The organism is Phaeobacter italicus (genome assembly GCF_001258055.1).
Classification (GTDB): Bacteria; Pseudomonadota; Alphaproteobacteria; order Rhodobacterales; family Rhodobacteraceae; genus Phaeobacter; species Phaeobacter italicus.
This window is the reverse complement of the sequence record NZ_CVRM01000031.1, coordinates 341,718-397,980: the sequence shown is the minus strand read 5'-3', so window position 1 is coordinate 397,980 and position 56,263 is coordinate 341,718. Positions and strand designations below refer to the sequence as shown.

The 56,263-nt window shown below is 62.0% G+C and carries 55 protein-coding genes and 1 riboswitch (2 of these 56 only partly in view); of the genes, 18 read left to right on the top strand and 37 right to left on the bottom strand.

Going from position 1 to position 56,263, the window contains the following annotated elements:
• The 3 genes from NIT7645_RS13150 to NIT7645_RS13140 form a co-directional block, all read left to right on the top strand.
• A protein-coding gene (locus tag NIT7645_RS13150; protein ID WP_008562735.1) for a ligase-associated DNA damage response DEXH box helicase crosses the window boundary here: on the top strand, positions 1-2,311 show its 3' portion. 107 nt of this gene lie to the left of the window's left edge; the window shows 2,311 of its 2,418 coding nt (coding positions 108-2,418); the start codon falls outside the window, past its left edge; its stop codon occupies positions 2,309-2,311.
• A 54-nt stretch (positions 2,312-2,365) separates the two neighbouring features.
• On the top strand, positions 2,366-3,034 hold the full coding sequence (gene pdeM, locus NIT7645_RS13145) for a ligase-associated DNA damage response endonuclease PdeM (protein ID WP_008562171.1): 669 nt from the start codon (positions 2,366-2,368) through the stop codon (positions 3,032-3,034).
• Between the two features lie 89 nt (positions 3,035-3,123).
• Entirely contained in the window at positions 3,124-3,531 is a 408-nt protein-coding gene (locus tag NIT7645_RS13140) for a PaaI family thioesterase (RefSeq protein WP_008558766.1), read from the top strand.
• Positions 3,532-3,620: 89 nt separating this feature from the next.
• On the opposite strand, the gene folD is transcribed toward NIT7645_RS13140, so the two are convergent.
• The 17 genes from folD to ruvC form a co-directional block, all read right to left on the bottom strand.
• The gene (folD, locus tag NIT7645_RS13135) at positions 3,621-4,511 is read right to left on the bottom strand and encodes a bifunctional methylenetetrahydrofolate dehydrogenase/methenyltetrahydrofolate cyclohydrolase FolD (RefSeq protein WP_008559906.1); all 891 of its coding nucleotides are present in this window, start codon (positions 4,509-4,511) and stop codon (positions 3,621-3,623) included.
• Positions 4,512-4,549: 38 nt separating this feature from the next.
• Positions 4,550-4,855 carry a chorismate mutase gene (locus NIT7645_RS13130; RefSeq protein WP_037302550.1) on the bottom strand — a complete coding sequence of 102 codons (306 nt, stop codon included), beginning with the start codon at positions 4,853-4,855 and terminating at the stop codon, positions 4,550-4,552.
• 60 nt (positions 4,856-4,915) lie between these two features.
• Positions 4,916-6,592 carry a formate--tetrahydrofolate ligase gene (locus tag NIT7645_RS13125; protein WP_008563068.1) on the bottom strand — a complete coding sequence of 559 codons (1,677 nt, stop codon included), beginning with the start codon at positions 6,590-6,592 and terminating at the stop codon, positions 4,916-4,918.
• Between the two features lie 202 nt (positions 6,593-6,794).
• Positions 6,795-7,373: an MOSC domain-containing protein gene (locus tag NIT7645_RS13120; RefSeq protein WP_037302944.1), complete on the bottom strand. Its 579-nt coding sequence runs from the start codon at positions 7,371-7,373 to the stop codon at positions 6,795-6,797.
• Between the two features lie 164 nt (positions 7,374-7,537).
• Entirely contained in the window at positions 7,538-9,457 is a 1,920-nt protein-coding gene (gene ftsH / locus NIT7645_RS13115) for an ATP-dependent zinc metalloprotease FtsH (RefSeq protein ID WP_008560072.1), read from the bottom strand.
• Between the two features lie 80 nt (positions 9,458-9,537).
• Positions 9,538-10,734 carry a tRNA lysidine(34) synthetase TilS gene (tilS, locus tag NIT7645_RS13110; RefSeq protein ID WP_490184807.1) on the bottom strand — a complete coding sequence of 399 codons (1,197 nt, stop codon included), beginning with the start codon at positions 10,732-10,734 and terminating at the stop codon, positions 9,538-9,540.
• 53 nt (positions 10,735-10,787) lie between these two features.
• On the bottom strand, positions 10,788-11,645 hold the full coding sequence (gene ybgF, locus NIT7645_RS13105; protein ID WP_008559124.1) for a tol-pal system protein YbgF: 858 nt from the start codon (positions 11,643-11,645) through the stop codon (positions 10,788-10,790).
• A gap of 10 nt (positions 11,646-11,655) precedes the next feature.
• On the bottom strand, positions 11,656-12,165 hold the full coding sequence (gene pal, locus NIT7645_RS13100; RefSeq protein WP_037302945.1) for a peptidoglycan-associated lipoprotein Pal: 510 nt from the start codon (positions 12,163-12,165) through the stop codon (positions 11,656-11,658).
• A 128-nt stretch (positions 12,166-12,293) separates the two neighbouring features.
• On the bottom strand, positions 12,294-13,607 hold the full coding sequence (gene tolB, locus NIT7645_RS13095) for a Tol-Pal system beta propeller repeat protein TolB (protein WP_370728641.1): 1,314 nt from the start codon (positions 13,605-13,607) through the stop codon (positions 12,294-12,296).
• 23 nt (positions 13,608-13,630) lie between these two features.
• A complete protein-coding gene (tolA, locus tag NIT7645_RS13090; RefSeq protein ID WP_008562608.1) occupies positions 13,631-14,797 on the bottom strand; it encodes a cell envelope integrity protein TolA in 1,167 nt (388 codons plus the stop codon).
• Between the two features lie 13 nt (positions 14,798-14,810).
• The gene (gene tolR / locus NIT7645_RS13085; protein ID WP_008560259.1) at positions 14,811-15,299 is read right to left on the bottom strand and encodes a protein TolR; all 489 of its coding nucleotides are present in this window, start codon (positions 15,297-15,299) and stop codon (positions 14,811-14,813) included.
• Positions 15,300-15,302: 3 nt separating this feature from the next.
• A complete protein-coding gene (gene tolQ / locus NIT7645_RS13080) occupies positions 15,303-15,998 on the bottom strand; it encodes a protein TolQ (protein ID WP_008559788.1) in 696 nt (231 codons plus the stop codon).
• Positions 15,999-16,112: 114 nt separating this feature from the next.
• Positions 16,113-16,499 carry a tol-pal system-associated acyl-CoA thioesterase gene (gene ybgC / locus NIT7645_RS13075; RefSeq protein WP_008559577.1) on the bottom strand — a complete coding sequence of 129 codons (387 nt, stop codon included), beginning with the start codon at positions 16,497-16,499 and terminating at the stop codon, positions 16,113-16,115.
• Positions 16,500-16,534: 35 nt separating this feature from the next.
• Complete coding sequence (locus NIT7645_RS13070) at positions 16,535-17,203, bottom strand: hypothetical protein (RefSeq protein ID WP_008561875.1); 669 nt, start codon at positions 17,201-17,203, stop codon at positions 16,535-16,537.
• A gap of 308 nt (positions 17,204-17,511) precedes the next feature.
• Positions 17,512-18,543, bottom strand: coding sequence for a Holliday junction branch migration DNA helicase RuvB (gene ruvB / locus NIT7645_RS13065; RefSeq protein WP_008560564.1), 1,032 nt, complete (start codon positions 18,541-18,543; stop codon positions 17,512-17,514).
• A gap of 102 nt (positions 18,544-18,645) precedes the next feature.
• Positions 18,646-19,335, bottom strand: a complete 690-nt coding sequence (ruvA, locus tag NIT7645_RS13060) for a Holliday junction branch migration protein RuvA (protein WP_008559354.1) — start codon at positions 19,333-19,335, stop codon at positions 18,646-18,648.
• Entirely contained in the window at positions 19,332-19,829 is a 498-nt protein-coding gene (ruvC, locus tag NIT7645_RS13055) for a crossover junction endodeoxyribonuclease RuvC (protein ID WP_008561008.1), read from the bottom strand. The genes ruvA and ruvC overlap by 4 nt, the downstream gene beginning before the upstream one ends.
• A gap of 384 nt (positions 19,830-20,213) precedes the next feature.
• Between ruvC and NIT7645_RS13050 the strand changes: the two genes are divergently transcribed.
• Positions 20,214-20,432 carry a DUF1127 domain-containing protein gene (locus NIT7645_RS13050; RefSeq protein WP_008560004.1) on the top strand — a complete coding sequence of 73 codons (219 nt, stop codon included), beginning with the start codon at positions 20,214-20,216 and terminating at the stop codon, positions 20,430-20,432.
• A gap of 244 nt (positions 20,433-20,676) precedes the next feature.
• On the opposite strand, the gene NIT7645_RS13045 is transcribed toward NIT7645_RS13050, so the two are convergent.
• The 3 genes from NIT7645_RS13045 to NIT7645_RS13035 all read right to left on the bottom strand — a co-directional run bounded on the left by NIT7645_RS13045 (position 20,677) and on the right by NIT7645_RS13035 (position 23,381).
• Complete coding sequence (locus tag NIT7645_RS13045) at positions 20,677-21,021, bottom strand: hypothetical protein (RefSeq protein WP_037302551.1); 345 nt, start codon at positions 21,019-21,021, stop codon at positions 20,677-20,679.
• A gap of 104 nt (positions 21,022-21,125) precedes the next feature.
• Positions 21,126-21,998, bottom strand: coding sequence for a 50S ribosomal protein L11 methyltransferase (locus tag NIT7645_RS13040; protein ID WP_008559202.1), 873 nt, complete (start codon positions 21,996-21,998; stop codon positions 21,126-21,128).
• 147 nt (positions 21,999-22,145) lie between these two features.
• Positions 22,146-23,381 (bottom strand): MFS transporter, encoded by a 1,236-nt coding sequence (locus NIT7645_RS13035; RefSeq protein ID WP_037302946.1) that lies wholly within the window; start codon positions 23,379-23,381, stop codon positions 22,146-22,148.
• A 128-nt stretch (positions 23,382-23,509) separates the two neighbouring features.
• Here NIT7645_RS13035 and NIT7645_RS13030 point away from each other — a divergent pair, with 128 nt between their 5' ends.
• Positions 23,510-24,574 carry a YeeE/YedE family protein gene (locus NIT7645_RS13030; RefSeq protein WP_008558866.1) on the top strand — a complete coding sequence of 355 codons (1,065 nt, stop codon included), beginning with the start codon at positions 23,510-23,512 and terminating at the stop codon, positions 24,572-24,574.
• A 130-nt stretch (positions 24,575-24,704) separates the two neighbouring features.
• Here the strand turns inward: NIT7645_RS13030 and NIT7645_RS13025 are convergent, their stop codons facing one another.
• The gene (locus tag NIT7645_RS13025) at positions 24,705-26,900 is read right to left on the bottom strand and encodes a primosomal protein N' (RefSeq protein ID WP_008562462.1); all 2,196 of its coding nucleotides are present in this window, start codon (positions 26,898-26,900) and stop codon (positions 24,705-24,707) included.
• 158 nt (positions 26,901-27,058) lie between these two features.
• On the opposite strand from NIT7645_RS13025, the gene fsa reads away from it, so the two are divergent.
• From fsa to NIT7645_RS13000, 5 genes are all read left to right on the top strand, one after another.
• Positions 27,059-27,712, top strand: a complete 654-nt coding sequence (gene fsa / locus NIT7645_RS13020) for a fructose-6-phosphate aldolase (RefSeq protein WP_008560163.1) — start codon at positions 27,059-27,061, stop codon at positions 27,710-27,712.
• 202 nt (positions 27,713-27,914) lie between these two features.
• Positions 27,915-28,628 carry a DUF484 family protein gene (locus tag NIT7645_RS13015; RefSeq protein WP_037302947.1) on the top strand — a complete coding sequence of 238 codons (714 nt, stop codon included), beginning with the start codon at positions 27,915-27,917 and terminating at the stop codon, positions 28,626-28,628.
• A gap of 29 nt (positions 28,629-28,657) precedes the next feature.
• On the top strand, positions 28,658-29,572 hold the full coding sequence (locus NIT7645_RS13010) for a tyrosine recombinase XerC (RefSeq protein WP_037302948.1): 915 nt from the start codon (positions 28,658-28,660) through the stop codon (positions 29,570-29,572).
• Between the two features lie 131 nt (positions 29,573-29,703).
• The gene (locus tag NIT7645_RS13005; RefSeq protein WP_008560100.1) at positions 29,704-30,033 is read left to right on the top strand and encodes a hypothetical protein; all 330 of its coding nucleotides are present in this window, start codon (positions 29,704-29,706) and stop codon (positions 30,031-30,033) included.
• A 122-nt stretch (positions 30,034-30,155) separates the two neighbouring features.
• Positions 30,156-30,851 carry a CDP-alcohol phosphatidyltransferase family protein gene (locus NIT7645_RS13000; RefSeq protein WP_037302949.1) on the top strand — a complete coding sequence of 232 codons (696 nt, stop codon included), beginning with the start codon at positions 30,156-30,158 and terminating at the stop codon, positions 30,849-30,851.
• 22 nt (positions 30,852-30,873) lie between these two features.
• Here NIT7645_RS13000 and NIT7645_RS12995 read toward each other — a convergent pair whose 3' ends face one another.
• Positions 30,874-31,332: a methylated-DNA--[protein]-cysteine S-methyltransferase gene (locus NIT7645_RS12995; protein WP_008560593.1), complete on the bottom strand. Its 459-nt coding sequence runs from the start codon at positions 31,330-31,332 to the stop codon at positions 30,874-30,876.
• A 189-nt stretch (positions 31,333-31,521) separates the two neighbouring features.
• Between NIT7645_RS12995 and NIT7645_RS12990 the strand changes: the two genes are divergently transcribed.
• Positions 31,522-31,851, top strand: coding sequence for a hypothetical protein (locus NIT7645_RS12990; protein WP_008563247.1), 330 nt, complete (start codon positions 31,522-31,524; stop codon positions 31,849-31,851).
• A gap of 116 nt (positions 31,852-31,967) precedes the next feature.
• On the opposite strand, the gene ileS is transcribed toward NIT7645_RS12990, so the two are convergent.
• Complete coding sequence (gene ileS / locus NIT7645_RS12985; protein ID WP_008562403.1) at positions 31,968-34,898, bottom strand: isoleucine--tRNA ligase; 2,931 nt, start codon at positions 34,896-34,898, stop codon at positions 31,968-31,970.
• Between the two features lie 302 nt (positions 34,899-35,200).
• Between ileS and NIT7645_RS12980 the strand changes: the two genes are divergently transcribed.
• A complete protein-coding gene (locus NIT7645_RS12980; RefSeq protein WP_008562767.1) occupies positions 35,201-35,653 on the top strand; it encodes a group III truncated hemoglobin in 453 nt (150 codons plus the stop codon).
• Between the two features lie 2 nt (positions 35,654-35,655).
• On the opposite strand, the gene NIT7645_RS12975 is transcribed toward NIT7645_RS12980, so the two are convergent.
• The 3 genes from NIT7645_RS12975 to NIT7645_RS12965 are packed head-to-tail and all read right to left on the bottom strand — an operon-like array spanning position 35,656 to position 38,605.
• A complete protein-coding gene (locus NIT7645_RS12975; RefSeq protein WP_008559145.1) occupies positions 35,656-36,696 on the bottom strand; it encodes a YcjF family protein in 1,041 nt (346 codons plus the stop codon).
• Positions 36,693-37,190 carry a GNAT family N-acetyltransferase gene (locus tag NIT7645_RS12970; protein ID WP_008561579.1) on the bottom strand — a complete coding sequence of 166 codons (498 nt, stop codon included), beginning with the start codon at positions 37,188-37,190 and terminating at the stop codon, positions 36,693-36,695. Before NIT7645_RS12970 ends, NIT7645_RS12975 begins: the two co-directional genes overlap by 4 nt.
• A complete protein-coding gene (locus NIT7645_RS12965) occupies positions 37,190-38,605 on the bottom strand; it encodes a YcjX family GTP-binding protein (RefSeq protein ID WP_050687234.1) in 1,416 nt (471 codons plus the stop codon). Before NIT7645_RS12965 ends, NIT7645_RS12970 begins: the two co-directional genes overlap by 1 nt.
• Positions 38,606-38,805: 200 nt before the next feature.
• On the opposite strand from NIT7645_RS12965, the gene truA reads away from it, so the two are divergent.
• Both truA and NIT7645_RS12955 read left to right on the top strand, forming a co-directional pair.
• Complete coding sequence (gene truA, locus NIT7645_RS12960) at positions 38,806-39,576, top strand: tRNA pseudouridine(38-40) synthase TruA (protein WP_008560788.1); 771 nt, start codon at positions 38,806-38,808, stop codon at positions 39,574-39,576.
• 177 nt (positions 39,577-39,753) lie between these two features.
• Entirely contained in the window at positions 39,754-40,386 is a 633-nt protein-coding gene (locus NIT7645_RS12955; RefSeq protein WP_050687233.1) for a PAS domain S-box protein, read from the top strand.
• A gap of 131 nt (positions 40,387-40,517) precedes the next feature.
• On the opposite strand, the gene queF is transcribed toward NIT7645_RS12955, so the two are convergent.
• The 9 genes from queF to NIT7645_RS12910 all read right to left on the bottom strand — a co-directional run bounded on the left by queF (position 40,518) and on the right by NIT7645_RS12910 (position 50,832).
• Positions 40,518-40,982, bottom strand: a complete 465-nt coding sequence (gene queF, locus NIT7645_RS12950; RefSeq protein ID WP_008559824.1) for a preQ(1) synthase — start codon at positions 40,980-40,982, stop codon at positions 40,518-40,520.
• A 44-nt stretch (positions 40,983-41,026) separates the two neighbouring features.
• Positions 41,027-41,734 (bottom strand): 7-carboxy-7-deazaguanine synthase QueE, encoded by a 708-nt coding sequence (gene queE / locus NIT7645_RS12945; RefSeq protein ID WP_050687231.1) that lies wholly within the window; start codon positions 41,732-41,734, stop codon positions 41,027-41,029.
• Positions 41,731-42,084 carry a 6-carboxytetrahydropterin synthase QueD gene (gene queD, locus NIT7645_RS12940; protein ID WP_008562091.1) on the bottom strand — a complete coding sequence of 118 codons (354 nt, stop codon included), beginning with the start codon at positions 42,082-42,084 and terminating at the stop codon, positions 41,731-41,733. The genes queE and queD overlap by 4 nt, the downstream gene beginning before the upstream one ends.
• The gene (gene queC / locus NIT7645_RS12935; protein WP_008559031.1) at positions 42,084-42,782 is read right to left on the bottom strand and encodes a 7-cyano-7-deazaguanine synthase QueC; all 699 of its coding nucleotides are present in this window, start codon (positions 42,780-42,782) and stop codon (positions 42,084-42,086) included. Before queC ends, queD begins: the two co-directional genes overlap by 1 nt.
• Before the next feature lie 231 nt (positions 42,783-43,013).
• Complete coding sequence (locus tag NIT7645_RS12930) at positions 43,014-44,252, bottom strand: acyl-CoA dehydrogenase family protein (RefSeq protein WP_008559371.1); 1,239 nt, start codon at positions 44,250-44,252, stop codon at positions 43,014-43,016.
• 143 nt (positions 44,253-44,395) lie between these two features.
• Positions 44,396-47,245: an aminomethyl-transferring glycine dehydrogenase gene (gene gcvP / locus NIT7645_RS12925; protein WP_008560337.1), complete on the bottom strand. Its 2,850-nt coding sequence runs from the start codon at positions 47,243-47,245 to the stop codon at positions 44,396-44,398.
• A 143-nt stretch (positions 47,246-47,388) separates the two neighbouring features.
• Positions 47,389-47,751: a glycine cleavage system protein GcvH gene (gene gcvH / locus NIT7645_RS12920; protein ID WP_008562872.1), complete on the bottom strand. Its 363-nt coding sequence runs from the start codon at positions 47,749-47,751 to the stop codon at positions 47,389-47,391.
• Between the two features lie 41 nt (positions 47,752-47,792).
• Positions 47,793-48,935, bottom strand: coding sequence for a glycine cleavage system aminomethyltransferase GcvT (gene gcvT / locus NIT7645_RS12915; protein WP_037302553.1), 1,143 nt, complete (start codon positions 48,933-48,935; stop codon positions 47,793-47,795).
• A gap of 91 nt (positions 48,936-49,026) precedes the next feature.
• Positions 49,027-49,106: riboswitch (glycine riboswitch) on the bottom strand.
• A 274-nt stretch (positions 49,107-49,380) separates the two neighbouring features.
• A complete protein-coding gene (locus NIT7645_RS12910) occupies positions 49,381-50,832 on the bottom strand; it encodes a glutamine synthetase family protein (RefSeq protein WP_037302554.1) in 1,452 nt (483 codons plus the stop codon).
• Positions 50,833-51,237: 405 nt separating this feature from the next.
• Here NIT7645_RS12910 and NIT7645_RS12905 point away from each other — a divergent pair, with 405 nt between their 5' ends.
• The 4 genes from NIT7645_RS12905 (at position 51,238) to NIT7645_RS12890 (ending at position 54,592) form a co-directional block, all read left to right on the top strand.
• Positions 51,238-52,008 (top strand): IclR family transcriptional regulator domain-containing protein, encoded by a 771-nt coding sequence (locus NIT7645_RS12905; protein ID WP_046210901.1) that lies wholly within the window; start codon positions 51,238-51,240, stop codon positions 52,006-52,008.
• 140 nt (positions 52,009-52,148) lie between these two features.
• Positions 52,149-52,979 carry a bifunctional allantoicase/(S)-ureidoglycine aminohydrolase gene (locus NIT7645_RS12900; RefSeq protein WP_008562201.1) on the top strand — a complete coding sequence of 277 codons (831 nt, stop codon included), beginning with the start codon at positions 52,149-52,151 and terminating at the stop codon, positions 52,977-52,979.
• A 117-nt stretch (positions 52,980-53,096) separates the two neighbouring features.
• On the top strand, positions 53,097-53,489 hold the full coding sequence (locus NIT7645_RS12895; RefSeq protein WP_050687228.1) for a hypothetical protein: 393 nt from the start codon (positions 53,097-53,099) through the stop codon (positions 53,487-53,489).
• Between the two features lie 119 nt (positions 53,490-53,608).
• Positions 53,609-54,592, top strand: coding sequence for a type I glyceraldehyde-3-phosphate dehydrogenase (locus tag NIT7645_RS12890; RefSeq protein ID WP_173644462.1), 984 nt, complete (start codon positions 53,609-53,611; stop codon positions 54,590-54,592).
• Positions 54,593-54,673: 81 nt separating this feature from the next.
• Here NIT7645_RS12890 and NIT7645_RS12885 read toward each other — a convergent pair whose 3' ends face one another.
• Together NIT7645_RS12885 and NIT7645_RS12880 are read right to left on the bottom strand one after the other, a co-directional pair.
• Positions 54,674-56,101 (bottom strand): uracil-xanthine permease family protein, encoded by a 1,428-nt coding sequence (locus NIT7645_RS12885; RefSeq protein WP_008562663.1) that lies wholly within the window; start codon positions 56,099-56,101, stop codon positions 54,674-54,676.
• Positions 56,102-56,234: 133 nt separating this feature from the next.
• Positions 56,235-56,263, bottom strand: the 3' end of a protein-coding gene (locus NIT7645_RS12880) for an ureidoglycolate lyase (protein ID WP_008561464.1). 457 nt of this gene lie beyond the right edge of the window; 29 of the gene's 486 nt are visible here — the last part of the coding sequence; the start codon falls outside the window, past its right edge; it ends in the stop codon at positions 56,235-56,237.

Genomic DNA, 56,263 nt, shown 5'->3' with positions numbered 1-56,263 from the left:
GCTGATTGCGCCCACCGGCGGCGGCAAGACGATGGCCGGGTTTCTGCCGACTTTGGCAGAGCTCGCGGCCGGCTCTCATGACGGGCTGCATACGCTCTATGTTTCGCCCCTCAAGGCGCTGGCAGCGGACATCAAACGCAACCTGCGCACACCTGTCGACGAGATGGGCCTGCCCATCCGCATTGATGACCGCACCGGCGACACGCCATCATCGCGCCGTCGCAGCCAGCGCGCCGATCCCCCCAATATCCTGCTCACCACCCCAGAGAGCCTTGCGTTGCTGACCTCATACGAGGATGCCCCGCGCATGTTTGCCGGATTGAAACGGGTGGTCATCGACGAAATCCATGCGCTTGCGGAAAACAAGCGTGGCGACCAGCTGATGCTGGCGCTGAGCCGGCTGCAGGCGCTCTGCCCCGATCTGCGCCGCGTTGGCCTCTCTGCCACGGTGGATGACCCCGCCGCCATCGCCCACTATCTGGCCCGTCATCCTGACCCTTGTGATATCGTGCTCGCCGATCCCGGCCCCGCGCCCGATATCCGGATGCTGCAGACCGATGCCGCCCCACCCTGGGCGGGGGGCGGCGCGGCCCATGCCATCCCCGCCGTGCTGGAGCAGATCAAGGCGCACCAGACCACCTTGATCTTTCACAACACCCGCGCCCAGGCAGAGATCTTTTTTCGCAACCTCTGGCTCGCCAATGACGATGGCCTGCCGATCGGCATTCACCACGGCTCTCTGGATCGGACCCAACGCGAACGGGTCGAGGCTGCGATGGTGCGAAACGAACTGCGCGCCGTTGTCTGCACCGGCTCGCTTGATCTGGGGATTGACTGGGGCAACGTGGATCTGGTGATCCAGATCGGCGCACCAAAGAACGTCAAACGACTGGTCCAGCGTATCGGCCGGGCCAACCACCGCTACAACGCCCCCTCCAAGGCGCTTCTAGTGCCAGCCAACCGATTTGAAGTGGTGGAATGTCAGGCCGCTCTGCAGGCCGTCGAGGCGGGCACGCTGGATGGCACGCCCCGCACACACGGCCCGCGCGATGTGCTGTGCCAGCATATCCTGATCCGCGCCTGCGCCGGCCCCTTCTGCGCCGAATCCCTCTTTGCCGAGATCACCTCCGTCGGGGCATACAGCGCGCTCAGTCGCGAAGAGTTCGACGACTGTCTCGCCTTCTGCGCAACCGGTGGCTACGCGTTGCGGGCCTATGACCAATGGCAGCGTCTGCTGCAACGCCCCGATGGCCAGTGGCAACTGCGCGACCCGCGCGCTGCGCGTCGCATCCGCATGAATATCGGCACCATCCAGGACGCTGACCTGCTCAAAGTGCGGCTGAAGCGCAGCCGGGGGGGAAAACCTCTTGGTGAAATCGAGGAAAGCTTTGCCGCCACGCTCAGCGCGGGCGACACCTTTCTGATCGGCGGCCAGATCGTGCGCTATGAGGGCCTGCGCGAAATGACGGTAGAGGTCAGCCGAAACGCCAGCAAAACCCCCAAGGTCGCGGTCTTCTCCGGCACGAAATTCGCCACATCAACCCAGCTGAGCGACCGCATCCTGACCATCCTCAAGCAGGACAGCTGGCCCGACCTTCCCCCCCACACGGCCCAATGGCTGGAGCTGCAGCGCTCTGTGTCACAGATGCCGCGGCGGGGTGAACTGTTGCTGGAGAGCTTTCCGTTCAAAGGCCGCGAATACCTCTGCGTCTACGGCTTTGCCGGGCGCAACGCGATGCAGACGCTGGGCCTGTTGCTCACCAAACGGATGGAGGAGCTGGGCCTCGACCCGCTGGGGTTCGTCGCCACCGATTATGCCACGCTCATCTGGGGGCTGGAGGAGATCACGGATGCCGAACCACTCTTTGATGCACAGGCGCTGCGGGACGGTCTGGATGGCTGGCTGGCCGGCAATGCCGTGATGAAACGCAGTTTTCGCGCCGTTGCGACCATTGCCGGGCTCATTGAACGCAACACCCCCGGACAGCGCAAATCCGGGCGGCAGGCGACCTTTTCCTCCGACATCCTCTATGACACGCTACGCAAATATGATCCCGACCATCTGCTGATGCAGATCACCCGGCAGGAAGCGCTGAGCGGTCTGGTGGACTTTGGCCGCATCGAGGAGATGCTGGCCCGCACCCGTGGCCGCACCCGGCTTCTTCGACTTGATCAGATCTCTCCGTTGGCGGCCCCTCTTCTGCTGGAGGTTGGCAAGGTGCCCGTCAAAGGGGCTGCGCAGGAAAAGCTCCTGGAACGCGAAACAGAAGAGATGATGCGACGCGCAGGGCTCACCGATCTGCCCGGCTGATACGCCGAACGGACGCCCCTTGCACCTGCCCTGAAAACCGGCGATCACCAGACCATGAGCGGCTATTCCTTCTCCCTTGCTGGCGCAGATCTCGTTGCCCTTGGCGCAGGCGCGCTGTGGTGGCCTGCACAGCAGCTGCTTTGCGTCTCTGACCTGCATCTGGGCAAATCCGAACGCCATCTCCGCCGTGGTGGTGCGGCCCTGCCCCCCTATGAAACCCGTGACACGCTGGATCGCCTCGGCGTTTTGATCGGCAATCTGGTCCCGCAGACCGTGATCTGCCTGGGGGACAGTTTCGATGATGACGCGGCGGTGCAGGCCCTGGCAGAGAGCGAACGCTCAGCGCTTGAAGCACTGATGGCGCAGCGCCACTGGATCTGGATCACCGGCAATCACGACCCCGCCCCTGTCGGCTTGGGGGGCGAGGCGCGAAACACGCTTTCACTGGGGCCACTGATCTTTCGCCATATCGCCGAGCCGGGGTTTTCGCCACAGCCGCACTCAGCAGGCGAAGTCACAGGCCATTACCACCCAAAGGTACGCCTGCGCGGCGCCTCCCGCCCGGCTTTTCTCCTGGATCATCAGCGGCTGATCCTGCCCGCCTTTGGCACCTATACGGGTGGTCTTTGCACAACACATGCCGCACTGCGCGGCCTGATGGCAAAACAGGCCCTCGCCATTCTCACCGGCCCCCGCGCCCTGCCCTGCCCGATGCCACGCTAATGGGCCAAGCCCGCCCGTGGCGCAACGTCACGGCCCCAGGTTGCGCATTTCACCGTAGCCTGCATCAGACCAGATGAGGGAGCGCACAGATGGACAACCGCATTCGCAACAGCTTTGCCAGCCAGACGATGATGCAGACACTGGGGGCAGAAATCACGGATGTGGGTCAGGGCAGCGTCACCATCACCGCCCCCATCCTGCCGGGCAGTCGCCAGCAGCATGGCGTCGCCCATGCCGCGCTCAGCTTTGCCATCGGTGATAGCGCTGCGGGCTATGCGGCCCTCACGCTGATGCCCGAAGACAGCGAGGTGATGACAGCCGAGATGAAGATCAACCTGCTCGCACCCGGCGCAGGGGACTATCTGCGTGCCACCGGCAAGGTGATCAAACCCGGTCGTCGTCTGGTGATTGTCACAGCCGAGGTCCACGCGATCACCGGCCCCGAAGAAAAGCTCGTCGCCCTATTGCAGGGCACGATGGTGCCGGTCACGCGCTGATCGGGGCACCTGTCACCTTTCCAAAAAAATACTCCCGCCGGAGGCGTTCCGGCGGGAGCAGATCTGTTCGGACCTCAGCGGTCTGCGCTTCAGGCGGTCAACCCTTCCGGCTCTGCCAGACCGTTGGCGCGGCAGCAGGCTGTCACGGTGTTCGCCAGCAGGCAGGCAATGGTCATAGGACCAACGCCGCCCGGCACCGGGGTGATCGCGCCTGCGCGTTCGGCGCAGGAGGCGAAATCGACGTCACCAACCAGCACGTTCTTGCCGTCACGTTCGATCCGGTTGATGCCCACGTCAATCACGGTGGCGCCTTCCTTGATCCAGTCACCGGGCACCATCTCGGGGCGGCCCACAGCGGCAACCACGATATCTGCGCGACGCACGACATCCGGCAGGTCTTTGGTGCGGCTGTGTGCGATGGTGACGGTGCAGCTATCGCCCAAGAGCAGCTGCGCCATCGGCTTGCCGACGATGTTGGAGCGGCCAATCACAACTGCATCCATACCCGACAGCGAACCGTGATAGTCGCGCAGCATCATCAGACAGCCCAGCGGGGTGCAGGGCACCATGGACTTCTGACCGGTGCCCAGAAGGCCGACGTTGGAAATGTGGAACCCATCCACGTCCTTTTCGGGCGCGATGGAGTTGATGATCAGGTCTTCGTTCAGATGACCCGGCAGCGGCAGCTGCACGAGGATACCGTGAACGGCAGGATCCTTGTTCAGCTGATCGACAACAGCCAGCAGATCCGCCTCGGACGTGTCCGCGTCCAGCTTGTGCTCAAAGGAGTTCATGCCCGCTTCAACGGTCTGCTTGCCCTTGGAGCGCACATAGACCTGGGATGCGGGGTCTTCGCCCACCAGCACAACCGCCAGACCGGGGGTGATGTCGTGCTCTTCCTTCAGACGGGCCACGTGGCCTGCCACTTTCTCACGCACGGTGGCGGCAAAGGCCTTCCCGTCGATGATATTCGCTGCCATTGCTTTTGTCCTCTTGCTGCGCGCCAGGGGGCTGCGCGTTACTCCTCGCGGATCACCCGCGCCTCGCGGGCAATCGACCAGTCCACCAGCTGCCGCCAGATCGTTTCGATCAGATCAGGGTCAAGCCCTGTGGCCTCGGCTGTGGTCCGGGCATTCATGACCACCTCTTCGACACGGGCCGGGATGCGGGCTGGCCAGCCGTTCTCCGTCTTCAGCTCGATCGCGCGGTCGATGTAGCTGGCCCGCTCGGCCAGACGCGCGATCAGTTCACGGTCCAGCTGGTCGATCTGCTGCCGCAACGTTGCCATGTCGGCACAGTCCTGCGGCGGGTGTCGTTCAGTCATCGCTTCAAACTCCTGCGGCCCGGGGAGGCTCCCCGGGCCGCAGATTGCCTATTTCAGGCCTTAGAACAAGCCTTCGATCTGGCCTGCTTCGTTCAGGCGGATCGATTCCGACGCAGGTTTGCGCGGCAGACCCGGCATGGTCATGATCTCACCGCAGACCACAACGATGAAGCCGGCACCTGCGGACAGGCGAACTTCGCGAACCGGAACCGAGTGACCGGTCGGCGCGCCGCGCAGGTTCGGGTCGGTGGAGAAGGAGTACTGGGTCTTCGCCATGCAGACCGGCAGGTTGCCGTAGCCCGCGTCTTCCCACTCTTTCAGCTGGTTGCGGATCTTCTGATCGGCCAGAACCTCGTCAGCACGGTAGATGCGCTTGGCGATGGTTTCGATCTTCTCGAAGAGCGGCATTTCGTCCGGGTAGATCGGGGAGAAGTTGGCAGAGCCACCTTCGACGATCTCGACGACTTTTTCCGCCAGCGGAGCGGAGCCTTCCGAACCCAGTTCCCAGTGACGGGACAGAACCGCTTCGCAACCGTGGGTCGCAACATAGTCCTTGACCGCCTGGATCTCTGCGTCGGTGTCGGTGACAAAGTGGTTGATGGCAACCACAACCGGCACGCCGAAGGATTTGACGTTCTCGATGTGACGGCCGAGGTTTGCACAGCCTTTGTTGACCGCTTCGACGTTTTCCGCGCCGAGGTCGGCCTTGGCAACACCACCGTTCATCTTCATCGCGCGCACGGTCGCAACCAGAACAACCGCGTCGGGCGCGATGCCTGCCTTGCGGCACTTGATGTTCATGAACTTCTCGGCACCGAGGTCCGCACCAAAGCCTGCTTCGGTGACAACATAGTCAGCCACTTTCAGCGCGGTCTTGGTTGCGATCACGGAGTTACAGCCGTGGGCGATGTTTGCGAACGGGCCACCGTGAACAAACGCCGGGTTGTTTTCCAGGGTCTGCACCAGGTTCGGCTGCATCGCGTCTTTCAGCAGAACGGTCATTGCGCCTTCTGCTTTGATGTCGCGGCAGTAAACCGGGGTCTTGTCGCGGCGGTAGGCCACAATGATGTCGCCCAGACGCTTTTCCAGATCCTTGAGGTCGTTGGCCAGGCAGAGGATCGCCATGACTTCGGACGCCACGGTGATGTCAAAACCGGTTTCACGCGGGAAACCGTTGGACACGCCACCCAGGGACGCAGTGATCTGACGCAGAGCACGGTCGTTCATGTCGACCACACGACGCCATGCAACACGACGGATGTCGATTTCGCACTCGTTGCCCCAGTAGATGTGGTTGTCGATCATTGCCGACAGCAGCGAGTGGGCAGAGGTGATGGCGTGGAAGTCACCGGTAAAGTGGAGGTTCATTTCCTCCATCGGAACAACCTGTGCGTAACCGCCACCAGCAGCGCCACCCTTCATGCCGAAGTTCGGGCCGAGGGACGCTTCGCGGATACAGATCATCGCGTTTTTGCCGATGCGGTTCAGACCGTCACCCAGACCAACGGTGGTGGTGGTCTTGCCTTCGCCCGCAGGCGTCGGGTTGATCGCGGTCACGAGGATCAGCTTGCCGTCTTCTTTGTCCTGGACGGAGTTGATGAAGTCCTGGCTTACCTTCGCCTTGTCGTGGCCGTAAGGCAGCAGGTCGGCGCTGGAAATGCCGATCTTTTCACCAATTTCCTGGATCGGGCGCTTCTGCGCCTCGCGGGCGATTTCAATATCCGACTTGTAGCTCATGTCAGGGTTCCTGAATTTTGAGGTCGCAAAAAGTAACGGCACAGCCGTGCCGGTTTCCCGCCAGACTTAGCTCTTCTGCGACATTCTGTGCGCGTGATTTCCGACATGATGGTGCATTGAAACGGCGTTCATTCACGCTAGGGCAGTCAAAGATCGCCTATCCGGCCGCTCTGACGTCTATGTGCGTCAATGCGGGACCGACTCAGCCCCTCCAGGCGGGCTGATCGGGGACAAACAAACGCAGTTGATCCCCGATTTTCAGCGCCCCGGGGCGCTCAACCCAGGCCATCACACCGCGACGACCGGTTGCCGCTGGCTTGAACTTTGGACCGAAGCCCTTGTGATCTTTCTCAATTTCCTTGCCCGGAAAAATGCAGGGCCGGTTTTCCAGATCGACTGTCAACGTCACGCCATCCGGCCCCTGCAGGCGGCTTGATGGGGGGATGTGGCTGAAATCGGGAATACCTTTAAGGACAATCGTGGCGCCCAGATAGATCGGATCCAGCGACTCCATTCCCATGTCGGCGGCCATCTGCGCCATCTCTTCTGCCGACAGGATGCTCAACTGACGAAGATTGCGAATCTCGGTTCCCTCTGGGTGCAGATTGCGCACCCGCCCGCAGGACTTGCGCAGCGCACCCTGATGGCGCTCACCTGCGATACCATCAAAGCCAAGGGTCAGCGCCTGATCTGCAACCGACCGCAAGCCGCCGGTCTCTTGTGGAACATGCCCAAGCCACGTGATTTCTGCGACGAATTCTGTTTCCCGCAAAACCGGCATGGTCTCGTTCCTTCCCTGCACCATCACTGATTGCGCCAACCCTAGGAACGCACGGCCGGAATAGAAAGGGCGAATTGCCCCAAACCCTTTTGCGAAAATGAAAAACCCGGACGTCTGGTCAGACATCCGGGTTCAGCGTTTTCAGGGTTCTGATCCTGCAGCGATCAGGAGGAGGGTTCCGGCTCCAGGCCGCCATCATCCTCAGAAGTGGTTTTCTTCGGCTTTGCCTTGGGGATCGCAGTGACCGATGCGTTGCCCGCATCACTGTCATCGCTTTCACCATCATCAGAATGCGGAGGCTCACCGTTCATCACGCGCTTGATCTCGTCACCGGTCAGCGTTTCGTATTCCAGAAGCCCCTGCGCCAGACGCTCCCATTCGGTGTTCTTGTCCTTCAGGATCTGCAGCGCACGCGCATACCCCTCCTGAATAAAGCGTTTCACCTCTTCTTCGATCAGCTCTTTGGTGTTGGCCGAAACCGAGAAGCCAGCGGTGTTGCCCGAATAGCCTTCTGCCGCTTCGCGGTAGTCGATGTTGCCCACCTTGTCGGACATGCCCCACTGCAGCACCATCGCCCGCGCCAGCGCCGACGCCTGCTGAATGTCACCTGCCGGGCCGTTGGACACATGGTCTTCGCCGTATTTGATGACCTCAGCGGCCTTGCCCGCCATCGTCATCGCCAGCTTTTGCTGACACTCGTCACGGTGATAGTTCAGACGGTCCATTTCCGGCAGCGAAACAACCATACCCAATGCACCACCGCGCGGGATGATGGTCGCCTTGTAGACGGGATCACACAGCGGCAGCTCAAGGCCGACAACGGCGTGACCTGCCTCGTGATAGGCGGTCTTTTCCTTCTGGTCTTGGGTCAGCACCATCGACCGGCGCTCTGCCCCCATCATCACCTTGTCCTTCGCGTTTTCGAAGTCCTCCATGGTGACAAACCGGCGACCCACGCGCGCTGCCATCAAAGCGGCCTCATTGACGAGGTTCGCAAGATCCGCACCGGAAAAGCCGGGCGTGCCGCGCGCGATGATGCGCAGATCGACATCGGGGCCAAGCGGGGTCTTACGCGCATGAACGCCCAGGATCTTTTCGCGGCCCTTGATGTCAGGGTTGCCAACGGTCACGTTGCGGTCAAAACGGCCCGGACGCAGCAAAGCGGGGTCCAGAACATCGCGGCGGTTGGTGGCCGCAAGGATGATAACACCTTCGTTGGCCTCAAAGCCGTCCATCTCAACCAGCAGCTGGTTCAAGGTCTGTTCGCGTTCGTCGTTACCGCCGCCGTAGCCCGCGCCACGGTGGCGACCAACGGCGTCGATCTCGTCGATAAAGACGATGCAGGGCGCGTTTTTCTTGGCCTGCTCGAACATGTCGCGCACGCGGCTTGCGCCAACACCCACGAACATCTCGACAAAGTCGGAACCGGAGATGGTAAAGAACGGAACCCCTGCCTCGCCTGCGATCGCGCGCGCCAGCAGTGTCTTACCGGTACCCGGAGGACCAACAAGCAGCGCCCCCTTGGGGATCTTGCCGCCCAGACGCGAGAATTTCTGCGGGTTGCGCAGGAATTCCACGATTTCCTCCAGCTCTTCCTTGGCCTCATCAATGCCTGCAACGTCATCAAACGTTACCCGACCGTGCTTTTCGGTCAGCATCTTGGCCTTGGATTTGCCAAAGCCCATGGCGCCACCTTTGCCGCCACCTTGCATGCGGTTCATGAAATAGATCCACACACCGATCAGCAGAAGGAACGGCAACAGCGTCAGCAGGAAGGATTGGAACCCGGACTGCTGCTGTTTCTCGGCGCGCACGGGGATATCGTTCTGGATCAGAAGCGACGTCACCTCGGCATCGCCGGGCTTGATGGTTATGAAGTTCTGGCCGTCCGATGTGGTATAGCGCACCTGTTCCCCATCCAGGGTCACAGTGCTGACATTGCCGTTTTCTACAGCACTGACAAAATCGGAAAAGGTCCGCTCACGGCTCTGCATGGTGCTGCCGGAACCACTGAACAGATTGAACAGCGCCAGCACCAGAACGAACAGAACAACCCAGAAGGCGATATTACGTACGTTGCCCAAGGAAAAAATCTCCCAAAATTCGAGACCACCCTGCGAGGGGGCCTTCGTTGTCCCTTAAAATAGGGATCCTTCGATAAGGTTCAATGCGATAAAAGAGCTGCGAAGAACTCTTCGCCGTTGCGGACCTCTTCCGCGATCCATCCTTGGGCAAAACCTGCCGATGGTGCGGCCACCAGATGGTGGTTCTGCCAGACCGCCGGCGTGGCCTCCAGAACCGGTCCGGGCAGGCCCGTGCTGCGCCAGTCAGGCACCTGTGCCAGCCCGACGGAACCAAGCGCGCGCACCTGATGGCCGTGGATGTCGCCGCCATAAATCCGCCAGCGCCCGTCCCAGGTGGCGCCGGGTTCGACAACCTCGTCAGCCACGCGCTTTACCTCCCGGCAGATCCAGACTTTCTGCACCCGTGTCAGGATCCGGCAGCCTGCAAGGGTAAAGGAGCCACCCTGCCGGGCCGTCCGTTGCGCCTGCATCATCGGATCGCGCCGCGGTGGATAGACAGCGCCACCAACCCATTGCACCGCCCGCACCAGCAGACGATGCGCAATTTCATCCGGCAGGGTGCGAAACTCCCGCTGGTCGATGACAATGGCACCATCGCGGATCTCCAGCATCTCGCGCGCGGCAAGAAACGTATACCAATCCAGCGCTTCACGGGCGGCACCCAGATTCTGCGCCACCGCAGCCAGACGTTCCACCGTCAGGCCAATCGGGGCCAGAGACGCCATTGCCTGACGAATGCGGATCCGCTCAAACCGCGTGTCTTCGTTGCTCGGATCATCGACCCAGGCGACCTGTTTCTTGCGCAGATAGGCCCGCAGCTGGTCACGGGTCACATCCAGCAGGGGGCGCATCAGAGAGACGCCATCCATCGCCCGCATACGCGGCATCGCCGACAGACCCGACACGCCAGAGGCCCGGCCAAGGCGCATCAGCAGGGTTTCGGCCTGATCGTCCGCCGTATGGCCAAGAGCGATGACCGACAGATCGTTGATCCGCGCCCAATTGGTCAAAAGACCATAACGCGCATTGCGCGCTTCATCCTGCAGGTTGCCCCCTTCCGGGCGATCCCGCCATTCCAGAACATCGTGGGACAGGCCGAGTTTTGCGGCCTCAGCCGCCACCATCATCGCCTCATCATGCGAGCCATCACGCAGACCATGATCGACCGTCGCGACACAAAGCGTCACGCCGACATCGGCAAAACAATCGTGCAGCAGATGCAGGAGCGCCATCGAATCGCCCCCACCAGAGACCGCGACGCCCATGCGCGCCGGCAGGGCAGATCTGAACTGCTCCCGCACGACGGCATGGATATCGCGCCTTCGCCCGCTCAATTGCAGGCCAGTTTCGCGCGTTCAGCCTCTGCTGCGGCCACGGCCTCGGAGGCGGGGAACCGCCCCCCAACTTCGGACAAGGTCACGCAGGCCTGACTGGTCTGGCCCAGACGCCCCAACGCCGCCCCCAGTTCAAACAGGGCATCCGGCGCGGTCTGACCTGCCGGGTTGGCGGAAAACGCGGCCAGATAGGCACGCGCTGCTTCACGGGTGTCGCCCAGCCCATCCAACGCCTTGCCGCGGTGGTATTCCGCCGCAGAGGTCAGCGGGCTGCCGGGATAGGCCAGGGTGAAGGCAACAAACTGCTCTGCCGCCGCCTGATAGCTTCCCTCATCAAGGGCGGCCTTGGCGGCGTCAAAGTCGCGCTGCTCGCCGACCGCCAGCTCGGTATCGGCCGGCGCCGAACCCGGCGTTGCAGGCAGGGCGGGTTCCGCGCCCGTTCCGCCTTCTGGCAGATCCACACCGCCAAGCGTGGTGGTTTCGCCAAGCTGAGAGATGTCGCCTCCCTCCAGCTCAACCAGACGGAACTCCAGATCGCCGATCCGGTTGGTCCCGTCCTGCACCACACGCTCGACCTTGAAGGACAGCTGTTCCGTCTGGGCGGTGAGGCGCTGCAGCTCTTCTTCGATGGCGGTGACACGATCCAGAACGCTGTTGCCCGACAGGTTGACCTGCGGGCTGCCCGTGGTGGACATCTCACGCTTCAGGCGCTGGATTTCAACATGCAGGATCGTCAGTTCCTGCCGGATGTCCGCAAGGGTCTGCTGATCCTGCGCTGTCGCCTTCAGCGGGGTGATCGCAACCGCAAATGCCAGGCTCAGCGCGGTGGCAGCGGCAGGAACAAAAGAACGCATCCGCATCCCCTTATCCTGTCAGCCCACCTGCCAGCACCGTGACGGCGCGGCGGTTCTTGGCATAGCAGGCCTCGTTCGAGCAGATCTCCAGCGGGCGTTCCTTGCCATAAGAGACCACTTGCAAGCGGCTACCTGCAACACCTTGGGAAATCAGAAATTCCCGCGCGGCGTTGGCGCGGCGGGCGCCCAGTGCAAGGTTGTATTCGCGGGTGCCCTGCTCATCGGCGTGGCCTTCAATGGTCACGATGTAATCCGGGTTGGACGTCAGCCAGCGCGCCTGCCCCACCAAAGTGGCCTTGGCCGCCTCAGACAGGGTGGATTGATCGACGGCAAACAGCACACGGTCGCCGACTTCCTGCTGGAAATACGCGGGGCTTTGCGGGTCAAGCTGCCCTGGCGCCCCAATCCCTGCGCCCGGACCGCTGCCACCATAGGCGTCTGTGTCATCCCAAGGGTTGCCACTACATGCTGCAAGCCCCAGGAGAGCCGCCACCAAAAATGCCTTCTTCAAACCACTCATCTTAAACGCCTCGTCCCATTCCATTTGTTGCACCAGATTTAACACAGGCCCGGTGCGGGTGCCACTTTGGTCTTGTTACATCTCGGTGATCGCCCTGCCCGCCAAAGGGTCACGGGCGATCTGCCAATTCAATTCTGAAGCGGAGACCACGCCGGGTCTGACGCCCCATCGGGGGTGCGCACAGGCTTGAGGTTTCGGCCAGTGATGTCCACCGAATACAAAAGCGCACGCCCGTTTTCCCCCTGGGTTTCACGGGTGAACATGATGACCCGTCCATTGGGCGACCAGGTTGGCCCCTCATCCAGGAAGGAGGCGGTCAACAGGCGCTCTTCGCTGCCATCGGTCCGCATCACCCCGATATGGAAGCGGCCCTTGTTCTGCTTGGTAAAGGCGATCAGATCACCGCGCGGGGACCAGACAGGGGTGCCATAGCGCCCTGCCCCAAAACTGATCCGCCGGGCCTCTCCGCCGGAGGCGGGCATCACATAAAGCTGCGGCGCACCGGATCGGTCGCTTTCAAAGACGATCTGGCTGCCATCGGGGGAATAGGACGGTGCCGTCTCGATCGAGGGGGCGCTGGTCAGGCGCTGGCGTGCGCCGCTGTTGATGTCCAGCGTGTAGATGTCGGTATTGCCGCCCTGCGCCTGCGAATAGACCACCGTGCGCCCATCCGGAGCAAAGCGCGGCGCAAAACTCATGATGCCATTGTCCGAAGACAGCACGCGCCGCTGAACGCTGCCCACATCCAGAACATGGATCTGGGGAAAGCCGCTTTCGTAGCTGGTGTAAAGAACCCGGTCGCCAGTGGGCGAAAACCGCGGCGCGAGCACGATAGAGGCGCTGTTGGTCAGATACTGAACATTTGCGCCATCATAATCCATGATCGCCAGCCGCTTGCGGCGGTCATTCTTCGGGCCGCTTTCGGAGACAAACACCACACGGCTGTCGAAATAGCCGCTTTCGCCGGTAATGCGGTTATAGATGACATCCGCCACCTTATGGGCCATGCGGCGCCAGCCGTCGGTGGTGCCTGCAAACTGCAGACCGCTGCCCAGCTCTTTCTCTGCAAACACGTCGTGACCGCGGAACCGCACCGTCAGCCGGTTGCCATTGACGCTCAGCCCGCCAGTGATCAGCGCCTGAGCATTGATCGCCTTCCAGTCGGCATAGCTGACGGGGCTGTCAAAATTGCTGATCTTCGAGATATGCGCCGATGCCGGGATTTCGCGGAACAGGCCCGTCCCGCTCAAATCTGCGGCAATCACCCGCGAGATTTCCCGCGCCAGTTCAGCAGCGGCAGGGGTTTCGGGCACAAAGTCGGGCACCGCATAAGGCAGCGGTTCAATGACACCATCGGTGATCTCGATCCGAAGGGGGCCATCTTGCGCCTTGACCGGCTGTCCGGTCCCCATGATCGCCGCCCCCACAAGGGCCGCACCCATCGCAAGGCTCGCCAGATATGTCCTCATCTGTTCCGCATCCTTTCGGGATTGAAGGTCATTTCGATATTACGCCACTGGGCGTATTTGTCAGACGGAAGTTGGAAACCACGCGCACCACAGCGCAAAATCGCCCGTCGTGCCGCGCCAAAGGCCTGATTGGCCGCAGCGCCGGATCCACCGGTGCTGGACAAAAGGCGGATACTGCCCTCCTCCGGGCGGCCATCAGGCGTCAGCGACAGTGCCACCACGACGGTGGTGCGCAGCGCCTCTGACGACAGCGACCCGACGTTCCAGCAGTTCTGCACCACAAGGCGCAGCGCCTCCCGCTCGCCCGAGGTCAGCGGTGGCCCCGAAGGTTCGGGCGCAACAACATCCCCTCCGCCTGCAAGCGCAGCCGCCAGCGCATCCTCAACCGCGGCGGCGCGATCTTCCCGCGGTTCCGGCTCCGACGGTGCAGCGGGCTCTGGTTCGCGCGCGGCCGTGGTCTGCGGTGCGGGATCGGGCTCTGGCTCGGGCGTGGGTGCAGGGCGATTGGGGCGGGCCTGCGGGCGCAGGGATCGCTCTGGCGCGGCGCTTGCCACCTGATCGGTATCGGCCTCTGTTTCTTCGGTCACAATCCGGTCGTTGGCCGCCGCTTCGGCGGTTTCTTCCTGCGCGTCCTGATTGGTCTCGCTGCCGGGTGCAGTGGCGATTTCGGGCTGTGCGACATCGTCAATGCGCACGTCCGGCTCTGGCGGCGCAACCGGCGTTGGCGCCACACGATCGGTTGGACGCAGCTGCGGGGTCTCTGCCACATCGGGCACAACGCTTGGTGTCTGCGGCGGCTCTGGCGCGGCAGGCGCTGTCACCGGCGGGGTCGGTTCTGGCTGCGGCTCTGGCACATCGGCCACTTCGGGATCCGGCGCAGGTGGCGCGACGGGATCGGGTTGCGTCACCGCAGGTTCGGCAGGCGCAGCGGGCGGTGTGACCTCCGGCGGGGTCTCCGTCTCTGGCGGGGTCAAAGGCGCAGCGCTATCCGCAATCACCGGCGCAGCGCGCTGCTGGCTCAGGCGGGCGAATTCTTCGGTTGAGATGATGGATACGTCCTGCACTGCCATCGGCAGCGGTTCCGACGGAAACCAGGCGCCGAACACAACCCAGCCCGCCAGCAATCCGTGGCCTGCAAGAGAGATCTTGGTTCCGGTCTGCACACCCGTGCCCCGCTTATTGACCGCTGTCGTCGACAGCCCGCCCATCAAGGGTCGGGCCACCCACATCCGTCACCAGGCCAACGCTGGAAAATCCACCTGCATTCAAAGCGCCCATCACCTGCATCACCGCCTCATACGGGATCGCCCCATCAGCGCGCAGGAACACCTGATCCGATGAGCGCTCTGCCGCGATGGCGCGCAGTTTCGCCACCAGCTCATCCGCGGCCACCGGCGTTGTCTGGATCTGAATCTCGCCAGCCGCCGTCATGGTAACGGTCAGCGGCTCTTCCTCGTCTCCCGGCAATGCGCCAGCTGCGGTTTTGGGCAACTCAACCGGCACGCCCACGGTCAGCAAGGGGGCCGCCACCATAAAGATGATGAGCAGCACCAGCATCACGTCAACAAAGGGTGTGACGTTGATTTCCGACATGGGGCGCGCACGGCTGCGCCGCCGCCCCCGGCGCCGCCCGTTTGCGGCATTGGGCTGAACCGACGCACCCATGGCTCAGGAATCCAGCTGACGGCTGAGAATGGTTGCAAACTCGTCGGCAAATGCCTCGTAGCTGCCGATGATGCGATCACTGTCAGCGCTGAGTTTGTTGTAGAAAATCACCGCCGGGATCGCCGCCAGCAGGCCAAGCCCCGTCGCCATCAGCGCCTCGGCAATGCCCGGCGCCACAACGGCGAGGTTGGTGTTTTGCTGTTCTGCAATCTCGATGAACGCCGTCATGATGCCCCAGACAGTCCCGAAAAGACCGACAAATGGCGCGGTCGAGCCGATGGTCGCGAGGATAGACAGACCGCTTTGGACGCTTTCGCTTTCCTTGGCGATGGCAACATCCATCGACCGTTCGATCCGCGCCTGCGCGCCCGCGATCAGGGCCCCGTCGGTGCGGTGGCTGCGGCGCCATTCGGTCATGCCAGCTGCAAAAATGCGTTGGGACTGGCCCTTTGGCTGTGGGCCGATGTCGTCAAACAGCCCATCCAGCGGCTCGCCCGACCAGAAAGCGCGGTCAAACTCTGCCGCCTCGCGGCGGGCCTGACGATAATTGATGAGCTTTTGCAGGATGATGGCCCAGGACCAGATGGAGGACGCCACCAGCATCACCATCACCAGCTTGACGGTGACCGTCGCGCGTTCGAATAGCCCCCACATGGAGAAATCAATCTCCTGCGCCAACGCCAGAGTTTCTGCTTCCATGGACCTGCTCTATGTTTTTGGCCGTTTTTCAGCCGTTTCTCGGCTTTCATTTGGTAAAAGGCTAACGCAGTTCAAGGCCAAAAGCCAATGAAACAGCTGTGACGGCAGGAATTGTTACAGCAATGCGCGAATCTCTGCCGGAAGCCGGATCGGCGCGCCTGTCGCCGCGTTCACGCAAACCACCGTGACCTCTGCACGAAACAGCTCTGTCTCGCCGCGAAACACCTGCTGCGACATGGTGAGCCGCGCAGGCGTGACCTTTTTCACCTCGGTTTCGATCAACAGCTCTTCGTCGAATTTGGCGGGCGCGAGGTAATCTGCCTCAATCCGGCGCACCACCCAGATCAGACCGGCGTCGCGCATGGCGTTCTGGTCATTGCCCAGATTGCGCACCCAGTCACTGCGAGCGCGTTCGATGAACCGCAGATAGTTGGCGTGATAGACGATCCCGCCCATGTCGGTGTCTTCATAGTACACACGTACCGGAAAGCGATGGATCATTGGGGCGGTCTCCTGCCGGGCGGGCCTGTGGTCGGTCAGTGTTTGGTGGGTCCAGGGTCACCCGCTGGCGGATCAATCGGGGCCTGCAGGCGCGCAAACAGCCGCAGCGCATGTGACGGGTCAGCCGCGGCAACCGGCATCATCCGGTCGTAGGCCGCGGCGATGATGCCCGCGATGTCAGGGCGCAGGATGGTGGCGCCGCTGTCCGGGATCACGGCCAGGGGCGAAGTCTCGGCAAAGGCGCTGTCGCCCCACATCAGGATCGCCTGAACCGCCTGCGTCAGGGCCAGGGTCTCGGCTGGCAATTTGGCCATCGCACCGCTCATGCGCAGGAAGACGAAACAGGCCTGAATGGCCCCCTGATCGTCAAATCGAAAGGCGCGGTACTGGCTGGCATCCGCCGCCTTCAGCCGCGCCAGCAAGGGATCAAGCCCCGGAATCAGCCGGTCCAGATCGGGCACACCCATCAATTCGTCCCAATCGCGGAAAAAGAACACCATCAGGTTTGAACCCAGCTCCGGATCGGTCTCTGCCATCTGATGTCCGGCGAGGGTCACCACCGCCTCGATCGCGCCTTTTACGGTGGCCAGCGTGCTGTCCTCTACGCCAAAGACGATCGGCGCGATGGGCCGCCCCCAGCGGGCAAAGGCATAAGACCCGTCCGCGCGGGTAAACAGGGCTTCGATCTCGGCTGGGGTCATCATGCGGCTCTCTACTCAGACTGCGGTCCTATGGGGGCTTAATGCCCGCTCACGGGCTCAACGGCAAGGGTTGCGACCTGCCGCCCTCCTGCATCTTCTGGCCTGAAATATCCCCGCCGGAGGCAGCGCCGCGTCTGGCGCGGCGCCTCATTCGAGAGCCTGTCACGTAGGTCAGCAGCCATGACCAAATGTTTCGCGTGCGAAACATACGCTAAATTTGAATTGAATTTTTCAAATCCACCTTAAGGCTTTGACGCGGGGATTGCGCCAGGCTGACAGCCACCTGACGCCAATACGCGACAACTGACGCGCTATAGCAGCAAATCGCCCTGGGTGCGCGGTGGGCGAATTCCCAGATGCTCCCAGGCCTTGTGGGCCAGCATCCGACCCCGTGGCGTGCGCTGGATCAGACCCTGTTGCAGCAGGTAGGGCTCGATCACCTCTTCCAGCGCATCGCGGCTTTCGCTGAGGGCTGCGGACATGGTTTCGATCCCGACCGGACCGCCCCCATAGTTCTCAGCGATCATCCGCAGATAGCGGCGGTCGGCGCCATCCAGCCCCAGTTGATCCACCCCCAGACGCGTCAGCGCGCCATCGGCCAGATCCCTTGTGATGGTGCCATCGCCCTCGACAACCGCGAAGTCCACAACGCGGCGCAGGAGCCGGCCAGCGATCCTGGGGGTGCCGCGGGCGCGCCGCGCGATCTCGCGGGCGCCGTCGTCATCGGCGGGGGCGCCCAGTTTGCGGGCATTGCGGCTGACGATCTCGAACAGCTCGTCAATGGTGTAGAACTGCAGGCGTGTCGGGATGCCAAAGCGGTCGCGCAGGGGGGTCGTCAGGAGCCCCATGCGGGTGGTCGCGCCAACAAGGGTAAAGGGCTGCAGCTCAATCCGCACGGTGCGAGCGGCCGGGCCTTCGCCGATCACCAGATCCAGCTCGAAATCCTCCATCGCCGGGTATAGCACCTCTTCCACCGCCGGGTTCAGCCGGTGGATTTCGTCGATGAACAGCACGTCGCGGGCCTCAAGATTGGTGAGGATCGCCGCAAGATCGCCGGCCTTGGCCAGCACCGGGCCGGATGTCATGCGAAAATTCACGCCCAGTTCACGCGCGACGATCTGAGCGAGCGTGGTCTTGCCGAGGCCCGGAGGCCCGTGGAACAGCGTGTGGTCCATCGCCTCGCCCCGGCGGCGCGCGGATTCAATAAAGACGCGCAGGTTGGCGCGGGCCTCGGCCTGGCCGATGAACTCCCCCAGCCCCTGCGGACGCAAGGCGCGGTCATTTTCGGCGGCGCTGTCTTCGGGCAGGGGCGCGGGGCGCAGGGTGGGATCGGCGTCAATCATAATCATTTCCCCTGGCATAAAGGGCAGCACCCGGCCGCGGGCGGTCGGGCGCTGCCCGGCCTATCGGCCGAGCGATACATTGAAATTTAACGCCCATACGCCTCACCCCTTCGGCGCGAGGAGACGCAGGGCAGCGCGGATCAGCTCTGCCTCGTTGGCCTCCGGATAGGTGGCCGCCGCCTCTGCAACCGCTGCCGCGGCATCTGACGGGCCATAGCCAAGGTTGCCAAGCGCCGACAGCGCACCAGCAGAGGCCGCAGCCGCTCCGCTGGGCTTCTTCGGCGGGGCCTTGCGGGGCTTTTTCGCAGGCTCCACCGGATCGGCAGGTTCGACCACATCCAGACCGGGACCATCCATCGCGTCTGCCACGGTGCCACCCATCGCCATCACGCCCGGTGCCTTGTCCTTCAGATCCAGGACGATGCGCTGCGCGGTCTTGGGGCCAACGCCCTTGGCGGCCTTTACGGCGGCCCAGTCGCCCAGTGCAATCGCGCGGCTGACGCCATCGGGACCAAGCGCGCCCAAGATCGCCAGAGAGACCTTGGCCCCCACCCCCTGCACCGAGGTCAACAGGCGGTGCCATTCCTTTTCCACCAGCGAGGGAAAGCCATAAAGCTGCATCAGATCCTCGCGCACCACCATATCGGTATAAAGCGCAACGGCCTCTCCCACGCCCGGCAGAGCGGCCATCGTGCGCTCGGAGCAATAGACGATATAGCCCACACCGCGCACATCGATCAGCACGTGGTCGCTGCTGCGGTATTCCAGTCGTCCGGTCAGTTTTCCGATCACGCGCGTTTCTCCTTCAGCTGGCGGGCCTGTGTGCCCCCATAAAACGCATGACAGATGGCAATGGCCAGAGCATCTGCCGCGTCGGCATTCTTTGGCAGGCACCCGGGCAGCTGCAGTTTCACCATATGCAGGATCTGTTCCTTGGCCGCGTGACCAACCCCGACCACGGTTTTCTTCACCCGGTTGGGGGCGTATTCGCCAACTGGCAGACCGGCCTGCGCCAGCGTCATCAGCGCAACCCCCCGCGCCTGCCCCAGTTTCAGCGTACCGGCGCCGTCTTTGTTGACGAAGGTCTGTTCGATGGCGGCCTGATCGGGGCGGTAGGCCTCGATCACCTCGATCACCTGATTGTGGAGCGACAGCAGACGTTCGCCCAGATCATCCCCGTCAGAGGTGCAGACACCGTTTGCGACATGGGACAGGCGGGTGCCGCGTGATTCGATCACCCCCCAACCGAGGTTCCGCAACCCCGGATCGATGCCAAGTATTCGCATGTCTGCCCTATCCCTGCCTGCCCCGGCGATAATCCGGGTGGTCATATTTGTCGCAGGATTAGCACAAAACGCGAACATATCCAACCGCTTTCACCGGTTACGGGACAGCAATCTGCCCCCTCATCACGGCATCGCACCGGGTGGATCAGGGGCAAAATGGGCCAAACCTGTTCTGAAAGCGACCTCCCGTATTTCGGAAACGGACATTGCCCGTAATACGCCAAAAGATGCAGGGAATTCCCTTGTTTTTAAGGGCAATAAGCCATGCAGTTTGCGCATGGGACACATGCGTTTTCAGCGATTGTGCGCGTCAGATTCCGTCTCTATCTGCCGTCCATCGCCACATGGCATCACAGAAATTCCAGAACTCGAAAGGACGAGGACATGGCCGCATTTGACACCACCCGCACCACCTATGGCTCCGGCAACCTGTTTGGCCGTGTCGCCGCAGTTTTTGGCGCTGTTGTTTCCACCGTTGTTGACTGGAACGACGCACGCATGACCCGCAATGCGCTGAACAAACTGACCGACCGCGAGCTGGCCGACATCGGCATGACCCGCAGCGACATCGACGTCGTTGCCGAAGGTCGCTCTGCCTACTGATCGGGTTCAAGACCGACATTTTCCGCACCTGCCCTGCCTGGTCTCCCTCGGGCAGTCTCCTCCCTCGGTCAGGTGCTGGAAAAGAAGAACGCCGCCTCCTTTCGGAGTGCGGCGTTTTCTTTTGTCGAGGTCGGAATGGTCAGCGCCTGTCTGTGGCGCGACCCTGATGCGGCGGACATAGCTGCGCAATCGGATGTAACGGATGCCCCCCAGCGCCCGTTACGCGATCCGTCAGCCGGCCCCTCTACCGCAGCACAGGTCCGATCTTTTCCGCGATGAACTGAGATACCGGATCCCGTTGCATGACAAATGCACCGGCCTTTTCAAGGCCGGATCCGGCTCGTAGCTGATCGACACGGAAGTCGTAGCTGCCAAATCCAAGGGCGGCCATCAGGAAGCCCTTGAACAGCAAAAAGGCGGCAACAAAGAGAACGACGGAACGGCCGGAAATCCGGGACTGAAGCCTGCGTGGAGAAACCACAATCAGACCATCAGACCGCACCCGTGCAGTGTATCCACGTGACATGGCCTCGTGCTTTTGCTCGAGACGCTCAAGACGTGCATAAAAGTTGTTACTTTGCTCACCCATACCAAAACCTCGCTATGGCTCCCACCATCAGCTGGTTAAAGCCTAGGTAGGTAATGCGTCGATTTTGGGGCGCTTCATTAAAATGCTCAACAAATGCGAGCGATTCAGCCCTTTTTCTGCAAAAGCAGGGTTGTCCAGTCACCAATGGAGGTGCGTTCGACAAGATTGATGCCGTTTTGTGCATAAACGGTCATCACCTCTTCGGCCTGATCGTTCAGCAAACCGGACAGAATCGCGTAACCTTCGTCGCGCAGATGCGCCGCCACATCGGGCGCCAGCGCAACCAGAGGCCCCTTGAGGATGTTGGCGAAGATCAGATCAAAAGGCGCGGCCTCTGCCAGGGCGGGGGCGTCGAAACCGGCTGCTTCCATACAGTCGACAGCGCCTTCCATGTCGTTGGCCTTGAGGTTTGCTTCGGCCACTTCGACGGCGACCTGATCGATGTCGCTGGCCAGGATCTGACCGTCCCAGACCCGCGCTGCTGCCATCGCAAGAACTGCGGTGCCGCAACCGATGTCAGCCACCTTGTGGCCGACAAACCCGTCTGTGATCAGCTTGTCCAGTGCCTTCAGGCAGCCCAGGGTGGTGCCGTGGTGACCTGTGCCAAAAGCCATCGCCGCCTCGATCAGCAGCGGGATGCGGTCGGCGGGCACCTTGTCGGCGTCATGGCTGCCGTAAACAAAGAAACGGCCGGCCTCGACCGGGGCCAGTTCACGACGGACATGCGCAACCCAATCGGTTTCCGGCAGTTCGGAGATCACGAAGGGCTGGGCATCAAACATCTTTGCCAGAAGCGCGAGACCGGCTTCGTCCGGGGTTTCCAGAAAATAACCGCCCACTTCCCACAGGCCGGAATCATCCTCGACCTCAAAGACGCCAAGACCGGTGGGTTCCGGCGTCAGACGCTCCATCGCCTCGCCAAGCGCTTCGGCGGCGGCTTTTCCGGTCAGGGTGGTCAGGGCGGTAAAGGTGGGCATGGCTGTCTCCGGACATTGGTTGCACAGCGCCTAGGCTGAGCGGCGGGTCAGGTCAAGGGGCAGCGCCCCCTCAGCGCGCGGCGGAAGGGGCGATTGGCCGGTATTGGCGTGGCGTTGCCTATGTCGCCCCCCTTTGGGGGCTGCAGATCACTCAGCCGGGGCTGCGCTTTGCCATTTGCAGAAGATCGTCTCGTTGCCCGGCTCGGGGTGGCGCGGGATCAGCAGCGCAAGGGTCAGCGACACCAGTGCCATACAAGCCGCCAACGCAAAGACCGCAGGCGGAGAGGCCACCCACAAAAGCCCCAAGAGCACGGGCAGCACCACCGCTGCGATATGGTTGATGGTGAAAGCCACCGCCGCAGTTGGGGCGATATCCCCCGGATCGGCGATCTTCTGGAAATAGGTCTTCAACGCCAATGCCAGCGCAAAAAGGATGTGATCCACCACGTAAAGCACCCCGGCCAGCATCACGCCCCAGCTGAACCAGTACAACCCGCCATAGGCCGCAAAGACCATCGCCAGGCCCGCGTATTCAAAGATCAGCGTGCGACGCTCTCCAAACCGGGCAACCGCGCGCCCCAGCAATGGCGCCACGGTCATGTTGATGACCAGATTGATCAGATAGAGCCCGGTCAGTTCATGCACGTCAAAGCCGAATTTCTCTACCATCATGAAGCCCGCAAAGACCACGAAGATCTGGCGCCGTGCGCCCGCCATGAACTGCAGCGCATAATAGAGCCAATAGCGGCGGCGCAGGATCAGGCGTTTGGTCTGCGGGTGCGGTGCCTCGAACTGGGGATAGGCGACCAGACAGAACAGGGCGAGCAAGGTTGTCGCGCCACCTGCCAGCATGAACACCAGATTGTAGGACAGATTGAGCGGCTCCCACAGGAGCGCGATCAACCCGTAGACCACCAGTGTTGCCGCCGATCCCGCGGCCACGAGCCAGCCCAGAATTTGCGGCGCGCGCAGCTTAGGGAGCCATTGCAGCTGCAATGACTGGTTCACCGTCTCATAGTAATGAAAGCCGATCGAACTGAGCAGTGTCACCGCCAGCAGCCCACCCAGGCTGGGGAACCAGGCCGTCACTGCAGTGGCAATCCCCAGCATCATCAGCGACACCATCCCCAGCACCTGCTCGCGCACGAACATGATGACCGCGATCACCCCAACCGCCAGAAAGCCCGGAATCTCGCGCACTGTGTGCAGCAGGCCAATGTCGGCGCCATCGAAATTCGCAGCCTCGATGACAAAGTTGTTGAGCAGCGCGCTCCAGGTGTTGAAGGCGATGGGCATGGTCAGCGCCATCACAAACAACAGGGTCGTGGGGCGGCGCCACAGCGGCAGCGAGGCAGCCGCATCGGTGGGAAATGGCTTGAACATGTCCAAGGCTCTACGCCCATCCGCCCCCTCTGGCGAGCAAAAAAGCCGTGCGCACATCTGATCTGCATCAATGCACGGTTGTGACGGCACCCATATTCAAGAATATGAATGCAAATGGAGGACATGGCGTGACCGGGCTTGTTGAGTTTGTCGAATGGGTGGGAGAGCCCGGCGCCGCTGCGCTGTTCGGGCTGCTCACGGGTGGTATTTTCGGCGTCGCAGCGCTGCGGTCGCGATTTTGCCTGCGCGCCGCCACGGTAGAGTTTGCCCGCGGCCAGTTGGGCGATCGGGTGGCGGTCTGGCTGCTGACCTTTTCTACCGCCTTGGTCTGGGTGCAGGCGGGACGGCTGATTGGCTGGATCGACACCGATGAGGCGCGGATGATGGCGGTGCCCGGCAGCTGGTCGGGCGCCATCATCGGCGGGCTGATCTTTGGCGCGGGCATGGTGCTGGCGCGCGGCTGTTCGGGGCGGCTGCTGGTGCTGGCGGCGACCGGCAACCTGCGCAGCGTTGTCTCTGGCCTGATTTTTGCGGTGGTCGCCCAGATGAGCCTCGCAGGGCATCTGGCGCCGTTGCGGGATTATCTGGCTGGTCTCTGGATCACCTCTGGCGGGCGCAATCTGGATCTGTTGGCAGCCCTAGGCCTGCCCGATTGGTCCGGACTGGCGCTGGGGGTTGGGTGTGCTGTCTTTGCGCTTGGCCTGTCCCTGCAAAACCGGATCGGGGCCGCGCGGCTGATCTTTGCCTCTGGTGTCGGCTTTGCCGTCGCGCTTGGCTGGGGGCTGACATCGACGCTGGCGCAGGTGGCGTTTGATCCGGTGCAGATCGAAAGCGTGACCTTCACGGGCCCATCCGCCCGGATGCTGATGTTCTTTCTGGATCGCGCCTCGGTTCTGGAATTCGACGTCGGGCTGGTCGCAGGTGTTTTTGGGGGCGCAATGGGTGCTGCGGCTTTGGCGGGAGAGATGCGCATTCAGGCCTTTGACGGGGCTGTGACCATGCGCAAGGCCATGATCGGCGCGGCGCTGATGGGGTTTGGCGGCATGCTGGCGGGAGGGTGCGCGATTGGCGCCGGTGTCACGGGCGGGTCGATCTTTGCAGGCACCGCCTGGCTGGCGCTGTTTTCCATGTGGGTCGGGGCTGTGCTGACCGACCTTCTGGTGGATCAGCGCAGTGTTGCGGCACCCGCTTAGACAGGATGCGAGGCGCTGCCTCGCGCTCCGGGATATTTGGGGCCAGAAGAAGCGGCACACAGATCATCTTCTGGTCTGAAATATTCCGGGAAAGGCCACAAGTTTGTAGGCAGAGCCCCCAACCGATCCCTCAGAAGAAGTTCTGCGGGTCGATATCGACAGAGAGGCGCAGATCCCCCTTGAGCCTCACCGGTCTGATCCAGCGGGCGATGGCGTCCTGAAGGGGCGTGCCCTTGGCGGCCTTGATCAGAAGACGCACGCGGTGGCGGCCACGGATGCGGGCGATGGGGGCCGGTGCTGGGCCAAAGACCTGTGCTCCGATCTGGCGCAGCGGCATGTCATTGCGCGACAACGCCAACCCCAGATCCATCACCGCGGGCAGATCTGGCCCGGACAGCACAATGCCCGCCATGCGGCCATAGGGGGGCACGCCTGCGGCCTGTCGTTCGGCAGCCTCGGCTTTCCAGAAGGCTTCCTCATCCCCGGAAAGAATCGCCCGGATCACGGGGTGTTCAGGCTGGAAGGTCTGCATCAGGGCCTCACCGGGTTTGTCGGCCCGCCCTGCCCGGCCTGCGACCTGACGCATCAGCTGAAAGGTGCGCTCTGCCGCGCGCAGATCCGACCCCTGCAGGCCAAGGTCGGCATCGATCACGCCGACCAACGTGAGGAGCGGGAAGTTATGTCCCTTGGCCACCAGTTGGGTGCCCAGCACGATATCGGCCTCCCCCGCTGCGATTTCCTCGATCCGCTGCTTGAGCGCGCGGGCAGAGCCGAAAAGATCCGAGGAGAGAACCGCGATCCTTGCCTCTGGAAAAAGGGCTGCGGTTTCCTCTCCCAGACGTTCGATGCCGGGGCCGACGGGGGCCATCTTGCCCTCGACCTGACAGGTCGGGCAGGCCTCGGGCACTGGTTTCGTTTCGCCGCATTGGTGGCACATCAGTCGTTTCATGAAACGGTGTTCAACCATGCGGGAGTCGCAGTGATCGCAGGTCACATGGCCGCCGCAGGCGCGGCAGATGGTGACCGGCGCAAAGCCACGACGGTTGAGGAACAGGAGCGACTGCTCCCCCCTCTCGAGCCGGGTTGCCATAGCCTGACGCAGGCTGGGCGAGATCCAGGTGGAGGGGGCCAGCTGCTCTGCCCGCATGTCGATGGCGCGCATATCCGGCAGGACCGAGGCACCGAACCGGGATTTCAGATCAAGGCGCTGGTATTTGCCGGCTTCGGCATTGGCCCAGGTTTCAAGGCTGGGTGTTGCCGACGCCAGCACGACCTGCGCCGAACACATCGCCGCGCGCAAAACCGCCATGTCGCGAGCGTTGTAACAGACGCCATCGTCCTGTTTGTAAGAGGTGTCATGTTCCTCATCCACGATGATGAGGCCGAGGTTCTGATAGGGCAGAAACAGGGCCGAGCGCGCGCCGATCACCAGCTGGGCCTTGCCCTGCCCGACCATGCGCCAGACCCGGCGGCGTTCGGTCATGGTTGCACCTGAGTGCCATTCGGCGGGCGTTGCGCCAAAACGCTGTTCCACCCGCTTGAGGAACTCGGCCGTCAGGGCGATTTCCGGCAACAGCACCAGCGCCTGCCGCCCTGCCCGCAGAGCGGCGGCGACGGCTTCCAGATAGACCTCGGTCTTGCCGGAGCCGGTCACGCCTTTCAGAAGGGTTGTGCCGTAGCGCCCGCTTGCGACCCCTTCGCCCAGTCTGGCGGCGGCGGCAGCCTGATCTTCGGTCAGGGTCTTGCCGGGCAGGTCAGGGTCAAGGCGGGGATAGGGCAGATCGCGCGGGGCGTCCTCCTCGCGCAGGGCGCCCTGTTTCACCAGCCCCTTGATGACCGACGTTGTGACCCCTGCGAGATCTGCGAGCTCCTTTGCCGTGAAGGCCAGACCGCCGTATTCATCTGCGGCCGTCAGAACCCGCTCGCGGGCCTCTGTCATGCGGTCGGGCATCTGGCCTGTGGGGCGCAACACCTTGCGCATGGACACAGGATCAGAAAGGCCCGGCGCGCGCGTGGCCAGCCGCAGCATCGCAGGCAGAGGCGTCAGCGTATAATCCGCCGATTTGGTCAGGAACTGGCGCATCTCGTCGCGCATCGGCGCCACATCCAGAACCCGGTTCACCGGGCGCAGCTTGGCCGAATCGAAATCCCCCGCTCCCGGCCCCCAGATCACCCCAAGAACACGGCGCGGGCCCAGCGGCACCTCGACATAGGCGCCCAGATGGCAGCCACCTTCGGGGGCGCGGTAGTCAAGAACACGGTCCAGAGGCTGTGTCGTCAGGACGCCAACCCGCTCACCTTCGTGGAAAAATGCCTGCTCCTGCACGCTGTTTGCCTCTTTTGCCTGTCGGGGTTCTTCCCCGGCGCCCTGCCCCGACGGCGCCCGCCCGGGACGCATCGAAAACAGCGGGGGGTTTTTAAAGCCGCCGCCATCAGGTAAAGGCTAGCGCAATCAAGGCCAACCCACCCAGAGGACCCTAGCCGATGAAATTCTTCGTAGACACCGCTGAAATCGACGCCATTGCCGAGCTGAACGCTTTGGGCATGGTGGATGGTGTGACCACCAACCCCTCGCTGATCAAGAAATCCGGCCGTGACATCATCGAAGTCACAAAGGAAATCTGTGATCTGGTGGACGGCCCGGTTTCTGCCGAAGTGACCGCAACCGACGCGGACACCATGATTGCCGAAGGCCGCAAGCTGCTTGAGATTGCCGAGAACATCGCCGTCAAAGTGCCGCTGACCTGGGATGGTCTGAAAGCCTGTAAAACCCTGACCGACGATGGCCACATGGTGAATGTGACCCTGTGTTTCTCTGCCAATCAGGCGCTGCTGGCTGCCAAGGCGGGCGCGACCTTCATTTCGCCCTTCATCGGCCGTCTGGACGATATCAACCTCGACGGCATGGATCTGATCGAAGATATCCGCACCGTTTACGACAACTACGGTTTTGAGACCGAGATCCTCGCGGCCTCCATCCGCAACGCCAACCACGTTCTGGAAAGCGCGCGGATCGGTGCCGACGTGATTACCGCACCGCCGGCCGTCATCAAGAGCATGATCAACCACCCGCTGACCGATAAGGGGCTTGATGCGTTCCTGGCCGACATCAAGGCCGCGAACATCAAAATCCTGTAAGCCAAGCGGCATCAGGCAGAAAACCATCAGGGGCGGCCAATCAGGCGGCCCCTTTTTTGTTGCCCGTCTTTCTGGTGTTCCCTGCGGCCTGTGGCTGCACCGCTGGCGATGACCTGCCCCGGCAGTGGAATTTTTTGCCACCCTTTCCGGGATCCCGTGTTATAACGGGCGCAAACCCACCAGAGGTCAGACAGAGCAGAAAATGAGCAATACAGCAGAACTCGACGAGAGCCTGCGCCAGGCAATCCTGGCCAAACCTGATGCCCTTCTTGACGACCAAAGCGTGATGAACGCGCTGGTCAGCGCCAATGAACGTGCGATGGGGTCCAATATCGTGGACCTGCGCGGCATTGCGATGGAGAGGATGGAGGCCCGGCTGGACCGGCTAGAGGACACCCATCGTTCGGTGATTGCAGCAGCCTATGAAAACCTTGCCGGAACCAACCAGATCCACCGCGCAGTCCTGCGCCTGCTGGATCCGATGGATTTTGAAAGCTACCTGTCCAATCTGGGCGGCGAGCTGGCCGAGATCCTGCGCGTCGACAGCGTGACGCTGGTGCTGGAATCCGCACAACCCGATCAGGATGCAGCGGTTCAGCGCATGGATCAGGTGCTGAAGGTGGTCGAGCCGGGGTTTGTCGCCACTTATCTGAGCCAGCGGGGCGGCGGTGATCGTCCTGACCGTCAGGTCACCCTGCGCCAGATGGAGTGTGGCAACGCCCGCACCCACGGCAGCAAAGCCGACTATATCCGCTCTGAGGCCTGTCTTCGTCTGGAACTCGGCGAAGGCCGTCTGCCCGGACTTTTGGTGCTTGGCTCTGAAGACCCCCATCAGTTCACCCCCCAGCATGGCACTGACCTGCTGGCGTTTTTCGCCGGTGTGTTTGAACGGTCCATGCGCCATTGGCTGTCGTGAGCAGCGGGGAGAGAGCGGCGCAGGCCGTGATGATCTCTCCCGCGTGCCGCGATGCGCTGGAACACTGGCTGGCTCATCTGGGCGGGCTGCGCGATGCTGCGGATAATACGCTGACCGCCTATCGCGGAGATGTGGTCGATTTTCTCGCCTTTATGACACAGCATTTCGGCAGTCCCCAGGGGCTCGGGGCGCTGGCAGAGATCACCACGGGCGACATGCGCGCCTGGATGGCCGCCACACGGGCCGGCGGCACCGGCGCACGCTCTCTTGCGCGCAAATTGTCTGCGGTCAAAAGCTTTTACACCTGGCTGGCCGAACGACAGGGGTTCGAGGCGACCGCCGTCTTGTCGGCCCGTAGCCCGAAGTTTCAGAAAAAACTGCCCCGCCCCCTTGCCGAGGATGCGGCCAAGGCGATGATCGAAACGGTGGAATATCAATCGACCAGTGACTGGGTCGCTGCGCGCGATGTGGCTGTGGTGACGGTGCTTTATGGTTGCGGCCTGCGGATATCCGAGGCGCTGGGGCTGACCGGGGGGGATGCCCCCCTGCCCGCAGTGCTGCGGATCACCGGCAAGGGTGGCAAGGAACGCATCGTGCCGGTTCTGCCCGCTGCCAGGGCGGCGGTCGATCGTTATCTGGATCTGTGCCCGCACCCGCAAGAGACCAACGCGCCGCTGTTTCGCGGGGTCCGCGGTGGCCCCCTAAATGCCAGCATAATCCGCAAGGCGATGGCACAGGCACGGGCCCAGCTGGGCCTGCCTGCAACAGCGACGCCCCATGCGCTGCGCCACAGTTTTGCAACCCATCTCCTTGAGGCGGGAGGGGATCTTCGGGCCATCCAGGAGCTTCTGGGTCATGCTTCGCTGTCGACGACCCAGGCCTATACGGCCGTTGACACAGCCCATCTGATGGAAGTCTACAACCGCGCCCACCCCAAGGCGTAGCAGCCCGACCGGGTGCGAAGCGCAACGCAAAGGTGAACGCTAGACAGGCGGGCCCAGCTTAACCGGGTGATAACAGCTGTTGTGGCAGGATGCGGCCCTGCCACATTTCGGTTCTCCAGAAGGATGCCAATATGACCACGATTACCCAGACCGCCCAACCTGCCACCGCCCCGCTTGCTGCCGCGCCTTATGCTCCTGCTGTCACCGGCGCCGAAAACGCCACCAACGCCGCGATCGGTGATCTGGATTTCAGCCAGTTCTACGAACAGCTTCTGGCCGGACTGGACAGCGACGGGGATCGCCAGATTTCTGATCAGGAATGGGCCAACTACCGCGCTTCCAAGGCCGCCCGGGGGGAGTATATTCCCGCTGACGGCCCCACGCAGCACAGCCACCAGTCGATGGATACCCGCGCGATTACCGAAACGCTCTTTCGTGCGGCCATGAAAGAGCAGGACTGAAGAGGCCGCCAGCCCTGCCTCAGCCGATCCGTGCGACGCATCGCAACGAAAATCCGCCAGAGTTGTAGGGTTTTGGGATTGAGCGCTTGCGGGCTGTGGCGAAATTCGCCATCACGGGGGGCATGACACCTCAGTTTCGTGCCCTTTCCGTTCATTTGCTTACTGCCACCGGTGCCGTTTTTGCAATGCTGGCCATGTTGGCCGCTGTTGATGCAAAATGGAGCCTGATGTTTGTCTGGCTCGTCGTCGCCTTTGCCGTGGATGGCATCGATGGCCCGCTCGCCCGGCATTACAACGTCAAACGCTATGCCCCTGAATTTGACGGCGTCCTTTTGGACCTGATCATTGATTATCTGACCTACGTCTTTATCCCGGCCTTTGCCCTGTTCCAATCGGGGCTGATGGCGGGCTGGACCGGGTGGTTTGCGATCATCGTCATCACCTTTGGCAGCGCGATGTACTATGCCGACACCCGGATGAAGACCAAGGACAACTCCTTTTCCGGTTATCCAGGCGTCTGGAACATGCCGGTTCTGGTGATTTTTGCGCTGGAGCCAAGCCACTGGACCAGCCTTATCCTTGTCACCGTGCTATCCGTTGCAATGTTCCTGCCGCTGAAGTTCATTCACCCCGTCCGCACAAAGCGCTGGCGCAATGTGTCCTTGCCGATGGCGTTGGCCTGGACCTTTTTTGCCGGTTGGGCGGCATGGGTCGATTTCCACCCGGAAAGCTGGGCCCATTGGGGATTGATTGTGACCTCGGTCTACTTGCTGTTTGTGGGCATTGCCCAGCAGATCATCCCGGAACGGCGCAGCTGATCCCGGCGCCCTGACCGCCCTGTCAGATCAACAGCCCTGCCGCCCCTTCGTGGCGCAGCAGGGCGACCTTTGTCTCAACCCCGCCTGAACCCGAAAAACCCCCTAGCCCGTTTGCACCAAGCACGCGATGGCAGGGGATGATGACCGGAATGGGATTGGCGCCGCATGCGTTGCCGACGGGTTGAGCGGCCGCGCCAAGCTCGCGCGCCAGATCGCCATAGGTGCGCGTCTCGCCCAGCGGGATGGCCGACATCGCCGCGCAGACCTTTTGCTGAAATGCGCTGCCGCGAACCACCAGCGGCAGGTCAAAGTCACGCAGCTCATGGGCAAAATAGGCACGCAGCTGGGCCACACCTTCCCGCAGGAGGCGGGTTTCGTCCGCGCCCACCTCTGGATGCTGCCAGCTGAGCCGGATGATCGCGCCGTCCTCTTCATGCAGACACAGAGGCCCGACGGGGCTGTCGATGGACGCATGGGGCATGGTCGATTCCTTTTTCAAGCGTTGTGCGGGATTTCGGCCCCCTTTTTTGCGGCCTTTGGATCAGCGGCCTATCCTTTGGGATAGGGCCTCTTATGCCTTCGACAGATCGGGCTAACCCGCAGCACCTATCCCGTGTTTATGCAAATTTTAATAAACCTAAGAGGCAAGCTGTTCAGAGGGAAGACCATCATGCAAGTTTCGGCTATTTCCAACGTAGGTGTCTATCGCAAGCTCAATGGGCACACCAATGGTCAGTCGTCACCGCAAAAGATGAATGCCCTCAATACGGCCGTCGGCGCAGGTGCCAAGGCAAAGGTCCAAGAGCTCGCTCAAGCTCGTCAGGCCGCCCACACCGGCCACGCCGATGCCGCCTTGATGGTGGTGGGTCCGCAATACATGCGTCGCATCATCCAGCAGCGTCTGCAGGATATCCAGTCCGGCTGTCAGGCCGGCCCCCTGCCGACCCGCGAACTGATCGCGCAGGACCGTTACCGCGCCGCCATGAAGGCCCTACGCTGAGTTGAACCGGCCCTGAACAGCCTACTACTCCGAAGTCGCCTGTAAACGAACTGCGCCGCCCGCCCCGTCAGGGGTGGGCGGCGCAACCTGTTTTGCCAAAGGGGGTCTGCCCCCGATCAGCTCAACGCGTCGTCACAGCGGCCGCAGACACCAGCGTGGCTGTGGCTGCCCACATCCGGCAGGATCTTCCAGCAACGCTGGCATTTTTCGCCATCGGCCTTTTCGAACACGACAGAGATGCCATCGACCTCGGGCATGCGGAACGCCTCGGCCGGGGCCGGATCACCACTGAGGACGATATCGGAGGTGATGCAGACATCCGCGAAGTTCACCGACTTCAACGCTTCCAGCACCTCTGGGTCGCGGACATGGACCACTGGCGCCGCCTCAAGCGAGGCACCGATCACCTTGTCGGTGCGCTGCACTTCCAGGGCGGCTGTCACAACGCGGCGGGCCTGACGGACCTTGGCCCATTTCGATGCCAGCGGCTCATTCAGCCAGTCGGCGGGGGTTTCCGGCATGTCCTGCAGGTGCAGGGAGCTGTCATCGCCCGGATATTTCTCCAGCCAGACCTCTTCCATGGTGAATACCAGAATAGGTGCCAGCCAGGTGGTCAGGCGGTGGAACAGAATATCCAGCACGGTGCGGGCGGCCCGTGCATTCAGCGTATCACCATCGCAGTAGAGCGCGTCCTTGCGGATGTCGAAGTAAAACGCCGACAGCTCTACCGTGGCAAAGTTGAACACCGCAGAGAAAACGCCCTGGAAATCAAAGGACTGATAACCAGTGCGGACCCGGTGATCGAGCTCTGCCAGACGGTGCAGCACCCATTGCTCCAGTTCGGGCATGTCCGCGGGGGCAACGCGCTGGTCTTCCTTGAAATCGCCAAGCGACCCCAGCATGAACCGCATGGTGTTGCGCAGGCGGCGGTAGCCATCAGCCACGCCTTTCAGGATCTCCGGCCCGATCCGCTGGTCCGCGGTATAATCGGTCTGGGCCACCCAGAGACGCAGGATATCGGCGCCATACTGCTGGACGATTTTCTCGGGCACGATGGTGTTGCCGAGCGATTTGGACATCTTGTTGCCCTTTTCGTCCAGCGTGAAACCGTGGGTGACCACATTGCGATAAGGCGCGCGCCCCTTGGTGCCGCAGGCCTGCAGCAGCGAGGAGTGGAACCAGCCGCGGTGCTGGTCGGTGCCTTCCATGTAGACGTCGGCGATGCCATCCTCGGTGCCGTCTTCGCGGTCGCGCAGCACAAAGGCGTGGGTGGAGCCACTGTCGAACCACACGTCCAGCACGTCGAACACCTGATCGTAGTCGTCGGGGTTCACGATGCCGTCCAGCATCTTTTCCTTGAAGCCATCGGTGTACCAGACATCGGCGCCATGTTCCTCGAACGCGGCCACGATGCGCTTGTTCAGCTCTTCATTGCGCAACAGGAATTCGGGATCGGTCGGCAGCACGCCCTTCTTGGTGAAGCAGGTGAGCGGCACGCCCCAGGCACGCTGGCGCGACAGCACCCAGTCCGGGCGGCTCTCGATCATGGAATAAAGACGGTTACGACCGGTCTGCGGGGTCCACTGCACCAGCTGGTCGATGGAGTTGAGCGCGCGGGTGCGGATGGTGTCGCCCATTTCGCCCATGCCGTCATCCAGCTCGCGGTCCACGCTGGCAAACCACTGCGGCGTGTTGCGGAACACGATCGGCGCCTTGGAGCGCCAGGAATGCGGGTAGCTGTGGGTGATGCGGCCACGGGCAATGATGCCACCGGCCTCGACCAGCTTCGCGATGACAGCGTTGTTGGCTTTGCCTTCCTTGCCCTTCTTGTCAAAGACCTGAAGGCCCGCAAAAAACGGCACATGCGGCAGGAATTCGGATTCCTCGCCCACGTTGTGGGTCATGCGATCCAGCCAGTTGCGCGCCACGAAACACTCGTAGTCATCCGCACCGTGGCTGGGTGCGGTATGCACGAAACCGGTGCCTGCGTCATCGGTGACGTGATCACCGTCGATCATCGGCACGTCATAATCCCAGAAGCCGTTCGCGCCCTCGATGCCGTGGAACGGATGCTTGCAGATCAGATCTGCGAACTCGGATGCCTCTACGTCGCGAACCTTAGTGAATTCGGTGACGCGGGATTTGCCAAGCGCGTCGGCCGCCAATGCATCCGCAAACAGATAAAGATCGCCGGGTTTTGTCCAGCTTTCCTCTTCGGTGGCGTCCACGCGATAGAGCCCATAGGCCACCTTGGGGTTATAGGCGATGGCGCGGTTCGACGGGATGGTCCAGGGGGTGGTGGTCCAGATCACCACGCGGGCCTCGGCCAGATCACCGGTTGCCCCAGCAAAGCCAAACGGCACCCAGATCGTGTGCGACTTGTGGTCGTGATATTCGATCTCGGCCTCGGCCAGCGCGGTCTTTTCGACCGGCGACCACATCACGGGCTTGGAGCCCTGATAGAGCGTGCCGTTCATCAGGAACTTCATGAACTCGTCTGCAATCACCGCCTCGGCGTGATAGTTCATGGTCAGATAGGGATCATCCCAGTTGCCGGTGATGCCCAGACGCTTGAATTCCTCACGCTGGATGCCGACCCATTCGTCTGCAAAGGCGCGGCATTCCTGACGGAAGTCGACAACCGGCACTTCATCCTTGTTCTTGCCCTTCTTGCGGTACTGCTCTTCGATCTTCCATTCGATGGGCAGACCGTGGCAGTCCCACCCCGGCACATAGCGCGCATCAAAGCCCAGCATCTGATGGGACCGGACGATCATGTCCTTGATCGTCTTGTTCAGCGCGTGACCGATGTGCAGGTGGCCGTTGGCGTAAGGAGGGCCATCGTGCAGCGTGAAGGGCTTGCGTTCGGCGTCGGTGCCTTTTGCGGCGGCGGCCTTTTCGCGCAGCTTGTCATACACACCAATCTGTGCCCAACGCTCCAGCCAGCCGGGCTCGCGCTTGGGCAGGCCCGCGCGCATCGGGAAATCAGTTTTGGGCAGATTGAGGGTGTCTTTATATTCAGGCGTCTGAGGCGTGTCGGCACACATGTGCAGCGTCCTTTGGATGATCTGGTCGGATTTTGGGATATTCGGTTCGGCGCGATCGCTCAAGCGCCTTTGCCCGGCAGCTCGAAGTCAGTCAGAGCGCCGGGGATATAATTCGAATAATGATGGCCGCAATCTGGGACATGAGGGCCTTATAGGGTGGGCTGCGCGCAGGGTAAAGCGGCAGATGTGCCGCATCGAGGCGGCACAGGCCGGTCCCTGCCCCATGCGGCAGATGCGCCGGCCCTCTTTTGTCTGCCGGATCGCTGCCGTAAATAGTGGCTGACTTAGTGGAGACCACCCAGATGTCCGATCCTGCCCCCTCCCCCACTGCCGGTTCCCCCTCTCGCCCTGAGGCTCCGCTGGCCCGTTTCGACATTTCAGCGGAACAGATCAGCCGGGTTGTTGCGGTGTTTTACGGCCGGGTGCGGTCACACGACGTGCTGGGGCCGGTGTTTGGCGCCCATGTGGAGGATTGGCCCGAACATGAGGAGAAGATCGCGCGTTTCTGGCGCAATGCGATCCTGCGGGAGAAATGCTATAGCGGCAATCCAATGCGGATCCATGTCAGCCGCCCTGACGTGCGCGAAGAGCATTTCCCGATCTGGCTGGGGCTGTTTCACGAGGTGCTGCAGGCAGAGCTGCCGGAGCTGACAGCGCGCCAGTGGGGCGCCCTGGCCGACCGCATCGGAGAGGGGTTTCGTACTGGCGTCGTTGCAATGCGCCAGCCCAAGAACGCCCCGCCCAAACTGTTCTAGGTTCAGGTCTTTTCCTTGGAAAACAACCCCGTTAGCGCACGCTGAATGACGCGGCGCGTACTGGGGCGGCGATCCGGGCCAAAGGCCATCGGGCGGCAGACCTCCATCGCGGCGATCCCAACCCGCGCGGACAGCGCCCCGTTGACCAACCCTTCGCCAAAGCGACGCGACAGTTTCGACAGGACCGACCCGCCCAGCACGGGTTCCAAGAGATCATCCCCGACCGCAACCGCACCGGTTGCCACCAGATGCGCAAGCACCGCGCGCGTGAGGCGCCAAGAGCTGAAGAACCCTGACCGCCCGCCATAGATTTCGGCAATCCGCCGGATCATGCGCAGCGAGGTGAACAAGGCCGTCACCACATCGGCCAGTGCCAACGGCACCAGCGCTGTGACAGTCGCGACCTGACGCGCGCCGCCCTCGACCACCTTTAGTGCGCGGGCATCCATCGGGGCCATCAGCTCTGCCTCTGCCAACTGCAGGAGCGCATCTGCATCCATGACGTCTGTCTTGCGTTCTGCCAGACGCGCAAGCCCCCAGGTCAGATCTTTGCGGCCGTGGTAGAACCGTTCAAGGTCAGACACATAGCTGCGCGCTTCTGCGAGGTCTGCCGCGGGATCACTGGAGGCTGTCAGGTCGGGCTGGCCAGTGCGCAGCGTTTCCACCCGGCGCAGACGGGACAGGGCCGCCAGCTCTCGCAGGCACAGTGCCAAAGCCAGCACAACCGCAACCGCAAACCCCGCGGTGATGGCCCAGCCCAAGAGCGGCACCCGGTCAATGAGAGAGGTTGCGAATTCCCAGGCCGCGACCGAGACAACCGCGCCCGTCAACGCCAAAAGGCTTGCCCAGAACCACCGCACCAGCCGGGATGGACGGCGCGCTGCCAGCTCGGCCGCCTGTGCGAGTGCAGGCGATGGCGCAAGCCCGTCCCCCGCCGCACCGTCGAGATCCGGCACCGGCGGGGCCTCTGCCACGTTGGGATGCGGCTGTGCGCTCGGCGTTTCGCTCAGATCAAAGAGAATGGCGTCTTTCTGGCGGCTCATGTCTGCCCCTTGTCGCTGGTGCTATTCTGGCCGGTCTGCAAACAGGCGGCGGGCCAGATGTAGCGGATGTCCGGCAGACCTTCGTCGTTCTGCGCCCCATCGGTGCGGGCGACTTCGTGGAACCCTTCCCGCAGATAAAACCTCTGCGCGCCGGTGTTTTCCTGAAAGGTCCACAGGTCCAGATGATCAATCTTGCTTTTGGCCGTGTCCAAGAGCGCCTTGCCCACCCCCAGCCCACGGGCCTGAGGATGAATATAGAGCGCGCAGATCTCCGGCCCGTCTTGCGCGATAAAGCCGACAACCCGGTTTTGTTTCTGGGCGATCGTCACCCAACCCCGGTCAATCATGGTAGCGCAGAACTGGATCGCCTCGGCGCCAGAGTGCTGCTTTGGCATCCACGGCGTATCGGTTTCAAACCCATGCAGGATCTCGGCGATTTTGCCAGCATCCGTGCTGCGTGCCGGGCGCAGGGTTGTATCAGCGTGCGGCTGCATCACAAACGATCCCCGATCAGGAACTCCGCCGCCCGGTCCAAGCGGATATGAGGTGGCCCGTCCCCCGGACGCAGGGTCAGCGGCGCGGGCGCAAAGGACATCGCCCGATAATCCCCCTCCAGCCAGTTCTCCGCCCCCTGTCGCGCGGGCGTCAACAGGTGCGAAGGATCCTGTGGCAAGGCACCGGGATAAAACGCAGCCGGTCTGCCCGTATCAAGCAAGGTGCCACACACACAGGGCAGGTCTTCACCGTTGTGACGGCGCATTTCCTCGGTCGTGGCACGCAGCGCTGCAAGCGAGAGCGCTGCAGTTTCGGCCCCAGCAAAGCGCGCCCGGTCGCGCGCGTCACGGGTCAGCGCCTCGATGATAGCTGTCAGCTGCGGGTGCTGCTGATGGTGCAGATGATCGGCCTTGGTCGCGGCAAACAGGATTTTTTCAACCCGCTTTCCCCGCAGGATCTGGGTCAGAAAGCCATTTCGCCCAGGCCGGAACGCCGCGAGGATATCCGTCATGGCGTGGCGCAGGTCTTCGACCGCACGCGGGCCAGAATGGATCGCGCTCAATGCGTCCACCAGCACCACCTGCCGGTCGATGCGGGCAAAGTGATCCCGGAAGAATGGCTTCACCACCTTGGATTTATAGGCCTCGAACCTGCGTTCCATCTCGCGCTGCAGGGACCGGCGCGGGGCAGTGTCGCTCTGTGGCAGGGGGGCAAAGGTCAGAACCGGCGATCCCGCCAGATCACCGGGCAACAAGAACCGCCCCGGCGTGCAGTCATAATACCCGGCGGTGCGCGCGGCCTGAAGATACTCTGCAAACGTGCCAGCCAAGTCCTGCGCCTGCACCTCGTCGTGGGGGGCCGTTGCATCGGCTTTCTGGGCTTTGCCCAGATAGGTTTGCGCTTCGCTCCGGCTGCGGATCCGGGTCAGAACCTCGTCGCTCCATTGGGCGTAGGTCTTGTCCAAAAGCGCCAGATCCAGCAGCCACTCTCCCGGATAGTCAACGATATCCAGATGCAGTGTACGAGGCCCCTGCAACCCGGATAGAAGACCATTGGGCTGGACCCGAAGGCTGAGCCGCAGCTCTGACACGGCGCGGGTGCTGTCGGGCCAAAAGGGGCGTGGACCTGTCAGGGCGGCCAGGTGCTGTTCGTAGTCAAACCGCGGCACGGTATCGTCTGGTTGGGGCTGCAGGAAAGCCGTCTCGATCCGCCCATCGCGCACTGCCGCCAGCTGCACCATGCGGCCCCGGTTCATCAGATTGGCCACCAGTGAGGTGATGAACACCGTCTTGCCCGCCCGTGCCAGCCCTGTGACGCCCAGCCGGATGGAGGGCTCAAACAGGGTTTCCGACAGGGAGGCGCCCGCGTTTTCCACGCTGCGCAAGACGCCGTCTGCGATTGAAGAAAGTCCCACAGTGATGCCCCGTGCCTTGCCCGATTTCAGGAGAAGGGGGCCTTGGGCATCGCTGCCCCGCCCCTGTGATCCTGTTGATTACTCCCAAGATAAGCACTGCCTGCCCGTGATGCCACCCATCTCGGCGGGCGCAGAACCAGAGCCGCGAGAGGGACACGCGGGGACTTGTACGAACTTCGCAGGCGGGTTACTTGCCCGCCATGCCGCGTTTTGCTTTGAAAGTCGAATACCACGGCGCGCCTTTTGCCGGATGGCAGCGCCAGAAAGATCAGCCCTCTGTTCAGGGGGCGATTGAGGATGCGCTTGCGCGACTTGAACCCGGCCCGCACACAATTGCAGCGGCAGGGCGGACGGACACCGGCGTACATGGGCTGGGTCAGGTGGCCCATTGCGACATGGCCAAGGCATGGGATCCCTTTCGTCTATCCGAGGCCCTGAACTATCACCTAAAGCCCGCCCCCGTTGCGATCGTGGACTGCGCCCAGGTGGACGACGACTGGCACGCCAGATTCTCGGCCATTGAGCGACAGTATCTGTTCCGCATTCTGATCCGCCGCGCGCCCGCCACACATGACGCAGGTCAGGTGTGGCAGCTGAGCCATGATCTGGATGTGGCCGCCATGCAGGAAGCCGCCGATCATCTGGTGGGGCAGCATGATTTCACGACCTTCCGCTCCTCGATCTGTCAGGCCGCGAGCCCGCTCAAGACACTGGATGAACTGCGGGTGGAACGGGTGCAGGGCTTTTCCGGGCCGGAGATCCATTTTCATGTGCGGGCCCGCTCCTTTCTGCACAATCAGGTGCGCAGCTTTGTCGGCACATTGGAACGCGTTGGCGCCGGAGCATGGGATCCGGTTGACGTAAAAGACGCGCTGGAGGCCTGTGATCGCGCAGCATGTGGCCCGGTCTGCCCCGGCCACGGGCTGTATCTGGCGCGCGTGGGCTACCCTCAGGATCCCTTTGCCAGCTAGGCACCGACACGGTTAGCCCCGCTTGCCAGCCTAAGGTCAGGCTGTCTTCAGCCCCCAAAACAGGCATCAATAGTGAAAACCGGGCGCGGCGAAGTTTTTTCAATCTTCGCGGGAACCAAACGCACAGGACGTGCGTTGGGGATCTAATTTGCATCGTTAGTTTCATCAGGTTTCCGTATGCCCCAAGAAATCGATCTCCTCGGGAATATACTGAAGTACTCCGCCTTGCCGATTTCGCTGATCGATCCAGCATCAGACGAACTGCGGCTCACTTATGTGAACCGCGCGTTTGAGACCACCACCGGGTATCGCATTGACGAGGCGCTGGCCGCGCCCTGCCCGCTGTTCACTGGTGCTTCAATTGACCCGATGGCCGTGCGCAAGATCCGCAAGGCGCGCGATGAATGCAGGTCGCTGCGGCTCATCCTGACCAACACCCATGCAGACGGGCGGGTGATCGAGTTCCTGACCTATGTAGATCCGATCTTCTTTGGGCAGGAGACATGCCTTTTGCTTGGGGTGCATTTCCCGCTCGCCACTGCCTTTAGCCGGACATCAGAGCCTGCTGGCGACGGGGTTCTGAGCGGTCGCCAAAGCGAACTGCAGCAACGGGACGAACAGCACGACCATCTTCTTGACTATGCCAAACAGGCGATGGTCCGCTGTTTGGAAATGCGGCGCAACACGCTTTACAGCCGCATCAATCTATACCTTGACCGGCACAAGGGTGTGCTGCCCGGGGACATTCCAAGCAGCTTTCTTGAACCTGCGCCAAAGGCTTCGTTTGTTGCGAACGAGCTGGACGCGTGATGATGCCCGAAGGAACGGGCGACCATGACCTGAACCAAGGTCGGGGAAGATCACACCGGGCGCGACACCGCCCGGTGTGATCTGTGCCTGTATGGCGCTGCCGGGTGGGGATGATCCGTCTGATGCAGATCTTAACCCCGCCCACGATAGGGCGGCACGCCCTGATCGGGGATCCATACGCCGTCTGGCAGCGGCCCGGTCTGCCAGAAGACATCAATGGGAATACCACCTCGCGGATACCAATATCCGCCAATCCGGAGCCATTGGGGCTCCAGGAAATCGGCAAGACGGCGCGCGATGGAGACAGTGCAATCCTCGTGGAAGGCACCGTGATTTCGGAACGAGCCAAGGAACAGCTTTAGCGATTTGCTTTCCACCAGCCATTTGCCGGGGACATAGTCGATCACCAGATGGGCGAAATCGGGCTGGCCCGTCATCGGGCAGAGGGACGTGAACTCCGGCGCTGTGAAACGCACGTTGTAGGCCACATCGGCCTGCGGATTTTCGACGCGCTCCAATTCGGCGTCTTCCGGGCTGGACGGCATGACGGTGGCACCGCCCAGTTGTTTGAGGTTTTGGTAGATATCTTCACTCATGATGCGTCTCCAATGGGATCCTGCGATATGGTCTCTTGCGCCGGTCAGACGCCGCGCTGATTGCCCCAGACAAGGACATGCAGTTGCGGCAGCACACGCGGGGCAAACCACTTGTCGGCTGTGACTTTGTCGATCAACCAACGCAGGCGGGCGGTCGTCTCTGTCAGATCAACGGGAGTTTCGGGATCGACTGTCGGGTTGCCGGGCTGAAGGTAGAGCGGCAGTTCCGGGTAACGATCCGCCACTACGCGCGCCCAGTCGTAGTCCACTTCGTCAAAGACCACGATCTTCAGCACCACGTTTGGGCAGTCTTTTGCAGCCGCCAGACAGGATCCGAATTTGAGCCAATCGACCTTGTGTCCGCTGGACGGCGGTTTCGGGCTGAGCACAAGCGTGTCCAGCTTGCTGAACCAGGCCTGGCTGATCGATCCCTGGGTTTCGCAGGCAAAGCGATAGCCCGCCTCTTTTCCCATGGCGATCAACTCGGCAAAGTCCTGGATGGCCGGGTTGCCGCCGGACAGAGACACGGTCAACGGCTGCCCGCCACTGAGATGCGTGACCTCTGCCCAGACGTCGCGAGTTGTCATTGGCATCCATGTGTCGCGGAACTTGCTGTCCACCGCATGGAGACTGTCGCACCAGCTGCAGCGATAATCGCAACCGCCTGTGCGCACGAAGACTGTTGGCTCCCCGATCAGGGCGCCTTCACCCTGGATCGTGGGGCCGAAAATTTCGGCGATACGTAAACTCATGGTCGATACTCAGCCCAGGTTTTCGGGGTCTCGGACACCCGCACAGCGGCGGTTTCTGGCCAACGCGACACGCACCAATCGTAGAAGTAGCGCGCCATGTTTTCTGCGGTGGAGGGGCCCTCCATCACGTCATTCAGATGGCGGTGATCAAAGCTGCCGTCGATGTAATTCTTCAGCGGTGCAAGCTCGTGATAGTCCCGCACAAAGCCATCGCTGTTCAGCTCGGCCCCCGCCAGTTCGACCACCACGATGTAGTTGTGCCCATGCAGCCTGGCACATTGGTGATCCGCTGGCAGATGCGTCAGCTGATGGGACGCGGAGAAGTGGAATTCCTTGGTGATCCGGAACATCACGCACCCCCGTCTTTGATCGCTGTGCGCCAGAAATCGGGATCAGCATAGACTGTCGGATCCTCAACCCCCGCCAGATCAAAGGCCTCGCGCCGCTCTACGCAGGTGCCGCAGCGCCCGCAGTGATGTTCGCCGCCCTTGTAGCAGGACCATGTCTCGGCAAAGGGGGTGTTCACGGCCGCTCCTGCGGCGACAATGTCCCCTTTGGAGCGATGCACAAAAGGCGTCACCAGCGACACGTCAGCATAGCCATCCAGCGCCATGCGCTGCATTGCGTCAAATGCGTCGGTAAAGGCCGGACGACAATCCGGGTAGATGAAGTGATCGCCGCCATGAACCGCGGTTGCGACAGCCGTGTCGCCCTTGGCGGCGGCAATCCCGTAGGCAATGGTCAGCATGATGGCGTTCCGGTTGGGCACGACAGTGACCTTCATGGTCTCTTCGGCGTAATGCCCGTCCGGCACATCGATATCATCCGTCAACGCCGAGCCGCTGAGCGCAGCACCGATCGAACGCATATCAATGATCTCATGTGGAACCCCAAGCCGCTGCCCGCAGGCGGCGGCGTAGTCGAGTTCCTTGCGGTGGCGCTGCCCGTAGTCGAACGACACCAAACGCGACAGCTGCCCTTGGGCAGCAAGTACATGGGCAAGGGACACGGAATCGAGCCCGCCCGAGCAGATGACAAGTGTTTTCAAGTTTTCAGTCCTTGTTTTGATATCCGGGTAGGCTGCGACCGGAGAGCGTGCGTATAACGACTGACGTGTACGTCGACAAGATATCCACAGAGAATTTCCCGGACGTCACGATTGCGACGCGAGAGCGTTCAGAACGGGGGGTTGCTGATTGTTTTCAGATAGATAAGAGAACGCAGCAAAAAGGCGCCAACCTTATCGGTGGCGCCTTTTGCTTTTTTCTGTCGTGCTATTTCAGCCCAGGTCTTCCTGACTGTAGGCCTTTAGCTCTGCCCGCGCGACCTGCCTGCGGTGAACGGCATCGGGACCATCGGCGAGGCGCAGGGTGCGCACATGGGTCCAGGCCTGCGCCAGCGGCGTGTCCTGACTGATGCCCTGCCCCCCGTGCATCTGCACCGCCTCGTCGATCACCTTCAGCGCGACGCGGGGGGCGACCACCTTGATCTGACTGATCCAAGGCGCGGCAGCGCGGGGGTCCCCCTGATCCATGTACCACGCCGCCTTGAGGCAGAGGAGACGGGCCATTTCGATTTCCATCCGGCATTCGGCGATGATGTCGTAGTTGGCGCCCAGCTGGGCCAGCGGCTTGCCAAAGGCCTCGCGGCGCAGTGAGCGGCGGCAGAGCTGTTCCAGCGCGCTTTCAGCCTGACCAATGGCCCGCATACAGTGGTGGATACGCCCCGGCCCAAGGCGGCCCTGCGCGATCTCGAACCCGCGCCCTTCGCCCAGCAGCATGTTTTCAGCAGGCACCCGCACATCTGAAAAGCGGATGTGCATATGGCCGTGGGGGGCATCGTCGTGGCCATAGACCTCCATCGGGCGCAGCACCTCGATCCCCGGCGTATCCGCTGGTACCACGATCATTGACTGACGCTTGTGTTTGGGCAGGTCGTCCCCACCGGTGCGCACCATGACGATATAAACCTTGCAGCGCGGATCCCCGGCACCAGAGGCCCACCATTTTTCGCCATTCAGCACGTAGTCATCGCCATCGCGTACGCAGGACATCGAGATATTGGTCGCATCCGAGCTGGCCACATCCGGCTCTGTCATCAGATAGGCGGAGCGGATCTCTCCCTGCAGGAGCGGGGCGAGCCATTGCTGTTTCATCGCCTCGGTGCCGTAGCGTTCGAACACCTCCATATTGCCGGTATCCGGCGCGGAGCAGTTAAAGACCTCTGCCCCCAGCGGGGTTTTACCCATTTCCTCAGCGAAATAGGCGTATTCCACGGTGGAGAGACCAAACCCCTTGTCACTGTCGGTGAGCCAGAAATTCCACAGACCCTCGGCCTTGGCCTTGGCTTTCAGGCCTTCAAGGATTTCGGCCTGACGGTCGGTGTATTGCCAGCGGTCGCCCTTTGAGATCTCGGCGTGATACGCGGCCTCCATCGGCATGATCTCGTCGCGGATCATTGCCGCCACCCGATCCAGAAGCGCGCGGTTTTCGCTGCGCATACCCAAGTTCATGTCCATCCCGGCGCCTCTTTGTGTTGTTTCCCTCGGCGGCAGCATGGCGCGGGGGTTGTGTCGCTGTCCAGCCGCGTGACGGGACGTCACGGATGGATAGGCTGCACAGGACAGAAAAACGGGCCCCGGAGGGCCCGTTTGTCAGCGATTTACTCTGCCGCCTCGGCGTAGTCTTCCATCGGGGGGCAGGTGCAGACCAGATGCCGGTCACCGTAAGCGTTGTCGACGCGGTTGACCGGCGGCCAGTATTTGTCCACCCGGAACGCACCCGGAGGGAAGCAGCCCTGTTCGCGGGAATAGGGGCGATCCCAGTCTTTCACGAGGTCTTCCATCGTGTGAGGGGCGTTTTTCAGCGCGTTGTTCTCTGCGTCCATTTCCCCTGCCTCGACCGCGCGGATTTCCTCGCGGATCGACAGCATGGCCTCGCAGAAACGGTCCAGCTCGGCCTTGGTCTCGGATTCTGTCGGCTCCACCATCAGCGTGCCAGCAACCGGCCAGGACATTGTTGGTGCATGGAAACCGCTGTCGATCAGACGTTTGGCAACATCGTCTACAGTGACATTTGCGCTGGCCTCGAACGGGCGAGTGTCCAGAATGCACTCATGCGCGACGCGGCCCGTGGGCCCCTTGTAAAGCACGTCATAGGCCCCTTCGAGACGCTTGGCGATGTAGTTGGCATTGAGGATCGCCACCTTCGTTGCCTGCGTCAGACCCGCGCCGCCCATCATCAGGCAGTAGGCCCAGCTGATGGTCAGGATCGAGGCAGAGCCGAAGGGCGCGGCCGAGACCGGACCCTCCTGCCCGCCGGTTTCCGGGTGGCCGGGCAGATGCGGCTGCAGATGCGCCTTGACGCCGATCGGACCCATGCCGGGGCCACCGCCGCCGTGAGGAATGGCAAAGGTTTTATGCAGGTTCAGGTGGCTCACATCGCCGCCCAGATCTCCGGGACGCGACAGGCCCACCATGGCGTTCATATTGGCCCCGTCGATATAGACCTGCCCGCCATGATCGTGGGTGATCTTGCAGACCTCATGCACGGTTTCCTCGAACACGCCGTGGGTCGAGGGATAGGTGATCATGCAGCCTGCGAGGTTCTCGGCGTGTTTCTCTGCCTTTTCGCGGAAATCATCGAGGTCGATATCGCCGTTGTCGGCGGATTTCACCACGACAACCTTCCACCCCACCATCTGGGCAGAAGCCGGGTTGGTGCCATGAGCGGACATCGGGATCAGACAGATGTTGCGGTGGCCCTGCCCGTTGGCGCGATGATAGGCCGCGATGGACAGGAGGCCTGCGTATTCACCCTGCGCGCCGGAGTTCGGCTGCATGGAAATCGCATCATAGCCGGTGATCTGGCACAGTTTGTCGGAGAGATCGCGCACCATCTCTGCATAGCCCTGCATCTGATCCGCAGGCGCAAAGGGGTGGATATTTGCGAACTCCGGCCAGCTGAGCGGCATCATTTCCGCCGCGGCGTTGAGCTTCATGGTGCAGGAGCCCAGCGGGATCATCGCACGGTCCAGCGCCAGATCGCGATCCGCGAGGCGACGCATGTAGCGCATCATCTCGGTCTCGGCCCGGTTCATGTGGAAAATCGGATGCGTCAGATACTCCGACGTGCGGTGCATGTTCTCCGGCACCCGGTATTCATGCGTGAAGTCATCGTCCTTGCGGCGAATGCCAAAGGCACGCCAGACCGCTTCGATGGTTTCGGGGCGGGTCACTTCATCGAGGGTGATACCAACCCGGGTTTCGCCAACGCGACGCAGGTTCAGCCCCTCATCTACCGCGGATTTCAGCACCGCCGATTGCAGCGGCCCCACATCCACGGTGATCGTATCGAAGAAGGATCTGGGATCAACGCTGAACCCGGCCCCTTCCAGCCCGCGGGCCAGACGCACGGTTTTGCGATGGATGCGCTGCGCGATGGCCTTCAGCCCCTTGGGCCCGTGGAAAACCGCGTACATTGACGCCATCACCGCCAGCAGGGCCTGCGCGGTACAGACGTTGGAGGTCGCTTTTTCGCGGCGGATGTGCTGTTCGCGGGTCTGCAGCGACAGACGATAGGCCCGGTTTCCATGCGCATCGACCGAGACGCCGACAATCCGGCCGGGGATCGAGCGCTTGTAAGCGTCCTTGGTCGCCATATAGGCCGCATGCGGACCGCCTGCGCCCACCGGCACACCAAAGCGCTGGGTCGAGCCGACAGCGATATCCGCGCCCATTGCGCCCGGCTCTTTCAGCAGGGTCAGCGATAGCGGGTCGGCTGCAACGATGCCGATGGCCTTATGCGCGTGCAGCTGGGCGATGTGGTCGGTGAAGTCACGCACGTGGCCATAGGTGCCGGGGTATTGGAAGATGGCGCCAAAGACCTTGTCCGCCTCCAGCTTGTCAGGGTTGCCGACAATGACCTCGATCCCCAGCGGCTCGGCGCGGGTCTGGATCACGGCGATGTTCTGTGGGTGGCAGTCGCGGTCGACAAAAAACGCCTTGGCTTTCGATTTGGAAACCCGCTGGGCCACGGTCATCGCTTCGGCGCAGGCGGTGGCCTCGTCCAGCAGCGAGGCATTGGCGATTTCCAGACCGGTCAGATCCGAGATCATGGTCTGGAAGTTCAACAGCGCCTCAAGACGCCCCTGCGAAATTTCGGGCTGATAGGGCGTGTAGGCGGTGTACCAGGCCGGGTTTTCCAGGATGTTGCGCTGAATGGCGGGCGGGGTCACGGTGCCGTGGTAGCCCTGGCCGATCAGCGAGGTTTTCAGAACGTTCTTGCCTGCGACCTCACGCATGTGGTGCAGCAGTTCGCGTTCCGACAGAGGGCGGCCAAACTCCAGCGCGGCAGCCTGGCGAATGGTGGCCGGTACGGTGTCGTCGATCAGCGCATCCAGGCTCTCGGCGCCGACCACGGCCAGCATGTCGTCCATCTCTTCGGGAGACGGGCCAATATGGCGGCGGTTGGCAAAGTCATACGGCAGATAGTCCGTGGGTTCAAAAGACATGTGTCGCCCTCTTCAGCAACAGGAGGTTAAGGCAGCGGGATGCTGCGGGCTGGCCCGGGCATGCGGAATGACACCGCTGAAAATGCGGGAACAGCGATCAAAAAACCCCGCCGCGCAACATTGCGCAGGCGGGGCCGAAGGGATTAACCGATGAAGTCCTTGTAACCGGCTTCATCCATGTAATCGTCCATCGGGGACAGATCAGACGGCTTGATCTTGAAGAACCAGGCTTCGCCCTGCGGATCTTCGTTTACCTTGCCGGGGTTGTCCGCCAGGGCCTCGTTCACCTCGACGATTTCACCATCCAGCGGAGCCAGAATGTCGGAAGCCGCCTTGACGGATTCGATCACCACGATTTCATCGTCCTTGGAAACCTCGGTGCCGACCTCGGGCAGTTCCACGAAAACCACGTCACCCAGCTGTTCAGCTGCGTGATTGGTGATGCCGACGGTGATCAGATCGTCGCTTTCGGCCAGCAGCCATTCATGTTCTTCGGTGTATTTCATCTGTCTCTTCCTTTGCAGATGGCTGGGGAATTGCGCCGGGATCAGCGCTTGAAATTGGCCGCCACGAAAGGCAGCGCATGAACGGTGATGGGCTGGCGTTTGCCGCGCAGCTCACCAAACAGGGTGGTTCCGACCTGACTGAGGTCAGCGGACACGTAGCCCATCGCGACAGGGCCACCGACAGTGGGGCCAAATCCGCCGGAGGTCACGCGGCCAATGGGCTCACCTCCTTCGGCTTCTTTGAACAGCAGAACCCCTTCGCGCATCGGTGCGCGCCCTTCAGGTTTGAGCCCGACACGGCGTTGCGATGCACCGGCCTCGATTTCCGCAAAAACGGCCGCTGCCCCCGGAAAGCCGCCCGCGCGATCACCGTTGGGGCGGCGCACCTTCTGAATAGCCCAACCAAGCGACGCCGCGATCGGCCCGGTGGTTGCATCGATATCATGACCATAGAGACACATGCCGCCCTCAAGCCGCAGCGAGTCACGGGCGCCGAGCCCGATAGGCGCCACGCCGTCCTGTGCCAGCAGCTTGCGAACGACTGTTTCGGCATGGGCTTCGGGGATGGAAATCTCATAGCCATCTTCGCCGGTGTAGCCCGAGCGTGACACCCAAATTTCCACCCCGTCCAGATCCAGCGTGGCCACATCCATAAAAGACATATCTCTTGCCGCAGGGGTCAACGCCGCCAGTGCGGCCTCGGCCCCCGGCCCCTGTAGCGCAACAAGGGCGCGATCGGTCACCGGCGTCACGGTGACAGCTGGTTCCAGCGCGGCTTTCATTCGGGCGATATCAGCGTCCTTGCATGCCGCGTTGACGACCACAAACAGATGATCCCCGCGATTGGCAAACATCAGATCGTCCTCGATGCCGCCTGCATCATTGGTGAACAGACCATAGCGCTGGCGGCCCTCCTTCAGGCCCAGCACATCCATTGGGACAAGGGTTTCGAACGCCCTGGCGACCGCTTCATAGCTGTCACCGGTCAGGATCACCTGCCCCATGTGGCTTACGTCAAAAAGACCAGTTCTGGTGCGTGTATGGCTGTGCTCACCCATGATGCCCATCGGATACTGCACCGGCATCGCATAGCCGGCGAAAGGCACCATTTTTCCACCCAGCTCCTGATGGAGGTCAAACAAAGGGGTCTTCTTCAAATCACTCGACGTCGTGTCAGCCGACATGCGTGTCCGTCCCATAAACACGGGCCGGGCTGGTCAGAAATGACGGCAGTTTCCGGCACCTGGATTGCGCACAGGAACACCTGTGCAACCTGATGCCCCCTCTGTCCCTTCGCCTGAGATCGTTATCCCTTCGGCGTCCGGCTTTGACCGGATCTCTCCAGAGTTGATGCGCGTGTACGGTCCCTTGTGCCTGAGAGTTTCCGGGGCGGTTGCTCCTTCGGCACCGGTGTCAGCGGCCGTGACAGCAGCTGCGCCGGTTCTCCCGCATACGCGCGCATACACTAGCAAGGCACCTGCCGCCTCGCAATAAACAAATGCCGGAAATGCCGCTTTGAACCGGGCTATTGCCGCTTTTTATGTGCAATTATTTTCTCAACCTCGTCAGTGGATTACCCGAATCATAACCGCTGACTGACGCAAGGGCAGATTGCGAACCGTCAACAGGTCAGTAGAGATTGAAATACTCTGCCTGCTCCCACTCGCTTACGGTGTCGAGATAGCGGGCCCATTCGACCTCTTTGAGGTGCGAGATATAGTCGACCACATCCTGACCCAGCGCAGTTCTGAACAGGTCAGAGGCCCGAAACGCCTGCAGCGCCTGTCCCAAGGAACGCGGCAGTTTTTGCGCATCATCGGAATAAGGCGAAACCGTCGGCGCTGGTGCCTGACGCCCTGCCGCGATCCCCTCGCTGCCAGCGATGATCTGCGCCGCGAGCGCGAAATACGGATTGGCGGAACTGTCTGGCGCACGATTTTCGACACGGCTACCCTGATCGCCGGGCCGCATCAAAGCCCGCAGCATTGCGCCGCGGTTGTCCCGCCCCCATTGCACCCGATTGGGGGCCAGCTGGAACGGCAGATATCGCTTGTAGCTGTTGACGGTGGGCGCAACGAGCACCGACATCGCCTCTGCATGGGTGAGGAGCCCCGCCATCCAGCCACTTGCCTCGGGCGTCAGGGTCTCTGCGGTTTCCGGCATAAACAGATTGCGGCCACTGGTGGGAACGGTCAGGGATTGGTGAATATGCCAGCCGTTGGCCATTGCATGATCCTGGCGGGGCTTGGGCATGAAACTGGCGTGCAGCCCCTGCGCGGCACAGACCTCTTTGACCATTGTGCGAAACATCACCATCGCATCGGCCTGGGTCAACGGGTCGGCATGTTCGAACGTGAACTCGAACTGGCTTGGCCCCATCTCGATCTCGACCGTGCGCACCGGCAGACCGAGAGCCTGGGCATGGCGACGCAGCCTGTCCAAAATGGCTTCGGCCTCTCCATAGCGGGTTGCGGTCAGATATTGATACCCCTGGATCAGATTGCGTGTCTGGATCGGAACGCCGGGCATCCCGGATTGGCTGTGACCCAGCGAGGGGTCCAGCCGCTCGAAGATCTGGAACTCAACTTCGAGCCCGACAACCAGCTCCATCCCCTGTTCCGACAAAGTATCCATCGCCCGCGCAAGCACATGAGCCGAGCCAAACGGCACCGGTGCGCCGTCATGAAACGCGACATGGCAGAAGATCCAGGCAGAGTGCGGCGACCAGGGGAGGATCCGAAAACTCTCAGGCCGGGGCACCAACAGGACGTCACTTGCCCCCTGCATCGGGGTGACTTCGTCCTCCGGGTTTTCGCTCCAGACAGGAAAGGCGGTGCGATGTGCCGTGTCCTTTAACAGCAGCGTCGAAGGAACCGCGATCCCGCATTCGAACAGCCGCCTGAAGGCAGACGCCACGATTGTCTTGCCGCGCAGAATGCCATGCTGGTCGACGAACAGGACACGGATGGTTTCCAGCCGCGCCGCTGCGGCCTGCGCGATCACCGCCTCTGCCTGCTCACAGGCGGTGGCGCCCAGTAGACCCATGCGGGCCAAATCCCCTTTGGCAACCGTGCTGCTCATGTCTGCTCTCGTCCCTGCCTGCGGCGCGCAGCAGCATCCGGGCAGTTCGGCAGTTGGTCCTGCCGCAAGAGAGCCCATTCTGGCGCCTGATGATGACGGCGCCATGCGGGCGCTTGTTACACGTTGGTATAATTGAAGGGTTGAACAAAAAAGAGTTTAAGGTCCAGACCCTTATGTGAAACTTCGGTGAAAAAGTAACCCCCGATTGAACGATGATTAACATGCTATCCAATAACGCGTTTTCGGGAAAACCTGCAGCAACGTGGCGTCGTGACGCTGATGGCGCAAGGGGGTCGTCTAGCGGGTTGACGGCACACAGGTGGCGCACCAATGATCTGTCCCGAGACTATTTTGACGCAGGTTCATTCGCTGGCTGGACCCGCCCCGTTCGTTTTGAAAGACACCATGACTGACCAAGATCGCAATATTTCCTCGAGCTTTGCCAAAGGGCTGGCCGTGCTTGCGGTATTTGATGCCGCCACTCCGACACTGACACTGGCCGAGATTGCCCGGCGCACCGGACAAGATCGGGCAACGGCCCGGCGGGGTGCACTGACTTTGGTGCAGGCCGGCTACCTGCGCCAACAGGGCCGCGTTCTGTCGCTGACCCCGAAAGTGCTGGCGTTGTCGGGCGGGTTTCTTCAGGCCAATCACTTTGGCCGCAAGATCCAGCCAGTGCTGAACCGTCACGCCGCCAGTCTGGATGCCGAAATTACGTTGGCCACATTGGATCAGGGGCGCGTTCTTTTGCTCGCGCAATCCACCGTCGAACATGCGCCGATCACATATGGCTTTACCGCCGGTGCGCATATCCCGCTGGTCCATACCAGCCTGGGCCGGATGCTGATGGCCTGCCTGACGGTCGAGGACGCAGCAGAGGTTCTGGCCCACGCAGAAATCCCACGTCATACGGAACAGTCGCTGACCGAGCCTGCACAGATCCTGTCACGGGTCAGTCTCGCGCGGGAACGCGGCTATGCCGTGACGGACAGCGAATTTGAAACCGGAATTGTCGGCTATGCGGTGCCGGTTTCACGCCCCGGCCAGACCCCGATTGTGGTGGGCAGCTCCTCTCCGCGCGGCGTCACACCAGCGCAGGATACCGAACGGTCGCTGCGTGCGCTGCAAGTCTGTGCAGCCGAATTGCGTCAGAGCCAGGCACTCGCCGAGCTCTGAGAATGGGGCGATAGGTGCCCGTCGGCGCGCGTCGCACCCCATATTCAAAATTTCACGAAGAATGTTACCTGCTCTGCCCCCCTTGGACCCACCGAGGGGGCGGCGCATAACTGATCCATCGCATGAGGAAAGGATCACAAATGACCCCACCGCGTTACTACACCCCCAAGGGGGGGCATCCGGGGCAGGAGCAGCTCTTGACCGATCGGGCAATGTTCACCGATGCCTATGCGGTGATCCCTAAGGGTACCATGCGAGATATCACCACCTCGTTCCTGCCCGGCTGGGACGGCATGCGGATGTGGGTCATCGCCCGCCCGCTCAGCGGGTTTGCCGAAACCTTTTCGCAATATATCGTGGAGCTTCAGCCCGGCGGCGGATCCGACACCCCCGAGAGCGACGCAGGCGCGCAATCTGTGTTGTTTGTCACCGAGGGCCAGCTCACGCTGAGCATCGACGGCGACACGCATCAGCTGGAAGATGGCGGCTATGCCTATATCCCGGCGGGCGCGTCCTGGACTTTGCACAACCGCTCTGACACCGCCGCCGGTTTTCACTGGATCCGCAAACGGTGGGAAGCTGCGCCTGGTGTCAGCAAACCCGCCCCCCTGATCACCAATGAACGCGACGTGGCCCCAACTGCGATGCCGGGCACCGAAGGCCGATGGGCCACGACCCGCTTTGTAGATCCTGCAGATCTGTCCCATGACATGCATGTGACCATTGTCACCTTCGAGCCCGGCGGCGTCATCCCGTTTGCGGAAACCCACGTCATGGAGCACGGGCTCTTTGTGCTGGAGGGAAAGGCCGTTTACCGGCTCAACCAGGACTGGGTTGAAGTTGAAGCGGGTGATTTCATGTGGTTGCGCGCGTTTTGCCCGCAGGCCTGTTATGCGGGTGGACCCGGGCGGTTCCGCTATCTGCTTTACAAGGACGTCAATCGCCACATGCCGCTCAGCCCGCTGCGCTGAGCAGCGGGCGATGCGGTTGCGCTGTCGGTTTTCCCCTATGCAGCGCACCCAGGCATGGGCAAGCTGTGGTGAACGGGTCTAGTTCCGTGACCCACCCGAACCAGCCGAGGTGCCCCCATGTCCAACTGCCAGCAATCAACCCTCCGCCTCATGATTGCAGCGGGCCTGCTCGCTGCGATCATATCCCTGCCCGCCAGCCCGCTCGCCGCGGGGTCTGACCCAGCAGCGGGATTAACCTCCGTGACGGTCGAGGGCGCGATATGGCACGTCGGACCGGTCGTCGAAGACACGCCAGCACACGCCAAGGCGACCGAACGGCTGGGCGTAGATGCACCGATCTACATGGCCGTGCGCCAAAACCCCAAGCTTGAGGCGTTTCGCCGTCCCTCGCTGCTGAGCGCGAGACAAGCCGCGCGCGCCCTGCGAGGCGCAACCGGCTGCCGCGTTTATACAAATACGATGATGCGCACGATCAGCGGTGCGTATTTCGCGCGTCTCAGCTGCGACTGACACAAATCACGCGCGCCTTGCCCACCTGAAACACTGCACAGGCAATTGTGACCGAAACCACGACGCAATTGCCGCTGTTGCGGATTGAGCCCCATTGCCTGCCCTGTCATAGCTTGGGCATGAAAATAGCACTCAACGGATTCGGCCGCATCGGCCGCGCAATCTTGCGCCAGATCCTGACGACGCCACGCGGCGACGGGATCGAGGTGGTGCGCATCAATGACATCGCCCCCTTGGACATGTGTGCCTACCTGTTCCAATACGACAGCACCTTTGGCCCCTTTCCCGAAGACGTCCGTACCGAAGACGGCGCGCTTGTTGTTGCCGGGCGGCGTATTGCCTTTAGCCAGACCGCAGATCTGAGCACGCTGGACCTGACTGGCGTTGACGTGGTGTTGGAATGTACCGGTATTGCCCGCACCTCCGATGTTGCCGAGCGCGGGCTGTCGGCCGGCGCGCGCAAGGTGCTGATCTCCGGCCCCTCCCCCGCAGCTGAACGCACGGTGGTTCTGGGCGCAAATGAAGACGAGCTTGGAGACGCCCGCATCATCTCCAACGCGTCCTGCACCACAAACGGATTGGCCCCACTGGTCAAGCTGGTCGACCAGCTTGTCGGGATCGACAGCGGTCACATGACCACGATCCACTGCTACACCAACTCCCAGCCGATGGTCGACGCACCGCGCGGGGATTTCGCACGCTCACGCGCTGGGGCGCTGTCGATGGTGCCAACCACCACCTCCGCCATGCATCTCATTGATGAGGTCATGCCGCATCTGGCCGGGCGTATCAGCGGCGCTGCCGTGCGTGTCCCCACCGCCAGCGTTTCTGCCGTCGATCTGGTCGTTCGGACCAAAACCCCGCTTGCAGAAGATTTCGCCGATACGGCCCTGCGCGCGGCTGTTGATGTCTCGCCCGTTCTGGGATGGACGGATCACCCGCTGGTGTCCTCTGATCTGCGCGCGCGCCCTGAATCGCTGATCTTGGCAGGGCCAGAGAGCCGCAGCGTCGCTGACCACCAGCTGCGGCTGTTTGGCTGGTATGACAACGAATGGGGCTTTTCCGCGCGCATGATCGACATGGCGCGCCTGATGGCTGGGTGAAAGACCCGCCACAAACATAGCAAAGGGCCGCGCCATCCCTGACGCGGCCCTTTTTTGCTCTGAAAGTCGCTGCTCTGTCGATCAACGGCCAGGTAGGCTGCCACGCCCCTGACCCGACAGGCCGCCAGAGACCTCTTCCGTTGCCTCACTCGCCAGCTCTTGCGGCAGAACCAAATTCAGCACGATTGCAATTAGCGCCGCCGGCAACAGGCCCGATGTCATCAGAACCCGCAGCGTATCTGGCAGATACTGCACCGCGCCAGGCTCTAGCTGCAGGCCAAGTCCGACCGAAAGCGAAATCGCAAAGATCACCATATTGCGACGGTTCCAGTCCACATCGGACAGCATGGAAATGCCTGCAGCCACGACCATGCCGAACATGACGATCACGCCACCGCCCAGCACCTCGATCGGAATGGTGCGGATAATCGCCCCCACCTTAGGCACCAGCCCGCAGAGGATCAGGAAGAGCGCGCCAATTGTCACGACGTGGCGGCTCATCACGCCGGTCATCGCGATCAGGCCCACATTCTGACTGAAAGACGTGTTCGGCAAACCGCCAAAGATCCCCGCCACGGCAGAGCCAAGACCATCAGCATAGGTTGCCCCGGCAATTTCTTCGTCGGTTGCTTCGCGCCCGGCGCCACCCCGCGCGATGCCGCTGACATCGCCCACGGTTTCGACGGCCGACACAAAGGCCATCAGGCAGAACCCCAGAATGGCCGCAAAGGAGAACTCCAGCCCATATTTGAACGGCACCGGCAGGGCAAAACTCGCGGCACGCGACCAGCTGGTACCGATTGCCTCGACCGTGACCATTCCCATCAACATCGCATAGGCGTACCCCACGATCAGCCCCATCAGAACAGCCGAAACCGACAGCATCCCGCGGGCAAAAAACTTCAGCCCCAAGGTGACGACGATCACAACAAGTGCGGCGGACCAGTTAAGAAGCGAGCCATATTCCGGTGTCCCAATCGCCGGCACACCTCCGGCGGCATATTGGATGCCCACCTTGACCAGGGCGAGACCGATCATCGTGACAACCAGACCGGTGACAAGCGGTGGCAGAGCAAAACGAATACGCCCAATCACCAGCCCCAGCGCTGCGTGAAAGACGCCGCCGACCAGAACACCGCCGTAGAGCGCTGCCAGCGCATCAACCCCCTTGCCCGCCACCAGCGGGATCATGATGGGCAGAAACGCAAAACTGGTGCCCTGCACAATCGGCAGGGCAGCCCCAACCGGACCGATTGTCAGCGTCTGCATCAGGGTCGCCACCCCTGCAAACAGCATCGACATCTGGATCAGATACAACAGCTCTGGAAAATCGGGCGAGTTCGATCCAAAGCCAAACCCCGCAGCGCCCGCAACAATGATTGCTGGCGTGACGTTTGACACGAACATCGCCAATACGTGCTGAATTCCCAGCGGTACGGCCTTGCCCAGTGGTGGCGTGTAGTTCGGATCTTTCAACTGATCCGGCGTTCCAATCGACCCGTCGGCCATGGTTTGTCCCTCTCTGTTTGATTTTTTTCTATTGGTCTTTCTTTGGTCTTTGGTGCGGCAGCCTCGTTTTCTGGACTGCCTTCAGTAAATGAAAACGGCGCAGCCCCTGCAGGGATGCGCCGCTTGATGCGTTTCAGGGTCGAACCACTTGAAAAGCAGTTT

What these genes read in the sequence shown, in the direction of transcription:
- pdeM (WP_008562171.1), top strand. Translation starts at nt 2,366, where the DNA reads ATGAGCGGCTATTCCTTCTCCCTTGCTGGCGCAGATCTCGTTGCCCTT.
- NIT7645_RS13140 (WP_008558766.1), top strand. Translation starts at nt 3,124, where the DNA reads ATGGACAACCGCATTCGCAACAGCTTTGCCAGCCAGACGATGATGCAG.
- folD (WP_008559906.1), bottom strand. Translation starts at nt 4,511, where the DNA reads ATGGCAGCGAATATCATCGACGGGAAGGCCTTTGCCGCCACCGTGCGT.
- NIT7645_RS13130 (WP_037302550.1), bottom strand. Translation starts at nt 4,855, where the DNA reads ATGACTGAACGACACCCGCCGCAGGACTGTGCCGACATGGCAACGTTG.
- NIT7645_RS13125 (WP_008563068.1), bottom strand. Translation starts at nt 6,592, where the DNA reads ATGAGCTACAAGTCGGATATTGAAATCGCCCGCGAGGCGCAGAAGCGC.
- NIT7645_RS13120 (WP_037302944.1), bottom strand. Translation starts at nt 7,373, where the DNA reads ATGCCGGTTTTGCGGGAAACAGAATTCGTCGCAGAAATCACGTGGCTT.
- ybgF (WP_008559124.1), bottom strand. Translation starts at nt 11,645, where the DNA reads ATGCGTTCTTTTGTTCCTGCCGCTGCCACCGCGCTGAGCCTGGCATTT.
- pal (WP_037302945.1), bottom strand. Translation starts at nt 12,165, where the DNA reads ATGAGTGGTTTGAAGAAGGCATTTTTGGTGGCGGCTCTCCTGGGGCTT.
- tolB (WP_370728641.1), bottom strand. Translation starts at nt 13,607, where the DNA reads ATGGGTGCGGCCCTTGTGGGGGCGGCGATCATGGGGACCGGACAGCCG.
- tolR (WP_008560259.1), bottom strand. Translation starts at nt 15,299, where the DNA reads ATGGGTGCGTCGGTTCAGCCCAATGCCGCAAACGGGCGGCGCCGGGGG.
- tolQ (WP_008559788.1), bottom strand. Translation starts at nt 15,998, where the DNA reads ATGGAAGCAGAAACTCTGGCGTTGGCGCAGGAGATTGATTTCTCCATG.
- ybgC (WP_008559577.1), bottom strand. Translation starts at nt 16,499, where the DNA reads ATGATCCATCGCTTTCCGGTACGTGTGTACTATGAAGACACCGACATG.
- NIT7645_RS13070 (WP_008561875.1), bottom strand. Translation starts at nt 17,203, where the DNA reads ATGATGACCCCAGCCGAGATCGAAGCCCTGTTTACCCGCGCGGACGGG.
- ruvB (WP_008560564.1), bottom strand. Translation starts at nt 18,543, where the DNA reads ATGATTGACGCCGATCCCACCCTGCGCCCCGCGCCCCTGCCCGAAGAC.
- ruvC (WP_008561008.1), bottom strand. Translation starts at nt 19,829, where the DNA reads ATGCGAATACTTGGCATCGATCCGGGGTTGCGGAACCTCGGTTGGGGG.
- NIT7645_RS13050 (WP_008560004.1), top strand. Translation starts at nt 20,214, where the DNA reads ATGGCCGCATTTGACACCACCCGCACCACCTATGGCTCCGGCAACCTG.
- NIT7645_RS13045 (WP_037302551.1), bottom strand. Translation starts at nt 21,021, where the DNA reads ATGGGTGAGCAAAGTAACAACTTTTATGCACGTCTTGAGCGTCTCGAG.
- NIT7645_RS13040 (WP_008559202.1), bottom strand. Translation starts at nt 21,998, where the DNA reads ATGCCCACCTTTACCGCCCTGACCACCCTGACCGGAAAAGCCGCCGCC.
- NIT7645_RS13035 (WP_037302946.1), bottom strand. Translation starts at nt 23,381, where the DNA reads ATGTTCAAGCCATTTCCCACCGATGCGGCTGCCTCGCTGCCGCTGTGG.
- fsa (WP_008560163.1), top strand. Translation starts at nt 27,059, where the DNA reads ATGAAATTCTTCGTAGACACCGCTGAAATCGACGCCATTGCCGAGCTG.
- NIT7645_RS13015 (WP_037302947.1), top strand. Translation starts at nt 27,915, where the DNA reads ATGAGCAATACAGCAGAACTCGACGAGAGCCTGCGCCAGGCAATCCTG.
- NIT7645_RS13010 (WP_037302948.1), top strand. Translation starts at nt 28,658, where the DNA reads ATGATCTCTCCCGCGTGCCGCGATGCGCTGGAACACTGGCTGGCTCAT.
- NIT7645_RS13005 (WP_008560100.1), top strand. Translation starts at nt 29,704, where the DNA reads ATGACCACGATTACCCAGACCGCCCAACCTGCCACCGCCCCGCTTGCT.
- NIT7645_RS13000 (WP_037302949.1), top strand. Translation starts at nt 30,156, where the DNA reads ATGACACCTCAGTTTCGTGCCCTTTCCGTTCATTTGCTTACTGCCACC.
- NIT7645_RS12995 (WP_008560593.1), bottom strand. Translation starts at nt 31,332, where the DNA reads ATGCCCCATGCGTCCATCGACAGCCCCGTCGGGCCTCTGTGTCTGCAT.
- NIT7645_RS12990 (WP_008563247.1), top strand. Translation starts at nt 31,522, where the DNA reads ATGCAAGTTTCGGCTATTTCCAACGTAGGTGTCTATCGCAAGCTCAAT.
- ileS (WP_008562403.1), bottom strand. Translation starts at nt 34,898, where the DNA reads ATGTGTGCCGACACGCCTCAGACGCCTGAATATAAAGACACCCTCAAT.
- NIT7645_RS12980 (WP_008562767.1), top strand. Translation starts at nt 35,201, where the DNA reads ATGTCCGATCCTGCCCCCTCCCCCACTGCCGGTTCCCCCTCTCGCCCT.
- NIT7645_RS12975 (WP_008559145.1), bottom strand. Translation starts at nt 36,696, where the DNA reads ATGAGCCGCCAGAAAGACGCCATTCTCTTTGATCTGAGCGAAACGCCG.
- NIT7645_RS12970 (WP_008561579.1), bottom strand. Translation starts at nt 37,190, where the DNA reads ATGCAGCCGCACGCTGATACAACCCTGCGCCCGGCACGCAGCACGGAT.
- truA (WP_008560788.1), top strand. Translation starts at nt 38,806, where the DNA reads ATGCCGCGTTTTGCTTTGAAAGTCGAATACCACGGCGCGCCTTTTGCC.
- NIT7645_RS12955 (WP_050687233.1), top strand. Translation starts at nt 39,754, where the DNA reads ATGCCCCAAGAAATCGATCTCCTCGGGAATATACTGAAGTACTCCGCC.
- queF (WP_008559824.1), bottom strand. Translation starts at nt 40,982, where the DNA reads ATGAGTGAAGATATCTACCAAAACCTCAAACAACTGGGCGGTGCCACC.
- queE (WP_050687231.1), bottom strand. Translation starts at nt 41,734, where the DNA reads ATGAGTTTACGTATCGCCGAAATTTTCGGCCCCACGATCCAGGGTGAA.
- queD (WP_008562091.1), bottom strand. Translation starts at nt 42,084, where the DNA reads ATGTTCCGGATCACCAAGGAATTCCACTTCTCCGCGTCCCATCAGCTG.
- NIT7645_RS12930 (WP_008559371.1), bottom strand. Translation starts at nt 44,252, where the DNA reads ATGGACATGAACTTGGGTATGCGCAGCGAAAACCGCGCGCTTCTGGAT.
- gcvP (WP_008560337.1), bottom strand. Translation starts at nt 47,245, where the DNA reads ATGTCTTTTGAACCCACGGACTATCTGCCGTATGACTTTGCCAACCGC.
- gcvH (WP_008562872.1), bottom strand. Translation starts at nt 47,751, where the DNA reads ATGAAATACACCGAAGAACATGAATGGCTGCTGGCCGAAAGCGACGAT.
- gcvT (WP_037302553.1), bottom strand. Translation starts at nt 48,935, where the DNA reads ATGTCGGCTGACACGACGTCGAGTGATTTGAAGAAGACCCCTTTGTTT.
- NIT7645_RS12910 (WP_037302554.1), bottom strand. Translation starts at nt 50,832, where the DNA reads ATGAGCAGCACGGTTGCCAAAGGGGATTTGGCCCGCATGGGTCTACTG.
- NIT7645_RS12905 (WP_046210901.1), top strand. Translation starts at nt 51,238, where the DNA reads ATGACTGACCAAGATCGCAATATTTCCTCGAGCTTTGCCAAAGGGCTG.
- NIT7645_RS12900 (WP_008562201.1), top strand. Translation starts at nt 52,149, where the DNA reads ATGACCCCACCGCGTTACTACACCCCCAAGGGGGGGCATCCGGGGCAG.
- NIT7645_RS12895 (WP_050687228.1), top strand. Translation starts at nt 53,097, where the DNA reads ATGTCCAACTGCCAGCAATCAACCCTCCGCCTCATGATTGCAGCGGGC.
- NIT7645_RS12890 (WP_173644462.1), top strand. Translation starts at nt 53,609, where the DNA reads ATGAAAATAGCACTCAACGGATTCGGCCGCATCGGCCGCGCAATCTTG.
- NIT7645_RS12885 (WP_008562663.1), bottom strand. Translation starts at nt 56,101, where the DNA reads ATGGCCGACGGGTCGATTGGAACGCCGGATCAGTTGAAAGATCCGAAC.